Source organism: Nocardia sp. NPDC050630, assembly GCF_044457245.1.
Lineage (GTDB): Bacteria > Actinomycetota > Actinomycetes > Mycobacteriales > Mycobacteriaceae > Nocardia.
Genome location: NZ_JBITGN010000031.1, coordinates 1 through 51,840, shown reverse-complemented (window position 1 = coordinate 51,840; position 51,840 = coordinate 1). Strand labels below are relative to the sequence as shown.

The 51,840-nt window shown below is 65.5% G+C and carries 76 protein-coding genes and 1 tRNA gene (1 of these 77 only partly in view); 7 read left to right on the top strand and 70 right to left on the bottom strand.

The annotated features are described in order from the left end of the window. The 5 genes from ACIBG0_RS39115 to ACIBG0_RS39095 form a co-directional block, all read left to right on the top strand. Window positions 1–499, top strand: the 3' portion of a protein-coding gene (locus ACIBG0_RS39115; RefSeq protein ID WP_397040187.1) for an SAM-dependent methyltransferase. Its footprint begins 302 nt before the window's first position; 499 of the gene's 801 nt are visible here — the last part of the coding sequence; its start codon lies beyond the left edge, outside the window; its stop codon occupies window positions 497–499. Window positions 500–670: 171 nt separating this feature from the next. Then, the gene (locus ACIBG0_RS39110) at window positions 671–796 is read left to right on the top strand and encodes a hypothetical protein (protein ID WP_397040186.1); all 126 of its coding nucleotides are present in this window, start codon (window positions 671–673) and stop codon (window positions 794–796) included. Between the two features lie 99 nt (window positions 797–895). Next, complete coding sequence (locus tag ACIBG0_RS39105; protein WP_397040184.1) at window positions 896–1,219, top strand: hypothetical protein; 324 nt, start codon at window positions 896–898, stop codon at window positions 1,217–1,219. Next, window positions 1,216–1,527 carry a hypothetical protein gene (locus tag ACIBG0_RS39100; protein ID WP_397040182.1) on the top strand — a complete coding sequence of 104 codons (312 nt, stop codon included), beginning with the start codon at window positions 1,216–1,218 and terminating at the stop codon, window positions 1,525–1,527. Before ACIBG0_RS39105 ends, ACIBG0_RS39100 begins: the two co-directional genes overlap by 4 nt. Window positions 1,528–1,613: 86 nt before the next feature. Continuing rightward, on the top strand, window positions 1,614–2,021 hold the full coding sequence (locus ACIBG0_RS39095; RefSeq protein WP_397040181.1) for a hypothetical protein: 408 nt from the start codon (window positions 1,614–1,616) through the stop codon (window positions 2,019–2,021). A gap of 46 nt (window positions 2,022–2,067) precedes the next feature. Here the strand turns inward: ACIBG0_RS39095 and ACIBG0_RS39090 are convergent, their stop codons facing one another. The 11 genes from ACIBG0_RS39090 to ACIBG0_RS39040 all read right to left on the bottom strand — a co-directional run bounded on the left by ACIBG0_RS39090 (window position 2,068) and on the right by ACIBG0_RS39040 (window position 10,078). Next, window positions 2,068–3,297, bottom strand: a complete 1,230-nt coding sequence (locus tag ACIBG0_RS39090) for an SGNH/GDSL hydrolase family protein (protein ID WP_397040179.1) — start codon at window positions 3,295–3,297, stop codon at window positions 2,068–2,070. Window positions 3,298–3,368: 71 nt separating this feature from the next. Further along, a complete protein-coding gene (locus ACIBG0_RS39085; protein ID WP_397040177.1) occupies window positions 3,369–4,154 on the bottom strand; it encodes a hypothetical protein in 786 nt (261 codons plus the stop codon). A 10-nt stretch (window positions 4,155–4,164) separates the two neighbouring features. Then, a complete protein-coding gene (locus ACIBG0_RS39080; protein WP_397040175.1) occupies window positions 4,165–4,611 on the bottom strand; it encodes a hypothetical protein in 447 nt (148 codons plus the stop codon). 111 nt (window positions 4,612–4,722) lie between these two features. After that, window positions 4,723–5,136, bottom strand: a complete 414-nt coding sequence (locus tag ACIBG0_RS39075) for a hypothetical protein (protein ID WP_397040174.1) — start codon at window positions 5,134–5,136, stop codon at window positions 4,723–4,725. 11 nt (window positions 5,137–5,147) lie between these two features. Next, window positions 5,148–6,020, bottom strand: coding sequence for a hypothetical protein (locus ACIBG0_RS39070; RefSeq protein WP_397040172.1), 873 nt, complete (start codon window positions 6,018–6,020; stop codon window positions 5,148–5,150). A gap of 1 nt (window position 6,021) precedes the next feature. Beyond that, window positions 6,022–6,540 (bottom strand): hypothetical protein, encoded by a 519-nt coding sequence (locus ACIBG0_RS39065; RefSeq protein WP_397040170.1) that lies wholly within the window; start codon window positions 6,538–6,540, stop codon window positions 6,022–6,024. Window positions 6,541–6,598: 58 nt separating this feature from the next. After that, window positions 6,599–6,847, bottom strand: coding sequence for a hypothetical protein (locus ACIBG0_RS39060; protein ID WP_397040168.1), 249 nt, complete (start codon window positions 6,845–6,847; stop codon window positions 6,599–6,601). A gap of 89 nt (window positions 6,848–6,936) precedes the next feature. Next, window positions 6,937–7,188: a hypothetical protein gene (locus ACIBG0_RS39055; protein WP_397040167.1), complete on the bottom strand. Its 252-nt coding sequence runs from the start codon at window positions 7,186–7,188 to the stop codon at window positions 6,937–6,939. Between the two features lie 11 nt (window positions 7,189–7,199). Beyond that, the gene (locus ACIBG0_RS39050; RefSeq protein ID WP_397040165.1) at window positions 7,200–8,945 is read right to left on the bottom strand and encodes a glycoside hydrolase domain-containing protein; all 1,746 of its coding nucleotides are present in this window, start codon (window positions 8,943–8,945) and stop codon (window positions 7,200–7,202) included. Then, complete coding sequence (locus tag ACIBG0_RS39045; RefSeq protein WP_397040163.1) at window positions 8,942–9,535, bottom strand: DUF2744 domain-containing protein; 594 nt, start codon at window positions 9,533–9,535, stop codon at window positions 8,942–8,944. Before ACIBG0_RS39045 ends, ACIBG0_RS39050 begins: the two co-directional genes overlap by 4 nt. 9 nt (window positions 9,536–9,544) lie before the next feature. Then, window positions 9,545–10,078, bottom strand: coding sequence for a hypothetical protein (locus ACIBG0_RS39040; protein WP_397040161.1), 534 nt, complete (start codon window positions 10,076–10,078; stop codon window positions 9,545–9,547). A 772-nt stretch (window positions 10,079–10,850) separates the two neighbouring features. Here ACIBG0_RS39040 and ACIBG0_RS39035 point away from each other — a divergent pair. Continuing rightward, window positions 10,851–11,291, top strand: coding sequence for a hypothetical protein (locus ACIBG0_RS39035; RefSeq protein ID WP_397040159.1), 441 nt, complete (start codon window positions 10,851–10,853; stop codon window positions 11,289–11,291). Here the strand turns inward: ACIBG0_RS39035 and ACIBG0_RS39030 are convergent. The 58 genes from ACIBG0_RS39030 to ACIBG0_RS38745 all read right to left on the bottom strand — a co-directional run bounded on the left by ACIBG0_RS39030 (window position 11,243) and on the right by ACIBG0_RS38745 (window position 48,639). Then, window positions 11,243–12,187: a phage tail protein gene (locus ACIBG0_RS39030; RefSeq protein WP_397040157.1), complete on the bottom strand. Its 945-nt coding sequence runs from the start codon at window positions 12,185–12,187 to the stop codon at window positions 11,243–11,245. The genes ACIBG0_RS39035 and ACIBG0_RS39030 overlap by 49 nt on opposite strands. Further along, a complete protein-coding gene (locus ACIBG0_RS39025) occupies window positions 12,184–16,683 on the bottom strand; it encodes a phage tail tape measure protein (RefSeq protein ID WP_397040155.1) in 4,500 nt (1,499 codons plus the stop codon). Before ACIBG0_RS39025 ends, ACIBG0_RS39030 begins: the two co-directional genes overlap by 4 nt. 4 nt (window positions 16,684–16,687) lie before the next feature. Next, on the bottom strand, window positions 16,688–17,059 hold the full coding sequence (locus tag ACIBG0_RS39020; protein WP_397040153.1) for a hypothetical protein: 372 nt from the start codon (window positions 17,057–17,059) through the stop codon (window positions 16,688–16,690). A gap of 23 nt (window positions 17,060–17,082) precedes the next feature. After that, complete coding sequence (locus ACIBG0_RS39015) at window positions 17,083–17,529, bottom strand: hypothetical protein (RefSeq protein WP_397040151.1); 447 nt, start codon at window positions 17,527–17,529, stop codon at window positions 17,083–17,085. Continuing rightward, window positions 17,529–18,344 carry a hypothetical protein gene (locus ACIBG0_RS39010; protein ID WP_397040150.1) on the bottom strand — a complete coding sequence of 272 codons (816 nt, stop codon included), beginning with the start codon at window positions 18,342–18,344 and terminating at the stop codon, window positions 17,529–17,531. Before ACIBG0_RS39010 ends, ACIBG0_RS39015 begins: the two co-directional genes overlap by 1 nt. Window positions 18,345–18,386: 42 nt before the next feature. Then, window positions 18,387–18,833 (bottom strand): hypothetical protein, encoded by a 447-nt coding sequence (locus ACIBG0_RS39005; RefSeq protein ID WP_397040148.1) that lies wholly within the window; start codon window positions 18,831–18,833, stop codon window positions 18,387–18,389. Next, window positions 18,830–19,174 carry an HK97 gp10 family phage protein gene (locus ACIBG0_RS39000; protein ID WP_397040146.1) on the bottom strand — a complete coding sequence of 115 codons (345 nt, stop codon included), beginning with the start codon at window positions 19,172–19,174 and terminating at the stop codon, window positions 18,830–18,832. The genes ACIBG0_RS39005 and ACIBG0_RS39000 overlap by 4 nt, the downstream gene beginning before the upstream one ends. Further along, window positions 19,174–19,332 carry a DUF4124 domain-containing protein gene (locus tag ACIBG0_RS38995; RefSeq protein WP_397040144.1) on the bottom strand — a complete coding sequence of 53 codons (159 nt, stop codon included), beginning with the start codon at window positions 19,330–19,332 and terminating at the stop codon, window positions 19,174–19,176. Before ACIBG0_RS38995 ends, ACIBG0_RS39000 begins: the two co-directional genes overlap by 1 nt. Window positions 19,333–19,334: 2 nt before the next feature. Beyond that, complete coding sequence (locus tag ACIBG0_RS38990) at window positions 19,335–19,730, bottom strand: hypothetical protein (RefSeq protein ID WP_397040143.1); 396 nt, start codon at window positions 19,728–19,730, stop codon at window positions 19,335–19,337. Further along, complete coding sequence (locus ACIBG0_RS38985; RefSeq protein WP_397040141.1) at window positions 19,727–20,107, bottom strand: hypothetical protein; 381 nt, start codon at window positions 20,105–20,107, stop codon at window positions 19,727–19,729. The genes ACIBG0_RS38990 and ACIBG0_RS38985 overlap by 4 nt, the downstream gene beginning before the upstream one ends. Further along, the gene (locus ACIBG0_RS38980; protein WP_397040140.1) at window positions 20,100–20,360 is read right to left on the bottom strand and encodes a hypothetical protein; all 261 of its coding nucleotides are present in this window, start codon (window positions 20,358–20,360) and stop codon (window positions 20,100–20,102) included. Before ACIBG0_RS38980 ends, ACIBG0_RS38985 begins: the two co-directional genes overlap by 8 nt. Next, the gene (locus ACIBG0_RS38975) at window positions 20,360–21,385 is read right to left on the bottom strand and encodes a major capsid protein (RefSeq protein WP_397040138.1); all 1,026 of its coding nucleotides are present in this window, start codon (window positions 21,383–21,385) and stop codon (window positions 20,360–20,362) included. Before ACIBG0_RS38975 ends, ACIBG0_RS38980 begins: the two co-directional genes overlap by 1 nt. Before the next feature lie 15 nt (window positions 21,386–21,400). Beyond that, window positions 21,401–21,778: a potassium transporter gene (locus ACIBG0_RS38970; RefSeq protein ID WP_397040136.1), complete on the bottom strand. Its 378-nt coding sequence runs from the start codon at window positions 21,776–21,778 to the stop codon at window positions 21,401–21,403. Between the two features lie 22 nt (window positions 21,779–21,800). After that, entirely contained in the window at window positions 21,801–22,349 is a 549-nt protein-coding gene (locus ACIBG0_RS38965; RefSeq protein ID WP_397040134.1) for a hypothetical protein, read from the bottom strand. A 56-nt stretch (window positions 22,350–22,405) separates the two neighbouring features. Beyond that, the gene (locus ACIBG0_RS38960) at window positions 22,406–23,413 is read right to left on the bottom strand and encodes a hypothetical protein (RefSeq protein ID WP_397040132.1); all 1,008 of its coding nucleotides are present in this window, start codon (window positions 23,411–23,413) and stop codon (window positions 22,406–22,408) included. After that, window positions 23,385–24,806, bottom strand: a complete 1,422-nt coding sequence (locus ACIBG0_RS38955; RefSeq protein ID WP_397040131.1) for a phage portal protein — start codon at window positions 24,804–24,806, stop codon at window positions 23,385–23,387. The genes ACIBG0_RS38960 and ACIBG0_RS38955 overlap by 29 nt, the downstream gene beginning before the upstream one ends. Before the next feature lie 10 nt (window positions 24,807–24,816). Continuing rightward, entirely contained in the window at window positions 24,817–25,422 is a 606-nt protein-coding gene (locus ACIBG0_RS38950; protein ID WP_397040129.1) for a terminase, read from the bottom strand. Continuing rightward, a complete protein-coding gene (locus ACIBG0_RS38945; protein WP_397040128.1) occupies window positions 25,400–26,464 on the bottom strand; it encodes a terminase in 1,065 nt (354 codons plus the stop codon). The genes ACIBG0_RS38950 and ACIBG0_RS38945 overlap by 23 nt, the downstream gene beginning before the upstream one ends. Continuing rightward, window positions 26,451–26,867, bottom strand: coding sequence for a hypothetical protein (locus ACIBG0_RS38940; protein ID WP_397040127.1), 417 nt, complete (start codon window positions 26,865–26,867; stop codon window positions 26,451–26,453). Before ACIBG0_RS38940 ends, ACIBG0_RS38945 begins: the two co-directional genes overlap by 14 nt. 833 nt (window positions 26,868–27,700) lie before the next feature. Continuing rightward, on the bottom strand, window positions 27,701–27,958 hold the full coding sequence (locus ACIBG0_RS38935; RefSeq protein WP_397040125.1) for a hypothetical protein: 258 nt from the start codon (window positions 27,956–27,958) through the stop codon (window positions 27,701–27,703). Between the two features lie 179 nt (window positions 27,959–28,137). Beyond that, window positions 28,138–28,422, bottom strand: a complete 285-nt coding sequence (locus ACIBG0_RS38930; protein ID WP_397040124.1) for a hypothetical protein — start codon at window positions 28,420–28,422, stop codon at window positions 28,138–28,140. 325 nt (window positions 28,423–28,747) lie between these two features. Then, a tRNA-Met gene (locus ACIBG0_RS38925) sits at window positions 28,748–28,821 on the bottom strand. Window positions 28,822–28,948: 127 nt separating this feature from the next. Further along, window positions 28,949–29,389 (bottom strand): GNAT family N-acetyltransferase, encoded by a 441-nt coding sequence (locus tag ACIBG0_RS38920; RefSeq protein WP_397040122.1) that lies wholly within the window; start codon window positions 29,387–29,389, stop codon window positions 28,949–28,951. 76 nt (window positions 29,390–29,465) lie between these two features. Then, window positions 29,466–29,741, bottom strand: a complete 276-nt coding sequence (locus ACIBG0_RS38915) for a DUF1778 domain-containing protein (protein ID WP_397040120.1) — start codon at window positions 29,739–29,741, stop codon at window positions 29,466–29,468. 92 nt (window positions 29,742–29,833) lie between these two features. Then, window positions 29,834–30,076: a hypothetical protein gene (locus ACIBG0_RS38910; RefSeq protein ID WP_397040118.1), complete on the bottom strand. Its 243-nt coding sequence runs from the start codon at window positions 30,074–30,076 to the stop codon at window positions 29,834–29,836. Between the two features lie 310 nt (window positions 30,077–30,386). Continuing rightward, complete coding sequence (locus ACIBG0_RS38905) at window positions 30,387–30,623, bottom strand: hypothetical protein (RefSeq protein ID WP_397040117.1); 237 nt, start codon at window positions 30,621–30,623, stop codon at window positions 30,387–30,389. After that, a complete protein-coding gene (locus ACIBG0_RS38900) occupies window positions 30,620–30,766 on the bottom strand; it encodes a hypothetical protein (protein ID WP_397040116.1) in 147 nt (48 codons plus the stop codon). The genes ACIBG0_RS38905 and ACIBG0_RS38900 overlap by 4 nt, the downstream gene beginning before the upstream one ends. Next, window positions 30,763–31,740, bottom strand: coding sequence for a hypothetical protein (locus ACIBG0_RS38895; protein ID WP_397040114.1), 978 nt, complete (start codon window positions 31,738–31,740; stop codon window positions 30,763–30,765). The genes ACIBG0_RS38900 and ACIBG0_RS38895 overlap by 4 nt, the downstream gene beginning before the upstream one ends. Further along, on the bottom strand, window positions 31,737–32,411 hold the full coding sequence (locus ACIBG0_RS38890; RefSeq protein ID WP_397040113.1) for a hypothetical protein: 675 nt from the start codon (window positions 32,409–32,411) through the stop codon (window positions 31,737–31,739). Before ACIBG0_RS38890 ends, ACIBG0_RS38895 begins: the two co-directional genes overlap by 4 nt. After that, on the bottom strand, window positions 32,408–32,728 hold the full coding sequence (locus tag ACIBG0_RS38885) for a hypothetical protein (protein ID WP_397040112.1): 321 nt from the start codon (window positions 32,726–32,728) through the stop codon (window positions 32,408–32,410). Before ACIBG0_RS38885 ends, ACIBG0_RS38890 begins: the two co-directional genes overlap by 4 nt. Continuing rightward, window positions 32,725–33,534, bottom strand: coding sequence for a DNA polymerase beta superfamily protein (locus tag ACIBG0_RS38880; protein WP_397040110.1), 810 nt, complete (start codon window positions 33,532–33,534; stop codon window positions 32,725–32,727). The genes ACIBG0_RS38885 and ACIBG0_RS38880 overlap by 4 nt, the downstream gene beginning before the upstream one ends. Beyond that, window positions 33,531–34,013 (bottom strand): hypothetical protein, encoded by a 483-nt coding sequence (locus tag ACIBG0_RS38875; protein ID WP_397040109.1) that lies wholly within the window; start codon window positions 34,011–34,013, stop codon window positions 33,531–33,533. Before ACIBG0_RS38875 ends, ACIBG0_RS38880 begins: the two co-directional genes overlap by 4 nt. Continuing rightward, window positions 34,010–34,333, bottom strand: a complete 324-nt coding sequence (locus ACIBG0_RS38870; RefSeq protein ID WP_397040107.1) for a hypothetical protein — start codon at window positions 34,331–34,333, stop codon at window positions 34,010–34,012. The genes ACIBG0_RS38875 and ACIBG0_RS38870 overlap by 4 nt, the downstream gene beginning before the upstream one ends. A gap of 2 nt (window positions 34,334–34,335) precedes the next feature. Next, window positions 34,336–34,890: a hypothetical protein gene (locus ACIBG0_RS38865; protein ID WP_397040105.1), complete on the bottom strand. Its 555-nt coding sequence runs from the start codon at window positions 34,888–34,890 to the stop codon at window positions 34,336–34,338. Beyond that, window positions 34,883–35,095, bottom strand: a complete 213-nt coding sequence (locus ACIBG0_RS38860) for a hypothetical protein (RefSeq protein WP_397040103.1) — start codon at window positions 35,093–35,095, stop codon at window positions 34,883–34,885. Before ACIBG0_RS38860 ends, ACIBG0_RS38865 begins: the two co-directional genes overlap by 8 nt. Beyond that, complete coding sequence (locus tag ACIBG0_RS38855; RefSeq protein WP_397040102.1) at window positions 35,088–35,240, bottom strand: hypothetical protein; 153 nt, start codon at window positions 35,238–35,240, stop codon at window positions 35,088–35,090. The genes ACIBG0_RS38860 and ACIBG0_RS38855 overlap by 8 nt, the downstream gene beginning before the upstream one ends. After that, window positions 35,233–35,580, bottom strand: coding sequence for a hypothetical protein (locus tag ACIBG0_RS38850; RefSeq protein WP_397040100.1), 348 nt, complete (start codon window positions 35,578–35,580; stop codon window positions 35,233–35,235). The genes ACIBG0_RS38855 and ACIBG0_RS38850 overlap by 8 nt, the downstream gene beginning before the upstream one ends. Further along, the gene (locus ACIBG0_RS38845) at window positions 35,577–35,786 is read right to left on the bottom strand and encodes a hypothetical protein (protein WP_397040098.1); all 210 of its coding nucleotides are present in this window, start codon (window positions 35,784–35,786) and stop codon (window positions 35,577–35,579) included. The genes ACIBG0_RS38850 and ACIBG0_RS38845 overlap by 4 nt, the downstream gene beginning before the upstream one ends. Continuing rightward, window positions 35,779–36,045, bottom strand: coding sequence for a hypothetical protein (locus tag ACIBG0_RS38840; protein ID WP_397040096.1), 267 nt, complete (start codon window positions 36,043–36,045; stop codon window positions 35,779–35,781). Before ACIBG0_RS38840 ends, ACIBG0_RS38845 begins: the two co-directional genes overlap by 8 nt. After that, complete coding sequence (locus ACIBG0_RS38835) at window positions 36,038–36,439, bottom strand: glutaredoxin family protein (protein ID WP_397040094.1); 402 nt, start codon at window positions 36,437–36,439, stop codon at window positions 36,038–36,040. Before ACIBG0_RS38835 ends, ACIBG0_RS38840 begins: the two co-directional genes overlap by 8 nt. After that, complete coding sequence (locus ACIBG0_RS38830; protein WP_397040093.1) at window positions 36,432–37,166, bottom strand: hypothetical protein; 735 nt, start codon at window positions 37,164–37,166, stop codon at window positions 36,432–36,434. Before ACIBG0_RS38830 ends, ACIBG0_RS38835 begins: the two co-directional genes overlap by 8 nt. After that, window positions 37,156–38,064, bottom strand: coding sequence for a hypothetical protein (locus ACIBG0_RS38825; protein ID WP_397040091.1), 909 nt, complete (start codon window positions 38,062–38,064; stop codon window positions 37,156–37,158). Before ACIBG0_RS38825 ends, ACIBG0_RS38830 begins: the two co-directional genes overlap by 11 nt. 89 nt (window positions 38,065–38,153) lie before the next feature. Further along, the gene (locus ACIBG0_RS38820; protein WP_397040089.1) at window positions 38,154–38,597 is read right to left on the bottom strand and encodes a hypothetical protein; all 444 of its coding nucleotides are present in this window, start codon (window positions 38,595–38,597) and stop codon (window positions 38,154–38,156) included. After that, entirely contained in the window at window positions 38,598–38,825 is a 228-nt protein-coding gene (locus tag ACIBG0_RS38815) for a hypothetical protein (RefSeq protein ID WP_397040087.1), read from the bottom strand. Continuing rightward, complete coding sequence (locus ACIBG0_RS38810) at window positions 38,822–39,919, bottom strand: phage Gp37/Gp68 family protein (protein WP_397040085.1); 1,098 nt, start codon at window positions 39,917–39,919, stop codon at window positions 38,822–38,824. The genes ACIBG0_RS38815 and ACIBG0_RS38810 overlap by 4 nt, the downstream gene beginning before the upstream one ends. Continuing rightward, window positions 39,916–40,926 (bottom strand): DNA translocase FtsK, encoded by a 1,011-nt coding sequence (locus tag ACIBG0_RS38805; protein ID WP_397040083.1) that lies wholly within the window; start codon window positions 40,924–40,926, stop codon window positions 39,916–39,918. The genes ACIBG0_RS38810 and ACIBG0_RS38805 overlap by 4 nt, the downstream gene beginning before the upstream one ends. Beyond that, a complete protein-coding gene (locus ACIBG0_RS38800; protein WP_397040081.1) occupies window positions 40,926–41,234 on the bottom strand; it encodes a hypothetical protein in 309 nt (102 codons plus the stop codon). The genes ACIBG0_RS38805 and ACIBG0_RS38800 overlap by 1 nt, the downstream gene beginning before the upstream one ends. Next, window positions 41,231–41,890, bottom strand: a complete 660-nt coding sequence (locus tag ACIBG0_RS38795) for a hypothetical protein (protein ID WP_397040080.1) — start codon at window positions 41,888–41,890, stop codon at window positions 41,231–41,233. Before ACIBG0_RS38795 ends, ACIBG0_RS38800 begins: the two co-directional genes overlap by 4 nt. Further along, window positions 41,887–43,035, bottom strand: coding sequence for a recombinase RecT (locus tag ACIBG0_RS38790; RefSeq protein ID WP_397040079.1), 1,149 nt, complete (start codon window positions 43,033–43,035; stop codon window positions 41,887–41,889). The genes ACIBG0_RS38795 and ACIBG0_RS38790 overlap by 4 nt, the downstream gene beginning before the upstream one ends. After that, window positions 43,032–43,862: a PD-(D/E)XK nuclease-like domain-containing protein gene (locus ACIBG0_RS38785; protein ID WP_397040077.1), complete on the bottom strand. Its 831-nt coding sequence runs from the start codon at window positions 43,860–43,862 to the stop codon at window positions 43,032–43,034. Before ACIBG0_RS38785 ends, ACIBG0_RS38790 begins: the two co-directional genes overlap by 4 nt. Continuing rightward, the gene (locus ACIBG0_RS38780; protein ID WP_397040076.1) at window positions 43,859–45,430 is read right to left on the bottom strand and encodes a DNA cytosine methyltransferase; all 1,572 of its coding nucleotides are present in this window, start codon (window positions 45,428–45,430) and stop codon (window positions 43,859–43,861) included. Before ACIBG0_RS38780 ends, ACIBG0_RS38785 begins: the two co-directional genes overlap by 4 nt. Beyond that, entirely contained in the window at window positions 45,424–46,209 is a 786-nt protein-coding gene (locus tag ACIBG0_RS38775) for a WhiB family transcriptional regulator (RefSeq protein ID WP_397040075.1), read from the bottom strand. Before ACIBG0_RS38775 ends, ACIBG0_RS38780 begins: the two co-directional genes overlap by 7 nt. After that, complete coding sequence (locus ACIBG0_RS38770; protein ID WP_397040073.1) at window positions 46,209–46,589, bottom strand: hypothetical protein; 381 nt, start codon at window positions 46,587–46,589, stop codon at window positions 46,209–46,211. Before ACIBG0_RS38770 ends, ACIBG0_RS38775 begins: the two co-directional genes overlap by 1 nt. Beyond that, the gene (locus ACIBG0_RS38765; protein ID WP_397040071.1) at window positions 46,589–46,747 is read right to left on the bottom strand and encodes a hypothetical protein; all 159 of its coding nucleotides are present in this window, start codon (window positions 46,745–46,747) and stop codon (window positions 46,589–46,591) included. Before ACIBG0_RS38765 ends, ACIBG0_RS38770 begins: the two co-directional genes overlap by 1 nt. Further along, a complete protein-coding gene (locus ACIBG0_RS38760; protein WP_397040069.1) occupies window positions 46,747–47,301 on the bottom strand; it encodes a hypothetical protein in 555 nt (184 codons plus the stop codon). The genes ACIBG0_RS38765 and ACIBG0_RS38760 overlap by 1 nt, the downstream gene beginning before the upstream one ends. Beyond that, window positions 47,301–47,747, bottom strand: coding sequence for a hypothetical protein (locus ACIBG0_RS38755; RefSeq protein ID WP_397040068.1), 447 nt, complete (start codon window positions 47,745–47,747; stop codon window positions 47,301–47,303). The genes ACIBG0_RS38760 and ACIBG0_RS38755 overlap by 1 nt, the downstream gene beginning before the upstream one ends. Before the next feature lie 347 nt (window positions 47,748–48,094). Next, complete coding sequence (locus ACIBG0_RS38750; protein ID WP_397040066.1) at window positions 48,095–48,346, bottom strand: helix-turn-helix domain-containing protein; 252 nt, start codon at window positions 48,344–48,346, stop codon at window positions 48,095–48,097. Continuing rightward, window positions 48,343–48,639 (bottom strand): helix-turn-helix domain-containing protein, encoded by a 297-nt coding sequence (locus ACIBG0_RS38745; protein WP_397040064.1) that lies wholly within the window; start codon window positions 48,637–48,639, stop codon window positions 48,343–48,345. Before ACIBG0_RS38745 ends, ACIBG0_RS38750 begins: the two co-directional genes overlap by 4 nt. 74 nt (window positions 48,640–48,713) lie before the next feature. Between ACIBG0_RS38745 and ACIBG0_RS38740 the strand changes: the two genes are divergently transcribed. After that, window positions 48,714–49,445, top strand: a complete 732-nt coding sequence (locus ACIBG0_RS38740; protein ID WP_397040063.1) for a hypothetical protein — start codon at window positions 48,714–48,716, stop codon at window positions 49,443–49,445. Between the two features lie 1,035 nt (window positions 49,446–50,480). Here the strand turns inward: ACIBG0_RS38740 and ACIBG0_RS38735 are convergent. Further along, on the bottom strand, window positions 50,481–51,686 hold the full coding sequence (locus tag ACIBG0_RS38735; protein WP_397040061.1) for a tyrosine-type recombinase/integrase: 1,206 nt from the start codon (window positions 51,684–51,686) through the stop codon (window positions 50,481–50,483). Window positions 51,687–51,840: the final 154 nt, after the last annotated feature.

Below are 51,840 nucleotides of genomic sequence, written 5' to 3'. Positions count from 1 at the left end.
GCCCGAAGCATCTTTCACCGCGGTCGACCATGACCCGATGGTGTTCACGCACTGCAACGCCATGTACAACCACAGGCCGAACGTGCATGTGTTGAAGGCTGACCTGCGGGACGTCGACGCCATGATCGAGGGACTCCGCTCCCTGGTCGACTTCGATGAACCAGTAGCGGTGCTGATGGTCGGCGTCCTGGATTACGTGATGGACGACGAAGACCCCGTCGCGATCATGGCACAGCTACGTTCAGCGCTCGCTCCTGGCAGCTACCTCGCCCTCACCCACGCCTGCATCAGCACCGACTTCGACCTCAAGGTGCAGATCGGCGCGGACTTAATCGGCAGCACAGCCGAAACCGTTTGGCGGCACTGGAAAGCGATCGCGAAATTCCTCGACGGATTCGACGTCCTGCCACCCGGTCTCAGGCCTGTCCAGGAATGGCTCGACGGCGACCTGCCGCGGACACAGCTCGACACGCTCGCGGCGATCGCCCGGACAGATTGACCCCACCTGCTGCTTGTGGCACGTGCCCGTCACAAACAGAAGAGCGGCCTCGCCCGGTGCGTCGGGCGAGGCCAATCTTTCGGCCAGAAATACCTCGATCACCCGCTACAGGGTGACGACACAGACCCCCTCGGCACTCGGTCGGGGAACTTTGAGAAAGGGATAACCCTTATGCCGCAGTACAGCCCCGGTCCGCAGGGTGGCAACTCCGACAAGGAAGACGTGGATCCGCGTGGTGCGGATGCGCCGAAGCGCCGTCTTGCCGAGGACTTCCGGCAGCTCAACGCCCAGGACTGAGCGCATCAGCTAGACCATGAATTACCCCGGAGAGGCACCCTGACTGCGACCATCAGCCGGGGTGCCTTCTTCATCGGAACGCACAACATCGGAGACGGCATGAAATACACGATGACCGGCGCGTTGGGCACGGTCACCTGGATAGACGACGACAGAGCCTCCGCGAAACCCGCGGACTGGGGACACTCCATTCTCAACATTGACGACTGCAGTACCGACCCCGGTGTGCTCTCGGCCGCCGACGCTGTCTTCGCGATGAGCGCTCACCACGACTGCCCCCCGCAATGCCTACCCCGTAGCCGGGCGCTGGCCACAGTCGACAAGGAATTCGTTCAGGTCGCGGTCAAGGGGGTTCACGACCGGCTCGACGCACAGCTCGCAACCACACTCCGCGAACTCGCCGACAGGATCACACCCTCATGACCGCGTTCATCGACTGGACCCTGGATATCAGCTGGTGGCAATACCCCTATCTTGTGGGCATGGTCGTGTTCCTGATCCACGAAACCGACCGAGCCCGGGAGAACAAGGGCAACGACCCGCACCTCGAGTTGCTGCGGCACAGCTTCGCGCACCGCGTGCTGACAACCTTGATCCTGATCATGGCGTCGCCATTGTGGCCGCTGTTCCTGCTGGGCGCGTTGCTGCGACCACTGGCAAGGCGAGGGGCGACGATGTTCCGCATGTGGGCCGACCGGCTCAGGGAATACGCGGACGAAGACCCACGATAAACCCCCGACATGCGAAGAACGCCCCCAACCTCACAAGAGGTTGGGGGCGTTGCTGTGTAACGAACTCGCGGCAGCGATAGACGCTTATGCCGGGCGGCGAGTACCGTCACCGCCAAAATGCGCGAGGGGAAATTCTGATGAGGATCGTCGCCGCGGTGGTTGCTGCTGCCGCCATCTTGCTCGCCGGATGCGGCAGCTCCGAATCCAGCAGTGCCACAACGACGACTGCGGCGATGACCCAGCAGGCCGAGATGCTGACCATGGCCAAGGGCGTGATCATCGGGCAGGTTGGCAAGAACGGCAACGTCATCGACGAGTTCGGGACCGCCACCTATCCGAACGAACTTCAGGTGATCGTGCCGGCGGATGTGGTCATGACCAATGGCCAGACGAACCGGGTGTGGTTCCGGGTGAACTTCGCCAAGACCGGCGCGACCGTCACGCCGTTCGGGCCGGCCGAGGTCGCGCTCGGCGCGACCGGCCCGTGGCAGTGATCAGACCAGGGCGTGCGGGGCGCTTACGGAATCTAGCGCAATACAACTAAGACATTGCGGCCATGAGATTCGTGACGATTCGGCTGGTGCCCTCGTAGGAGGGATGTGTGCCGTCGCATGTGAGCTGGGTGTCATAGGCGGTGGCGGTCGTGGAGGTCGCCGTCGCCGATGTCACTCGGCTTCCGCTTTCGAGATCAATGACTCCCTTTATCCCGTACGGATGCTGGGAGAACCATTGATTCATAGCCTTCCTAATGCCCTCCATCGTGGAGGTGTAGGTGTTATATGGGGTGAAATTCACCGCATATACCGGCACCGTTGTTCCCACGATAGTTCGGATGTTGGTCAAGCAGCTGATCAAATCCGCCTGAATCTGGGCGGCGGTCCTGCCATTGGCGATATCGTTGCAGCCGAGCGCGAGAATTACGGCATCGAAAGCGCCGCCGCTGGTCGCGAGGCGAGTCCATCCACGATACGAGGACGAAGCCCAGGTCTGCGCGAATGCGCCGTACAGCGAGTGATTCTGCACCATATAATCGCCCCTGCGCAGGGCCCAGCGATCCCAGAAGCGATCAGCCCACGGCGTAGGCACAATGTCGGTGCGTGCGCTCGATACCGCCCACGAGGGTCCCTGCGCGCCCTCGGGGATGCTGTCGCCGATGACCAATAGGCTTTTTTTCCGGTTGGTCGTGGTGTATCTGATCACCACGTCGAGAGGGACCCAGCCGACCGTGCCGCCGCTACTGGCAGTAGCGGGATTCACTGCCGAGGTAGTGTCGGACCAGCGCCACGCCTTACCGAGGCCGGTCTGCAAGGTCTGGGAAGACCCGTGGCAGGCGATACCAAGCAGCCATTCAACACCATCCTGCGGGAGGTCCGTAGTGAACGGACCGAGCGTCAGCGCACCTCCGGTATTCGGAATGGTTCCGCTCGTCGCCAATGTCGTGGCCGCGCCGCCGTTGAAGTTTCCCGTAGGCCCGGTATCGCCGAGCGAGCGAGCAGTCGCTTGCCCGCACACAGCCTTGTCGAGGGTGAGCGACGCGCCGCCATTCCCCGATCCGCCCGTATTGTAATTCGAGATATCCACGTAGTACGAGTCCGCATTGGCGGGCAGCGTGAATGGGATGCGGAACGATAAATTGGTTACCGCCGAGAGCGTGGTCGCCGTACCGGCGACATAGAGTACGGTCTGCCCGCCTTGCCCGCCATTACTGCAGCACAGCGTTTTCGTAGTCAGCGGATATTGCGTGACGGCCTCGTAGATGCCGTCTTCCATGTGGTTCATGCGGGCCGCGTTGACAGGTGTCGTCAGAGTCGGCTTATTGACCCACGTCTGCTTGCTGTACGTCATGGCTCTCCTGGGAAGAGGTCATCGCCCGGGAACAGGTCGTCGGACGGGTACGGGACGGTGTCACCGACGTCCTGCGGTACGACCATCGCCGCGGTGGCGGTCATCGCCGGTGCGGTCACGGACGCGGATGCCAACACCACAGGGACGCGGGCGGTTGCCGTTGCAGTCGCGGCGGGCACGACCACATTCGCGCCCGCCGATACCGCAGGAACAGCAGCAGCCGCGGTAGCAGTCATGGCGCTTGGAGTGACGACCGCGCCCGCGCGCAAAGCGGGCAGGATCATGTCGGCGGATGCGGTCATCGGCGGCGCGTTCACCACGGCACCCGCGCTCACGGTCGGCACCGGCATATCGGCGGCGGCCAGCATGCGCGGTGCGCTGACCAGACCAGAGGCCAGGTCCACGGTCGGCGCAGGCATTCCCGCAGTCGCCACCATTGGCGGCACCTCGACATAGCCGGGGACGGTGACAGCTGGCGCGGGGCTGCTGGCCGCCGCGACCATCGGCGGCGCGACGATCCGGGCGCCACCGGTCACAGTCGGCATATCGAAGTCAGCGCTGGCCTGCATCCTTGGCACGGCGACGGTCACGCCCGCATGAACCACAGGGATGGGCAGACCGGCAGTCGCCATCATTCGCGGCGCGAACACCAGTGCCGGCCTGGTGCCGTCGAACAGCAGGACGTCGCCGAGGTACACGCGCACAACCTGTTTGACGACACCGTCCTGATCGGCCCACCACAGTTCCGCGGGCGCGGATTCCTGGCGGAATAGAGCGACCACAAGGATCCCGTCAGGACACGGTCATGGTTGCGATGCCGGACGCGTCCCAGGCGACGGTGAAAGTGCTAGAGGTGACGGGGATGTCGGCGTCGAACAGGATGTAACCGATCAGCGGGCGCGTCGAGTCCGATGCTGGGGTTGCGTCGTAGAGGACCGCGACGCGGGCGGTGAAGGTTGCGCCGGTCCATTGCACGTCCGCGGCGTCGAGTGACCACAGATTCGACGCGCCCGTGTAGGCGCTCACCACCGACGACAGCGTCGCACCACCCGCGGTGTAACCGGTGCCTGTGATCTCGTTGGTGACGTCGCTCTTGTATCGGTGTGTGTCCTGGTCCGGGACGTAACTCGACGAGCACAGCATCACCTTGAGAGTGTCGCTGTCCAGGTCGATCTCTTTGTTGGCAAGCGAAAGGAAGTACTTGCCGTAATACTTGGCCACGTGCGCGATGGGGACCACTTCCTTAGATAGTCGACCGCCGCGAACAGCCGGTCGGAATTGGCGATTGCACAGCGAACCCCCGAGCGGTGGCCGCTTCGGGGGTTCGGTTTGCGAGTTGGGTTGTGGCCGTTACGGATTCGGCACGACGACGTATAGCGTTTCGGGATCTACAGAGGTGAGCGCGGCGTACTCGGCTTCGGTGAGGACCGTGATGAGCGCGACCCCGCCGCCGTTCCGAACGGCCTCGGCTTCCTCTGCAGGAGGCACCGGGAGCCCCGCCAGGATCAGCGGCCACAACCGCACCGGCGTAACCGAGTCAGGGATCACGATGTAGTAGGAGTTCAACCCGATCCGAACCTTCGTCGGTCCGGGATCAAGGTCTGGCGTAGTCAGCACTCCAGCAACGGCGTTCACCAGAATCGGTGTGGTGGTTACCATTCCTGTGCCGTCGCCGGATTCACGCAGCACGGGTGACGAGAAGAAGAAGTCGGTGTCGTTGTCCGCCTCGGCGATATTCGATATCGGCTCACTGATTACCGTCATGTGCCCCTCCTTTAGCTGAGCGCGTAGTACGGGACGAACCCAGAATTGAAGGTCAGCGAGCTGTAGCCGATCGAGGACAGCGGTGTGCTCGATCCGCCCGCGTAGGCGTACAGCGCTGCGGGTTTGAATCCGGACGGCGCCGACAGCGGCCAGAACGTCAGCTGGCATATCGAGTTACATGTCTGCCCGGGTGAGGTGACCTGCAAGGTCGCGAGCCCGAATATGTCGGCCTTCTTCGCGGCGATCGAATTGTTCAGCCCGAACGTGTATTCGGTGTCCGTCGAACCGACAGAGCCTTTGATGTCGTTCGTTTTCGCGACCAGGCTCAGGTTCCCGGTTGACGGGTCCATCTTGTACACCGCGAGGTAGAACGCTCCGATACCGAGCAGCGTCCACGAGTCACCGGTGATGAACGAGAAGTTGTTGTATGTCCGGTCTTTCGAGCATTCGATGAACCCGATTTCGGTGAGGTTCGCTCCATGCCCGGCCGGTTGATAGTCCGGTACCGCGTACTGGATAGTCCCGGATGCCGACACCGTATGCGAATGCGACCCGGCCGAACTGGTGCTGCTTCCGGAGACGCTGTGGGTGTGCGAACCGGCGCTGATCGCGGACGCGTTGACTGTGACGCCGGAGGCCTTGCGGGCCAGCATGATCCGCGGGAACGTCGCGTCGGCCTCGCGGGTGAACGTCTGCCACAGCGGCGCACCGGTAGGCAGGACGTTGCCGACGGGGTTGTTGATGCTGTTTTGGACGTTGGTGAACGAAACCTTCGCGCCGCCAGTGGTGACCGCCTTGACGGTGTCCTCGTCCAGGTTTGAGCCGTAGTCCGTGCCTACGACGAACGCATCGGGTGGCGCGGACGGCAGATGCGGCGTTGTCAAGTCAGCACCGCGCTTTCAACGTCGGTTGCGCGCGCCGCTGCTGTTCGAGTTCCGCGCGTCTTGCGTTGAGTTGATCGCGCTTGACGTCGATGGCATGGGTAGTCGCCCGGTAGTGGTTCAGTGCGCCGACCGCATCGACCCGTTGCCCCGGTGCAGGCGGTGTCAGAAGAGTTTCGACGAGCGCCGTCATCGCGTCGTCACGCTCGTTGCGAAGCTCGTCGTCCTGCGCCTCGAGCGCCCTGTCCTCATTGCCGATACGCCGAAGCTCCACGCTGCTCGACTGAAAATCGGCGTTGCAATCACGCTGGTGGTAGGTGAACATCGTGTTCTGCACGAGACCGCCCGCGGCGGCCAGCGCCATCAGGATCACGATGATGTTGAAAGTGCGCGGCCGCATTTCCAAGGACGTGATGCGCTCGCGGAACTCCCGCCACCGCAGCCGAAACGGGCGGCGGTCGAGGGTGGGAACGAGCAGAGTGCGCCCATTGCGACGCACTCTGCGGAACCCGAGCAGATACATACCGGCCGCGGTAACCGCACTGCCGATCAGCAGCCCGATCAATACAGCGAGCCAGTAGTTAGTGACCATTTCCATCACCATCTGGGCCGTCCTTGTCCTTGTCGGCGGCACGCTTCGCCTTGACGTAGGCGCCGCCGAGTAGACCAGCGATCGCGGTGATGACCGCCGTCATGGCAATCGTTATCTCGGGCTGCGGCTTGTAGTCCTCCCGGAACACCGGTACGGCGACGAACGAGATGAACCATCCCAGCGTGATCGCGACCGCGATGAACGCGAGAACCTTTACCAGCAGGCCGTTCTCGTCCACGCCTCACCACCACCTCTGCACACCTGCACACCTCCGGGTGTCGATCGAGCGGGCGGCGCTCCCCGAATCGGACCACCCTGTTCCCCTGCTCAGCCCTCGCCGCGCTGATCAGCAGCGCGTGGAAGAACGCGGTCGAGCATCCCGAACCAGGGTTCGGCCTTCTTGAGGAAGACCAGGATCGGAGTCAGGAACACCGCCGCGGCGGTGGCCCAGGTGCCGATGGTGGCAAACGTGCCGTCGCCGAAAGTCGCGGCGGCCAGACCGAGCAGCGCAATCACGCTGGTGAGAGCGGCGATCAGCGCCTTGGCGATCTGTCCAGGGCTGTACTTGAACGGGTTCATGATGTTGCCTCTCAATCTCGGTCCGGGACCGGTGTGTCCGGACCTTCGGAATCCAGCAGCGCCGCGGTGTCGCGACGGCCGGGCCAAATGATCTGGCCGTTCTCGAAACGCTGCCGCGCCTCACCGCCGGCCAGCGCCTCCTCGTCGGCGACTGGGTAGCCGAACGGACCATCCTCGCTGCCCTCCCGGTGCCAGCGGGCGCGGATCGCGCCGCGCACCACCACCGGGACGCGGCCGTCCTGGAAATACAGCGCGCCGCCCTGGAATCCCTGCACCACACCGTGCTCCAGATCGGTGACGTCGGTGATCGGGTAGCCGAGCACCCCGGTCTCCCAGCCGGCGGCCGCGTACTTCCCGAACAGCGACATCGGGATCGCGTGAGCGCCGGTCGACGGATGCCAGTAGATGTGGCCGAATTCGAATGCGGCGAACCGGCCTTTACCGTCGGGAGTCGACTCCTCCCCCGCGGTGATCCGAGCGCCGAGCCACGACGTGACGGCGGCGACGTCGTTGATCGCGTTCGGCGGCGGTGAAGCTGGTGCACCGGTGGCGAATTCGGCGACGTCTGCGGCCAGCACATCCCAAGGGAAGGCAGGTCCGAGGTCGGTGTGGGTGCCGATGCCCAAACATTGGGTGACGTAGTAGTGGTCGGACAGGCCGTCGCGCTGCTCGTACGGGGGACCAATGACCGCGGTGTCGTAGCCGATCTCTTTGGCGTCCTGGACCATCAGCCACGCCATGATGCGGATGTCGTCTCGACGTTCAAGCCACTGGTCCCGACTCCAGCTAGCGCGTGATCCGGCGAGACAATAGTTCACGGTGTAGGGGTTCGCATCCAGAACCGACCAGCTCGAGCGGTCCTTCCGTGCGATATGGAAGACCTGCCCGTTGCCTATGATGTCGTGGTAGCTGACCTCGTTGGCGGTGTTGCTCAGGTAGTCCGCGAGTCCCTGCGCGCCGCTGCCGTCGGCGGGCCCGCCTTCCTGGGTATGCCCGAGCCCGTTGGTGACGCGGGCGCCCTTGCGGCTGGAGTTGGAGTCGGCGTAGTAGTCGATCTCTTCGAACTCAGGTTTGACCATCGGCAGATCCTCGGGTTGCTCGTAGTGGGACCACTGCCCGTAGACGGCGGATAGGACGTCGTTGACGTCGACAGCACTGCCGTCGATCAGCGGCCCGGGACTTGTCGGGGTATCGATCACCCGCTGGTAGAGCACGGCTTCGGGAGCGATCTCGCCGCCGGACCACGCACGCGTCTGCCATGCCCAGAACTTCCCGCCGCCGGCCGAGCCGATGACGGCGTCCTGCGCGGCCCACGCGCACGCACGCGAATGCCCATAGATGCCAGTGCGTTCGGTGCCGATCGCGTTATTGACGCCGCGAAAGAACTCGACGGCCTGGGTGTTCCAGTCGTCGAGCGAGATGTCCTCGTCGACGGCGAAGAAGATTGGCGCCTGGTCGGGCCCGCCCGCGGCGCGGTGCCGCTCGGCTGCCTCGATTCCCATCCGCTGTCCACCGTCGTAGCCGGTGGTCCAGTCGGACGGAGCCGATGAATTGCCTGGTTTCCCGTATTGCCACACGGAAGCGATGTCGAGTCCGGCCGCGCGCAGCTGGTCGGTGTACGGCTTCGCGATCGGCTTCGCGCCGAAGTTGCTGCCAGGTCGGCTGGGTGCGACATAGACGATGACGGCGCTGTGGCCTGCATCCCGGATCGCGACCGGATCGATGAGGCGAGCAGCGAAATCTACGGCTGTGGTCATCGGCTGTCCCCCTGGTGTCTCTTCAGGATTCCGTTGCGCGCCTGCCCTTTACGCTCCGTATACAGGACGCGACGCTTCTCCACCTCGTCGTCGAGGTCGCGCAAGTAGGCGTTCACCTCGGTGACGGTGTGGGTGTTCGGGTCGAACATCGGTGGTTCGTCGATGGCGTCGACGACCTTCGCGGTCGGCTTCTCCGGTTCGGGTTCGTTGATGCGGTAGCCCTGATAGCGCAGCCGCTCGACGACCGCCTCCCGCTCGCGCACCGTCATCGCAGCCGGGTCCTGGATCACCACCGGATCCGGTGCGGGCTCAGACCCCTTGGGAACCCAGCCGCCCATCGCGTTGAATCGCGACTGCTCCCCGCGATACGGGGGACGGAACTCGATCGTCGCCGCTTCCGGATCGATCGGCGGGCAACCGGCTTCGGTGAGGTGCTTGGATACCGCGCGAGCGATCTGTTCCGGCCATATGATCCGGTTCCGCCCGCCCGCGTCCGTCCCGAATCCGATCGGGATGCATTGCAGCACAGGGAGGAATCGTTCCTCCGGGTCGTTTGGGTCGATGTCCTCGAGCCGCCAGATCTTGCCCAACAAATCCTCCTAGAGGACACCGAGGTCGCGGGCGATGGACATGACGTCTTGCAGCATCTCCAGCGCCTTCTGGACGGGGTCCTCGGGTTCGCGGTGGCCGACGGTGATGTCCCACCGCGGTGTGGTTTTCCGATCCCACGAGAGGGTGAGTTCGGTGATGCGGTCGACGTAGACCTTCCCGGGCTGGCCCCAGTCCTGGACGGTCGTGCCGATGCGAGTGCCGAGGTAGGCGTTTCCCTTGCCGCGCTGCCCGATTCGCAGGTTCTCCACGCCGTCGGCGACGGTGACCGTATGGGTGGTCTGCTCCCTCGTCCTCCACATGCCCGTGCGCAGGGCGATGAGAGCGGACAAGGTATAGGCGCGGTCTGCGCCCTCGCACCAGGTCTCTTGGTAGTGCGACCACCCGAGTCTCTGAGCTCGCCCGATGTCCTGCCACTTCATGAACGCCAGGAAGACGTCCGTGTACAGGGGTTTCAGGATCGCGTCGACCGCGCCGCCGATGGGCGGGATGAACACCGCCGCGGCGATGAGGTCGCCGATCATGTTGATCGTCGCGGAGATTAATTCGTTGACCTGATTTCAGGTTGTGGATGCCCCTCCGGTTGCCCGGAGGGGCATCCACAACCCCCGGCATCGAATGTCCTCCCGTGACGAACTCGGTGTCGGTCGCCGGCTTCCAGTGGAAGCTGTTGGACTGGACGCCGGTTCGGTCACCGTCGCGCAGGATGATGCCCGGTGCCCGCGGGTTCGTGCCCTTGTATCCAGGTACCGAGTACTCGGCCGGGAACGTGGGGTCGTCGATGACGTCGATGCCCTGCGTCATTCCGTCCGAACCGATGGACGTGAACGCGCGGATGAGGCCGGTGAAGATGTTGCCGCCGAACGACGTTTCGGTGTCCCAGCCGGAGTTGTCGACCAGGTCCCACACGAGCGTGCCGGGGCGGAGTGCGGTGAATCCCTCTGGTAGCGGGTCGCCTTCGAGGTAGCGCCGTGGCTCCCATGTCAGCTGTCCATCGGCGACGATCCGCTTGGACACGTCGTGGATGTATTTGAATCGGCTGTGGACGATTGCGAACTGGGAGTTGTCGTCGCCGATCGCGGTGGGCGCCACAACCTGTGACCAGGTGGACTGGTCCAGGTTGAACCACTGGCTGGCGTCCATCGGGTCGTCCGGCAGCGTCCAGAGGTTGGCCTCGAGCCGCAGGATGTTCAGGAACAACGTGAGCTTGAGGCACCACTTCGCGGGCCCGAACAGGATCCACAACCGTGGGAACTGAATCTCGGGCGGCAGGAACGGATTCGAGTACGCGAGGATGTGCTTGAGGTGCTCGTAGTCCGATTTGAAGGTCGCTCGGACGACGCGGCGGCCGTCGGTGTCCTTGAACCCCTCGAGGTCATCGAGCATCCCGCCCCAACGGCTACCGTCCTTGTCGACGGTGATGAAGACGTTGGCTGTGGAGCGGGCGTCGTGGTTGGTCAGCCACTTCGACAGGTAGTAATGGCTCGGCAATTCGATTGTGCCGACGCCGGTTTCGTTCTCCGGAAGCGTGAACTTCGCCGAGATCTCGTTGTGGACCTCGCCGACGAGGACCCAGTCGCCGTCCCAGATCCGCACCAGCGGCGGCTGGATCCGGCGGTCGTGGTCGCGCTTGAGGCGTTCGGCGATCTCGCCGAAGACCTGATCAAAGTCGATCGTTTCGACGGTCGTCATTCGAGACCCCAGGGCCTCGGCCACGGCCGCGGGCACAGCACTTGAATGCCGGTTCCGGCGGGCGCGCCGGTGACCGTGACCGGCACCAGAGTCTCAGGCGTGCCGCCGGGGATGCAGTAGGCGAACCGCCGGCCGCCCATGCGCTGATAAAACTCGGTATCCAGCGACGAGTTGAACTGGCCGTTGATCGCCATCTTGTCGGTGTCGATGGACAGGTGCTCGCCGAGCAGCAGCGGCGCGAGTTCCACCTTGCGCAGGGCGTCTTCCTCCGCGCGGTCGAATTCGTCGTTGCCCCACGAGAAGTCGGGCAGGGTGACGACCATCCCGTCGGCGGAGGCTTGGATCCGCCATTGCGGCCAGATCTCGTAGTCCTCCGGAAGCGGGTTCGAGACCGTGACGTATCCGGTCTCGGTGCCGCCGCCGGTGGTGTCGGTTTGGCAGACGAACGTCGACGGCTGAGGCTTCTCGATCCACCGGGGGTATGCACCGACGAGCGGGATCAGTAGCAGCCCATACTGTTCGCCGTCAGGGTCATAGACGGCCTTGATCTTCACCTTCCCGCCGAGCCGGACCGGCAGGTGTCGGCGCGAATCCCCCGTCGTAACCCACAGTTTCGAATCCCGTTTGAACGAGAAGGATTTCCGGAAGTCCGAATCGACGTAGCGCCACGGCCTTTGGCGTGTGCCCATCACATGGATAGCGAGGATGAAGTCGTACTTCTCCTCCCGGATCCCGCCGAACTCGGCACCGACCTGGAAGGCGGTGGAGTTGTAGAGGGCGGTGACGGGCGGGTCGTACATGCCGTCGAAGTCGGTTCCCTCTTCCTCGTCGGCGAGGCAGACACCGCGCTCCCACTGGCCTTGACCGGCGAGGGTCCACCAGTCGCCCGGGCCGTTGCAGCCCTCCAGCTCGATGAGGACTCCGCGGGGCGGATCGATCATGTGCGCGGCGTCCAAGCCTTGGCGCGTTGGCGCTGATCCAGCTGCACCATCCGCCACTCGCGATGGAACTCACCCGCAGACATACCGGTGTGCAGGTTCTCGATCACCGTGCGGTTGTCGATGTTCTGCACCCGAGACGACCGCGTCAGGGCGGCGTCGCGGAGTTGGCTGCCGTTGAGGACCCATTCGGTTTCGCCGGAAGTGTTGATCGCGGCCATGTTGTTGGGCAGAGGGCCTCCTTCATCTCGGATCACAGCCGGGATGCGCAGGGTCTTCATCATTTCCTCGAGCCAGTTCGGGGAACCCGGTACGACGGGACCCTGCTTGGCGAGATCGTCGGAGCTGATGACCGGCGCGGTCTGCGTCTTCTTCTGCTTGTTCGCCTCGTCGGCAGCGAGCCCGATGACCGCGCCGGTGACGCCCTGGATGTCCCCGCCCAGGCCGATGACGTTGAGGGCGTCCGACAGCTGGCCGGTGACGAACGCCTTTGCCGCGTCGCCGAACAGGTCGACAACACCGCTGGTCCCGCTCGAGCTGCTGCTCGACGAGGTACCTTCACGTTGCTTCTTCTGCTCCGCGGCGAGCGCGTTGATCGCCTTCTGCAGATCCAGGTCGGCGGAGCGGCGGTCGTCGTCGGTGGCTTCGGGATCGGCATAGGTGTCGTCTCGGTCGGCCCTGGCGTTGTTCAGCGCGATCTGCAGCTCTTCCAACCGGATCTGGTCATCGGTCAGATTCCCGGTCAGAGGCGGGGCTTCGGGGACGGGGCCGCCGGATGTGTTGGCCTGCTCCTTCTTCTGCTCCAACTCCTGCACCCGCAGCTCGGCGCGCTGCACGTCGATCTGCGATTGCCGCTTATCGTCGGCGGACTTCTTCGGATCCTTGATGTCCTCGTCGCGCTGCGACTTCGCCTTGTTCAGGCTGATCCGTGCCGATTCCAGCTCGAGATCGTTGGACGCATCCCAGGTCGTTGTCTTGGATCGCGACGACCGCGACCGCGTACCCGACCCGGATCCAGCTGGATTGAACTCGGATTCGGCCAGATAGAACTTCAACGGCAGGTTTCCGCTGCTCGCGGACTGCGCCCCCGGACCCACGCGCACACCGTTGGAACCGGACTCCAGCGGGTTGCCAGCGAGGGAGCCGGCCATGTGCGAGTACTGGCCACCACCACCGCGGTAGATGCCGATAGACAGGCCTCGCCCGGTTGGGTCCAGGCCGGACCGGAATCCCAGCCCGGCGAAGTCGGATTCCGTCGTGAACCAGCGCGTGAATGGACTGAGTCCCTTCAGCAGCGCGTAGGCAGCGGAGATGAACCCCGAGCAGTCCCAGCTCGGGTTGCCGACACCGCCGTACTGGTAGGGCTTGCCGGACTCACCGCGCAGGAAGCCGAGCGCGCGGGTAACCGCGACACCGCCGTCGGCCATCTTCGTCAGACCGAACCCGAACATGCCCGCGACTTGGCCGAGGATGTTCACCGAGCGGCCACGCTTGGACGGCGCGAGCGGAATGAACGCCTCGCCCATCGTCTCGGGTTCGGCCCACTGGTACAGCCGCGTCTGCGGCGCCTGGATCGTGGCCTGACTCGGGAGAGGTCCGTCGACACCGCCTTCGGCGCGGGGCGCGATGGGGATGTCGTCGATATTCTCGTGCAGCCGTTGCCGGGTGGAGTCGGGCAGGTTGTAGCCGGACTGGTCGTATTCGACCTTGACCTTCTGGGTCTTGTCCGGCAGGTTCTTCGCGATGATCGCGTCGAGTTGCGCGAGCACGGCCTGGATGTCGGGGGCGGTGACTTTGACGATGCCCGGTTTGCCGTTGACTTCCTCGATCTTCACGCCGGTCTGCGTCAGGGCGTCCTGGGCTTCCTTGGTCAACGCTTCGACCGGGATCGTGACGCCCTGAGCGTTGGTCTTGAGCAGCCCCTCCATGACGACGAGCTGCTGCTCGACCGAGTCGGCGCCCTTGAGGTTCGCCAGGATCTCGATGTCCTTGGGCAGGTAGCCGAGCTGTGTGGCCATCTGCAGCACCTGATCGACCGTCAACCCAGCCGACTGGGCCAGTTGCACGAACTGCCCGGCGTTCTTCTCCAGGATCGGGCCCATATCGACGCCCGCCTCGGCGGCGGTGATCGTGGCGTTGCGGATGTTGTTGAGCTCGTCGTAGAGCTTCTTGCCGTTCTCGGTGGCGGTGTCGACCTGTCCGCCTTGCCCGATCAGCTGCGCACCGAAGCCCATGGACTTGTCCCACGCCTCAGCAGTGGCCTTCGCCGTCTCGCGGACTTGCTGGTTGTATTTCGCGAGAGCTTCCTGCGCTGAGATCGGTTTGCCGGACAACACATCCAGCGCGGCCTTCATCGCGTCGATACGGTCGGCCGCCGAAGCCGATTCGTCCGAGAGGGTCTTGACCGCTTGGGTGAGGGTCGCGAATCCAGGGGTCGTGTTCTTCGCGGTCTCCTGGATCTTCACGATGCCGTCACGCAGCGCCTGCAGCTCCGACAGCGCGAACCGGCCGTCGACGCCCATGCCCCGTAGCTTCACCGCGAGGTCGTTGAACTTGGATGAGTCGGAGAGAGTGGCGGCGAGCTGCTGGTCGGACAGGTTCAGGTCGTCGATGACCTTCTTCGCGCCTTCCCAGCGTTCGGCGTACCACTGCTTGTCGCGGGCGGTATTCATCCACGGCGGCGTGAAGTTGCGTTCCAGGAAGCCGGGTTTGAAGTTCGCGGCCTTGTCCAGGCTGTCCTTCATGATCCCGACCTGGCGGGTCACGTTCTGGATCGCCTGGTCGTTGAACGCACCGTTGTTGATGGAGAAGATCTCAGCGAGATCGCTTCGGGTGGCGCCGATTTCACGCAGGCTGGCTTGCATGGCCTTGGCGTGCTCTTCGCCCTTCTTCAGCTCGCTCCACAGCTGGAATACCGCCGCGCCAGCGGCAACGACAGCGACGACCCATGGGCCGCCGAGCAGGCTCACCAATCCACCGGCGGCCGAGCGAACACCGGTGGCGGCCGCGGCGATGGTTCCCTGGGTGCGCGCGAACACCGAAGCGCCAGCGGCGGCGTTGAGGAATGAGGTCTGCATGCGCGCGACCACCGGCGCCGATGTGCCGAGCTGGTTGACCGCGGACCCGAAACGGCCCAGCGTGGTCGCGCCGATGCCGGCGACCTGAGCGACGCGTCCGTTGGCTGTCGCTACCGCAAGGCTCGCCGCGGCGAACCGTTGCATCGCCGCGGCGCCGGTGACCAGCCAGGTACCCAGGGCTGTGGTGCGGAACGCGATCAGCGCCACAGTCGCGGCCTGGACCGGGGCTGGCAGGTCGGCGAAGAATTTGATTGCCGGGACGAGCGCGTGCCCTACCGACACCGCTGCATTGCCTGCGTCGTGCAGGCCGTCGACGATCTTCGGTGTCGTCTCAGTGATCTTCTGTGCTGCGTTTTTCGCGAACGACTCCAGCGGGCCCTTGACGAGGTCGTATACCTCGAGCGCCAGACCTTCGGCAGCGTTCTGCACCTGCTGCATCGCGCCGGGCAGGCCCTCCATCTTGGCCGCGGCGACCTCGGCGGCGGTGCCCTGCTTGGACATCGCGTCGTGCATCTTGTCGAATCCGACGACGCCCTTCTCGGCAGCGATGGAAGCCAAACGCATTGCGTCAGAACCGAACAGGGTGGCCGTGGCCGCCTGATACATCTCCGGCGTCATCCGGCCGGAAGCGACCTGCAGCTGGTCGAACAGGTTCCGCAGACCCTTGAACTGGCCTTGCGAGTCGTAGATGGTCAGGCCGAGGCTTTTGATCGCCGCCTGAGCAGGCTTGCCCTGATCGGTCAACGCCAGCAGCGCGGACTTGAGCAGGGTGCCGGCGTCGCTACCTTTGATGCCGGAGTTGGCGAACAGACCCAGCGCGGTCGCGGTGTCCTCCACCGTCAGACCGAACTGGTGAGCCACTGCCGCACCGGCCTGCAGGCCGTGGGCGACGTCGGTGATCTCCGCCGAGGATGCGTTCGCGGTGTTGGCCAGGACGTCGGCTACGCGGGTGGCGTCGGAGGCGTTGAGCCCGAACGCCTGCAGCGCTTGGGATTGGATCGTCGCCGCCTGGGCGGCGTCGATCTGCGCTGCGGCGGCCAACTGCAGGGAGCCCTTGGCCGCATCCATCGACTGCTGGACGCTGAAACCGCCCTTGGCCAACTCCGACATCGCGGATGCCGCGTCGTTGGCGGATGTACCGGGCAGGGTGATGTCGGCGCCGAGCTGCTTGGCTTTCTCCGACACCTTCGTCATCTGATCGGCGGTCGCTCCAGATACCGCCTTCAACGTGTTCAGCGAGGTGGTGAACTCGTTGCCGACGTCGATGACCGCCTTGAACGCCGCCGCACCACCGAGGGCCAGACCCATGGACGCGCCGACTCCCGCCGCGATTCCCACGGCGGGAGAGAGTCCACTGCGCAGGTTGGAGATGAAATTCCGCAGATCGGGGGCGACGAGGATATCTATGCGTCCACCGGGCACGAACTCACCTCCCCGCTTCCGCGCGCGACCTGTTCAGCAGGTCGAACTTGTTCTTCGGTTTCTCGGGCTCCGGGACCTGATACGGCTTCTGCGCCGCCCGATAGCGTTCGACGAGTTCGGCGGTGATCTCCGGTGCGCGTTGGGCGACCGGCGCCAGGATCGGCAACTGCGGCGGCTTGATGCCGTGCTTCTTCCGCATGGCCCGCTCCCGCACGACTTCGGGGTCGTCGGGGTCGGTGACGCCGGAGACGTAGTCGAAGTTCAGTTCGAAGTCCTCGCGGTCGACCAACATCGCGAGGTTCTCCGAGTCCCGGGCGCGTTGGGCGTCCCGGTCGTCGGCGTCCTGAATGAGTGCTGCCACATCGGGGTAGGGCATGGTCGCGAGCGCGACCCGCAGATTTACTCCGTGGTAGTGGTGGACTCTGGCGAAGGCCGCGCCCCAGCGGGAAGGTTCCCGAATCCCGGCAAGGGCGCGATGAGTTCCCCCTCGTAGATCTCGCTGAGGTTGAAGATCCGGTTCAGCGCCTTCGACGCGTACTCCGGAGTGAGGTTGCCGATGAACTCCCACATCGCCGAGCCATCGGTGGTGACGATGGACAGCGCGTCCTCGAATCGTGTCTCACCTACGGCGCGGTGGAACTCGACTACCTGATCGCCGGAAAACCCGCGCAGCACATCGGCCTCGACCTTGCCGAGCTTCACCGGGACAGGCGGCTTCTCCTCCGTGCCGAAGTCCGCGAGCAGATCGATCGGCTCCGGAGCCTTGACGGCCGCGAGCTTCGGCCGGCGGGCAGCCGCGGGCGTGGAACGCCGCGCGGCTGCCTTCCTGGGTGCAGATGCTGCCATCAGGCGGCTTGCACAGTGACGGAACCGGTCGGGGTCAGCGATCCGCCAGTGGTCGACAGAGTGCCAGGCACCGCGATTGTCACGGTGTAGTTGCCTGCCGTGCCGGTCACGGTGACATTGCCGGTGCCGATGGTGGACAGCGCCTCGAGCGCGGACTGGACCGCGCTGGTGGCTGCGTTGTAGGCGATGCCAGCAGCGGTCTGACCGTTGAAGGTCAGCGGGAACGTGCCAGCTGTAGTGCCCCCAGGCACTGTCACCGTATACGCGACCTGCAGCGGGTTCCACGAGGTGAGCGGAACGAACGGCGACAAGGCCAACAGTTCGAGCTCGAACCCGTCGAGGTCTTCCTTGCCGAACGTCCGCGGCGGCGGCGTGGTGAGAGTGACCTCGGGGCTGTAGAACGCCTGGCTGGTGTCCTCGTCCCGCAGCACCAACAGGACCGCGAAGTCCTCGTCGTCGCCGGGGTTCCACCGGTACACACCGGAGCTGACCACGGAGATGGAGCCACCCTGCAGCGCAGTGAGGACGGTGGCGATCGAGTAGTCGACCGGGCGCATCTTGACGCGCTCCTCGGTGGGGGACTTGATCACCTTGTACGGGGCGAGGCGACGGTTCCACACCTTCTTCGGCGAGACGTCGCGGGTGGGGGTGAGTTCGAATCCGGCCTCGATGCCGCCGAACGCATCCCACACCAGACCGCTGGTGGTGGGGTTGTCGGCAAACGGGTCGGTCGGCAGTAGGGTGCCCTTGGGCGCACGGTATCCGTCGCCGTCCAGCCACACATACGCCTTTTCGGGATCGGCGTGAGTGCTCACGATGCCTCCATTACTGTGATGTGCCCACGGGGGCAGGGGTGTCTATGTACGGGCGGCGCGCATCTTCAGCTCGACGCGCACCGTCGCGCGGTACAGCGGTTGGTCTGCGCCGCGGGTCTTGTCCACTGAGGTGATGGGGCCGTCGGTCCAGCGGGCCGTCCACGCCGATCCTCGGAATTCCTGGGGTCGGGTCCTGCCGAGCAACTGCCCCGCCATCGCGGCGATATCCCAGGCGACCTCTTCGGGATCTTTTGAGCCGCCGAGGATCTCGTGCTTCGGCACGAAGGCGTCGATCTGGATCAGCGGCTTGCGCAGCATCGGATCCTCGCCGACATTCCCAGGTGCCCGGATCGTCACGAACGGTCCGATGATCGGGTCCGGCGCATCGCGCGTCGTCACAGAATCGGCAGGGACCAGCGCCGTGAACGCAGGTTGGGCGATGAGGAAGACTCGGGCCGCGCCGGGCGCGAACGGAATCGGTGCGGTCATAGCCCGAGGTTCGCCTGGAACGCGCCGCGGTCGTTGTACTTACCGAGCGTGCGGGCAGCGTCGGTGAGGATCGCGTGCGCGGGAGTGTCGACCGTGCCGAACTCCTTGATGAACGCCAGCGGGTCATCGTCGACTAGGAACACCTGATCGCCATCGACCTCGACGCCCACACCATCGCGGTAGGCGCCGGACACGACGGGCGCGAGTTGGCGGGCCTTCGCGGCCGCCTTCTCCGCCAGTTCTTTGCGCCCGGGTGTCGACCCTTGCGCGGCCTCTCGGTAGGTCTGGGCCTCGAATATCTCGAGGCGTGCCCGCCCGCCGGAGACGATATTGTCGGCCATCAGGCCTTCTCGTCGGCCTTCGCGGCGCGGCGGGTCTTGACGTCGTCCACCTCGACTTCGACCGTCTTGGTGTCGGCTTCGGTGCGGTTGCGGTAGGCCTTGGAATGCTCGTCGGCGTAGTGGGTGACGCCGTTGGCGTCGGTCCAGGACTTGATCACGGTTACTCCTGTATGTCGCTGGAGTGCCGCACGATGGCGGCGATGTAGGCCGGTTTGCGGGATCCGGTCGCGGGACGCCGAGTCCGGGGCGTGCCCTGGACGGTGACGGTGTCGCCGATCTGCACGAGGTCGGTGACGTCGGCGGGGCCGTCGAAGCGCCACACGTCGCGGCGGTTCACCCCTCCGGGAAGACCGGGCATGAGCAGGAGAGTCAGTCGCTGAGTCTCGTGCCCGTCCTCGAACTCTTCGACCAGAACGGTGGTGAGGTCCCGCTTCTGCAGCAGACCCCACCACGGGATCTCTGTCGGAGTGGTGGGGACCCGGTTGCCGGTTAGCGGATCGAACGTCGGCGTTCCGGCCCGCAGCAGCGTCCACCGCTCGGGTAGGCGCTTGGTCACGGCCCGATCCGGATCGTGAACGCATCACCGGATTCGGGGGTGTCGATGAGGTCGGCGATGTCGTCGTCGGTGATGTACACCAGACCGCCGTCGCTGGATTCGTACTCGGTGGAGATCTCGGGGTACTCGGTGCGTCGCACACCGAGCCCCCGACGAATCTTCTCCAGCGCACGAATGACGATTTCCGCGCCGACACCCTTGACCAGGTCCGCGTCCAGGGTGGCGGCGGCGATGCGGTCGTCGATCCCGCTGACTCTGCTGCGCAGCTTCGCTTGGGTGATCGCGATGAACCTGTTCACCTGGGTGAGTTCGGGTTCCTCGTAGGTTTCGCCCGAGAGCGCCTGCACGTCGCCGATGGCGAACAGCGGATCAGTCATCGCCCGCGATCGCCGCGAGGATGTCGGCCTTCTTCGTCGCGTCGCCGAGGTCGATCTCGTGCAGCTCGGCGTACGCCTTGAGGTCGGCCACCGTCCAACTCTCGGACGGCTCACCGTTGTCCGACTCGGGCTCCCACGCATCCGGGTTGGTGATGCGCTTGGCGACATCGGCCGGGACGTCGTCTCCCGGGCCGAACACGTGGGAGTTGCCTTCGTCGTCGTAGACGTGCACATGCGCAATGAGCTTGCGCATCACAGCACATCCGCGAGGAAGGTGGCGTTGGCGTTGAGCAGCATCGGCAGACCGATGCCCGACGCCTTGGTCCACCGTGCGACCGGGTCGTTGTCGATGTAGGAACCGACCACGATGCCGGGGGCGTCGGTGGAGTCGATGCCGTAGTCAGGCTCGAGCGCCTCCGCGGTGGTGCCCCATAGCGTCTCGCCGATCTTCGAAGACCCGATGTAGAGGATCTTGTCGTCCGGGATGAGACGAGTGGCAGCGCCGGTCGAGTCCTCCACCTGCGCGTCGAAAATCTCGAACGCGGGGTGCCCGAAGCTGGTGAACAAGGCGTTCACCTGCTCGCGGGTGACGATGCCCTGGGTCGAGCCCGGAGGCAGCGCGTAGGCGCGGATCTTGTCGTTGCGCATCAGCGACGACATCACCCGCTGGGAGGTGATCGCCCGCACCGGGTTGCCGGACTGGGTGGCCCGGAACGTGGAGAACCAGGACTCCTGGTCGGCGATCGGATCCGCAGCACCACCACCGGTGACGCTCCACAGCACCGACGCAGTGACGGTGTGGCCCGAGAGCCGCTGGAAATCGGCGACCAGATCCAGGCCGTTCTCGGCCAAGGTCACCTTGCCGTTCACCAGAGCATCGGCCTTGGCCATGATGATCCTGGTGCGCAGCGCCTGCGCCAGCTCGACCGCGTCGTTGAAGATGATGTCGCGGATCGCATTGTCGGCCTTACGCAAGCGAAGCCGATCGTATTCGCCGAGTCGCCGCTTCTCCGAGATCGGAGGCAGCTCACCGGAGATCCGCACCACGCCCTTACGGCTGGTGATCGGAGCCTCGGTGTCCCACGACCGGAACCGCGCCGCACGCCGCAGACCCTGCTGGGTGATGTTGGCCCGGAACTCGACGTCGTCGATCATCGTGTCCGGCAGCAGGCTATCGATCAACGTCAGGTCGTTGATCGGCTGATCTGCCAACGCCTCACGCACGTAGCCCGTCAGCTCGGCGGGGGTGACGTAATCCGAATTGATCACGAGTGCCATTGGTTACGCCTCCTCTCAGAAGTAGCTGATCTGCTTGGCCGTGGCCTGGCCTGCAGCGTTGGTGGTGTGGGGCAGCTTGGCCGCGATGACGGCACCGTGCCAGAGCAGTGCTCCAGCGACCTTCGTCGCGCCGGTCGGGACACGAACCGGGGTGAGCAGATGCCCCGCGATCACAGCCGCGGACTCGTCACCGGTGCTGAAAAGCCCGTACTTGCCGCTGCCGAGCTTCTTCAGCGCGTACCCGGACTTGATCCAGCCGTCCGGATAATGGGTGCCCGCGGTGAACGTGGACAGATCCAAGGTGATCGTGCGCGCACGATCGGTACCCTCAGCTGTCGCCAGCCACGACTGATCGTCCTGGCCGAACGTGTCGGTCTTGATATTCAGGTCCATTGCTCCCCTCCTTTACTGGGGGTCATTTGCGTTGTTTGCGCGCCTCGTACGCGGCTCGGCCGGCGGCCATCGTTCCGCCCGTATCCGCCGGACCTCCGCCTTGGCGACGGTCCGGTGCCGGAGTTGGCGGCGGGGTGGGTCCGGCCGGGGCTGTGGAACCGAGCTGCTGTTTGAGCTGTTCGGCGTCGGCAACGAGTTCCTCGAGGGTGTTGCCGACCAGACGCGGAGCCAGAGACAGTGACAGCCCGGCGGCGTTGGCAGCCTCGTAGCGCTTCGCCTTCGCGGCGTCGGCCTCGAGCTGCTTGATCCGTTCGGCAGTCCGTTCGGACTCGGTTTTCTGGGCGTCCTCGAATTCCTTGACGCGGGCTTCGAGTGCCTTCTTCTCCTTCTCGGCGACCTGGCGGGCTTCGCGTTCTTTCTTGATCGCGGCCTTTCCGGCTTCACCGAGGTCACCATCAGCGGGGCCCGTCGCGGGTGCTGCTGCCGGTGGTTCCGGCGCCTGCGGCGCCACAGGGGGCTCTGTCGAACCGGGGGCCGCGGGCGCGGTTGGACCGGTAGCAGGTGCCGTCATTTACTTGTCCTCCATCGCGGGGGAATGCTGTCCGGCCTCGCGCCGGGCAGCGAAGTTCAGGTGGTGATGTAGCCGTTGAGCCGCAGGAGCCTGAGTGCGTCCTCGCGGTTCTCGGCGATCTGGTAGATCGCTTCCGGCATCAACCGGGGTGTTGTGCGGGCATTTCGTCCGCGGGCGCGGATCGCGCGACCGGCGACACCGCGGCGAGTGACACCCTCGGTAGTGGTGAGCAGCTGACGTCCGTGCACATCGGTCGTCTGCGCTCGGGCTCCCAGGCGCACACCGTCGCGGACGATGCCGCCGCTGATGGTCAGGCCACGCCGGGCGTTGACCACCTGGCTCATGTCGCCGCCGTCGCGGATCGCCCGCGCACCAGCCGCAGTGAACACCCTTGCCTGCTCGACCGGGGTCAAGCTGTTGAAGTACGCCTTCGGGTCGGTCCGAATATCGTCGGATCGGTTCTCGCGGCACGGGATGTGCTTGCAGTTGCAGCCCGGATGCCGCAGGAACCCTGAGCTCCAGTGGTAGTAGCGGCCCGCCAGGATCACGCACCGCGAGCAGCTGGGCGGTACCAGCATCCGTATGTACCCGACGCCGAGGCGGGAGATGATTCCCAACCCCGTGGCTGCGCGTCCGGCATCGGCGAGTTCGGTCTGAATCATCAATCGCGCCGTCCGGCCCGCGTTCTGCCACGCGAGGTACGGCGCTTCGCCCTCGTTGACGCGTTGCCCGGCGCCGATCACCGCTTGCAGCAGCAGGCCGTCGATGGTGCGACCGTCCGAGGTGACACCCACCAGCCGAGCCGGGTTGGGTGTGGCTTGCTGGCGGGCACTGATGTGCTGTTCTTCCAGCGCATCCCCGACGTACCGGTCGGCTCCGGCCACCGCGGCGCGTTGTCCGGCGGTGACGGTGCGTGTCAATCGGTCGATGTTGCGGTTGAACCAGGCATCGAAGTCCGCCGGCGGGAGGTTGCCCCATTGCTTGGCGACTTCGTCGATGGTGTCGCTGATGATCTTCCGCTGCGCGGTGTCGTGCTCAATTGCCGCTTGCGGGGGCGTTCCCATTCACCACCAGCGGATTCTGCGGATTCTGGTTAGCCAGGTCCTGCGCGAACTGCTCCAGGGCGGGATCTCGCGCCTCGGCCTCGAAGTAGGCGCGCTCTCGTGCCTTGCGAGGTTCGTCCCATCCCATCTCATCCCAGGACCCCTCGCGCGATAGCACGGGAGTGCCGCCGTTGAGCTTCTGGATCGCGTCCGCTTCTTCGGCGCGCGTAGGTGTAGCGGGGTCGCGCCACTCCACGGCGATCGGCTCGCCGGGGGTCGGCCATTTACCGGTGCGGAACCGTTCGTACAGGGCGAGCGTCCAGCCGAGTCCCACGCCGAGGTGTGCGTTCTTCTCCTCGGCGTTGGACACCACCCGGGACTCGTCCGCCCGGATGGCACCTTCGGCGGCCGGGTTGGCGGTGTTCGCGCCGAAGTAGCGGAAGGGTAGACCGGTCACGCTCGAGGCGAGTTCGGCGTACAGCTTCACTGTGCCGTGGAAGTTCGACAGATCCGCCGCGGCCAACTGCCCGACGGTGACGTCCTTCGCGGACTTCTGCGTCGCCCACATGGCATCGAAGTAGGACTTCCATGCCGGTAGCGGATTGCCGTCCTTGTCGACAAAATCACCCTTGGACATACCGATCACAAACCGCTTCGGAACAGCGACCGTCTCCACGCCCAGCTGTAGGTCGGTAAGCGCTCGAGCGCACGCATCGGTGAGGGGGATGACGTCGGCCATCTCGGTGGTGCCGTGCCACTTCCCCAGCCTGCGCCGATTCAGGAACAGCACCACGGGAACCTTGCCGAGTCCGTGCGGATCGACATCTTCGTCGCCGCCGACGACGTCGATATCCCAGCCGTTGGTGGTCATCGTCAGCTGAATTGTCTTGTCCGGCAGGAACAGGGTGGCTACCTGGGTGCCATCCTCTTCCCGATACTTGCGCATCGCCGCATCCATCCGGCGGCGTCGTTGGTTCACCAGCGCCGACATCTGCCGCGGCGATTCCACCGTGATCAGCGGGTGGCCCTTGTCGTCCTCGTTGGTGCCGACCGTCATGAAGCAGCGGCCGAAGATCATGTTCTCCTTGGCCAGGACCGGCACCTCGGCCTCCAGGTTGTTGGCGTTGAACGCCTCCTGCAGATCCGGATCCGCCTTACCGGCGCCCGGCCGGTAGATGCTCTTGACCTTTTGGCGGCGCGCCACCTCATCGACATACATGCGCGGCCAGTTCGCCACCAGCTCGAAGATGCGAAGCTCCTCCGGCACAGCGAGACCGATCTGCTTGAGCTTCTGCGCGCCCTCGTAATACGAGTCATTGAGCTTGTCGTCCCTGGACAGGTTCGCCAGCCTGCCGGACAGCTTGTTGACCATGTCCCGCTCGTCATCGGTGAGCTTCGTGCGCAGAACGACCAACGCTCACCTCCTAGTTGAAACAGAACATGCGGCCATCGACGTCTTCCCAACCCGCTTCGCGGGTATCAGAGGCTGCTTCGTGGGCGAGGATCGAGGCGATCGACGCGTCGATTTTCTGATGGTCTGCCGGTTTACCGAGCACGTATTTGTCGCCGGGCTTCGGGACTTTCCGGCAGTTCGCCATGTGTGTGCTCGTGATCGGACATCCGTCCTGGGTGGTTCGGTGGGTCTTCAGGTCGGTCTCGAAACGCCTGATCGCCGCGTACATCTGGGTGATCCGATTGGTTGCCCACTCCATGACGTGGTTCTCGCCGTATTTCAGCGCCCAATCGCCGATCTCGGAGTACCAGTCCTGCGGGTCGGCGTACAGCCGTTCGACAGCCCAGGTGTTGAACACCTCGTCGACGGCTGCATGCACCTCGCCACGCGGGATCCGGCCGCCCCATTCAGCCGGGTTCCATATCGTTGGCCGCCTATCCGGCCCGTAGCGGGGCGTGAACAGCAGCCCTTCGCGCGTCTCGCAGCGCAGCGCGGTCCAGTCGTTGTTCTCCGACCCGTCGAAACCGGCGCATATCGCAGTGCCGGACGGCGGATTAGGAAGCCAGATCTTGCGCATAGCAGCTGTCCCACAAGCCATCCGGTAGCCATGTGCCCGCGCGGGCGACAAGGCGGTTACCGAAGAACCTTTCGGCCTGCGCCGGATCGGTCTCGTTCAACTCCATCGCCTCGGCCTCGATGCTGTCGAGGCTGACCCACGGCGACCCCTCGTAGACGTACTTCAGGATCCGTCGTCGGTCCCGCTTGTTGCGCCAGGACAGCCCGGCGGGCGGGATCCGATAGAACTTGAAGATGTCCTTTGCCTGCGACTCATAGGTGCGCTGCGCGGTGGAATTCTCCGCAGGGTCCCACGGGTTGGTGGTCTCCATCGAGCGCCCGTTCATGCCCGCCGCGCCGCGCCGCTGAGTCTCCGCGATGGCCACCATCTTGTTCCGCTTGGTGTACAGGCCGGTCTCGTCCTGCATGGCGAAGCTGATCGGGTTGCCGACGCGGCCGGTAGCGCTCGAGGTGACCGCGTCGATGCGGTCGAAGTCTTCCCCGCCATCCGACCCGAGGATGCGGATGAAGTTCTCCCGCACAGCCAGCAGATCACTGAGGCGACCGAGCTTGATCATCGCCGACAACGGTCTGTACACGTTGCCGACCTGGTCCTCATTCGTTGCGGTCAGCTGGATGACCGGCGACGGATGCCGGGTGCCCATCGGCTCACCCGGGAGGTATGGGTACTCCCAACCGCAGTTGCACCCGTGCTCTTCGCAGACCCAGGCGTCGCCCTCCTGCGCCCATCCGGCGAATTCGGATGGCCCTGCGGCCTCCAGGCAGACTATCGACGCCGACCACGGGCCCTTCCCCGTCTTCTGGGGGGCCACGATCTGTGAGCGGCGATATACGAACGCCTGGTTGAACAGCGGTTCGTCGTGCCAGGCCAGTCCCGGGCGGATCCGATAGTGGTTCGAAGCGCACCAGAACTGCCAGTCGCTCCAGACGAACGGCTCGCCGCGGTGCTGCTTGTCCGGAATGACACAGTGCCGCTTGACCCATGCCTCGCCGATGTCGGCGAGAGTCGGGAAGTCGACAACGAATCCGTCAGTTGCCCCCACCGGCCGCAGGCCTCAATCGGCGCACCGGCGCCGCTGGCTTCTCCTCCGCAGCCTGGGCGGCCTTGGTCGCACGGGCCGGAGTGACCTCGTCGGCGGCAATCGCCCAGCCGTTCTCCTTCAGCCCAGCTGGGGTCAGACCGATCTGATCAGCGAACCGATGCAGCGAGCCGCGGTCGGCGGCGGTGGCTTCGTCGGATTCGCAGATGACCGATGTGCGCACCCAGTGCGCGATCGCCTGCCAGCGCCAGGGCTCGGTGATCCACGCCACGGCTTGCGGCGTGCGCCACGCCCACTTCCACAGCTCGGCCTCGCGGTCACGGATCAGCTCCGTCGACTCCTCATCGAAGACCTGGTGTCGCGCGCCCTTCTCGCCGTACTCCCAGCGATACACCCGCCGATCCATGAGCGGGAACTTCGGCGGCCGACCCGATCGGCCATTGGCCGGCAAGTGGGTGAACGCCAGGTTCCGCCGGTCGCTGCGGCCCGAGCTCGGATCCACCGAGGGGCCGCTACGGTTTCGCGCACCTCCACGCACAGCTCTACCTCCTCCACGGCATCGCGCCGATCCACGCTCCGACATCGCGTCAGAGGCCAGGCAACATCTAGTTACCCTCCGGCGTCGCGCCGAGGGGTGAGCTGAAAAGTGGTCTCGTCAATCTTCAGCTGTTTTCAGCAGGTCAGCTGTCTGGTACGGATGTCTGAACCCTCCACGCGGGGCAGCGCCCTCCCCGAAGGTGGCTGGCCGGCGCCTGTCAAGGGGTACCCCCCTGGGTATTCAGTTATTTTTTGGTTACCGGAAATTTTCCGAACTAGGCCGAAGTCAGACTTCGAAGGTTTTCGGTTAATCTCTAGTTACCGCTTGACATTCACCGCATCACGTGCGTTTCGCCGCGAGTTAGCTGAGGCTTTCGTCAGGTCGTCGCTACCATCCGGTTACCGCGAACCATGCCGAAGTCGAACTTCGATGGTTTTCAGCGAGCACCCTTCGATGCATTGCATGGCCGGCACAGCACTTGCAACGGGCCGTTCACGTGGCCACCGTCCGCTACTGCGTGCGTGTGGTCGGCGGTGAGGTCCGAGGATGGGTGAGGTGGCCGGCGCCATCCTGGGCACCAGTCGCCGCGCTCGGCTCGATGCCGGGCTACCGCTTCGGCACGGCGCTGGCGTTCGGCCCAGTCGCGCGTCGCCTTCGTCGGTGTGGTCGTGCGTGCGTGCCGTTCACGCTCGGCCTGATGCTCAGCGCACCGGGGTTGCTGTTGGATCTTGGGGCAGCCAGGGACCGAGCACGGACGGAGCCTCGCTCGGGCCATGGGTCACAGGACCTCCGGCTGCGGGGTGTGGATGTTTGAAGCGATTCAGCCGTACGTCTTCGGGCTGGTAGTGGATCGAGTCGGAGGCGACGACGTGGATGATCGTCTCGCCGGTGACGGTGACCTCGCGCCCGATCTCGCTGTAGCGCTGGTCTCCGAGGATCCAATCAGCCAGAGGTTGCATCGGTCAGCCGAGGGCGCCGACGATCTCGATGACGGCCTTGATGACGATCAGGCCGATCTTGCCGACGAGGACGATGGTGTCGATATCGACGCTACCCATCAGTTAACTCCTATCTTCAGTGCCAGCCGAAGCGGCTGGCAAGGTACTGCACGAGACGGACAGCGAGGCGATCGAGCAGCTCACCCATGGCCCTCGTCCCGAATCTTCCGGAACATGGCGCTGATCTCCTCATAGGCACGCGCCATCGGGTCCGGGTCCTCATAGCCGCGGGACTCGCGGCGCTCAGCCTCGGCCCAGGCGTTGCGCCACTTGGCTTCCCACTCGAGTTGCCATACCGGCGTCTCCGTCACCTGTGGCGGGTAGATGCGGCAGGCCAGCTTGTAGATGGCCCTGTTGAGCCCGAGCAGCTTGCCCGCCAACGCTTTCCGCGCGGCCTTCACGGGTTGCCCCGGATCACAAGCCATGCACCCACGATCACACCCAGGCCGACGAGCACGCCCACTCCTAGACCGACGAGCACGCTCACAGCGGCCACGAGGTCACATCAGGCACGGACGGCAGCCCGATAGTCCCGTTCGTGGCATGCACGATCGACAGCAGATCCATCAGGACTCCTCTATCCCCAAAATTGGGTCAAGTTTGGTTTTGGTTTGGGGTTCGCAGCGCGCAGCCGCATCTACTCCGCGTCGTCCTGGATCAGACAGGTCGGACGGGCGCGGGATCATGGATCGCTTGCCGGGCTATCACCGGTTTGACGCACTGCGAGCCCCTGAAGGGGGCCGCTGTTCGTTGCGAGGGCCGGACTTGAACCGACGACCTTCGGCTTATGAGGCCGACGAGCTACCGCGCTGCTCTACCTCGCTGCATGCTCCAGGCACGAAAAAGCCGCTGCAACCGGATTTGGGGTCGGGTTGTCAGCGGCGGATTCGAGTCTCACTGTACATGAACTGGGCGTATCCGATGATCATGGCACGCTGTTACCTTCGGCGATTACCAGTCTCTGAGGGTCGCCTCGATGTCCTTGCTCAATAGGTACAGGTCCAGGTTCGTCTCGTTTTCCTCGTCGAGCGGGACGAATCCGAATCGCTGCCACCACGCATAGGCGTTTACATTCAGAGCGTTGACGACCACCGCACGCAACGCGGCCTCACGATTCAACCGGACAGCGGTGCTGAGGATGTGCTGCACCATCTGTGTGCCGAGCCCTAGACCTGCGACGGACTCGTCGGTCGCCAATCGGCCCACGAGTAGTGCTGGCACCTTTTTCGGCGCGCCCTTGACCAGTGGGGTCGGGCAATCGCTGCAGTCCAAAGACGTCATCGACAGTGTCGCGTAGGCGGCGACCCGATGATCGGAATCTGTGATCACCCAGGTGGCGGCAGTGTTGCCGCGGCGGTTTTGCCCGGCGTACTTGCGTAGCCATTCGTCCATCGACGGATCGCCACACTGGAACTGGCTACGGTCGTGTTTATCGGGGTCGAGCGGGCATGGGCGGTAGAATTCCACTTCAGTCCAGCCACCGGAACTTCGTCGGGCGTCCCAGCGCGACGGCCAGCCGCTCGTTCACTTGCGCAGGCCTGGACAGCGCATCTTGGACAGCGGCGGCAGCAGCAGGGGAAAGCTTGATCGAATCGCGATCAGCGAGAATGCTGTCTGCCACGCGCTGAGCAGCCTGCAGGATGAATGCGGACAGGCTTAGATGAACGGTCTCGGCAGCTTCCTCTAGGCGGCGTTTGGCTATCGCCCCCACACGTACTTGAAGTCGGTCATCTCGCACAGCCATGTACTCACAATGTCAGTACGTCGGCGCTGGGTCAAGGCATCAACCATGCCGATTAGGTCACGCTCGACTCCAGTATTCGGGTCTAGATGTGCTCATGCCTTGCCTATTACTTCGGTCAGCCCTCGGCGCAGGTATCCGTCCCGGTCGATCCATTCCTGGCCAGTGTGGCGCGGGTCGGTGCGCAGGTGCTTTTCGTACTCCGATTGAGCCTTCAATTCGTCCCCGGCGTGGATTGCCCAATGACAGCCCTCGGTGCCGCAACGCTGGCTGTGGCGGGCTCCGGTTGCGTCGGCGAACGCTTGGGCTATCCCCGCGATGAAAGCTTGGTCACTCATGATGGATTGATCCTCCGCGTTGGTGGCCAGCCAATCTCAGCTCGCCGCTTCATGTTTCGCGTCTATCTCGGGGGATCGCTCGATATAGGCGTTTCAGTCCTGCTTCAACATCGGACACCGGCGCGGCTGTTAGTGGCGGTTTCGGGAATTCCATGATCCCCCACGGCAATTCACTCGCCCTTCGCAGGACGCGTTCACAGAGCTGTATAAACGACCGGACCGGGTCGTTCGCTTCGTTCCCCATGGGGCCGATCGTGCCACGATGCATGACGCGTCAATCGATTTTCGGCGCCCGCGACCATCTCGGCGTTCACGCCAGGGTCCCCATCCCATCAAGACCGGGCACGGCATGCCGCCCAGCGACCTGGTAGGTGCGTTCCCATTCGGCAGCAGCCGCCCGTGCAGCTTCCTCGGTGAGCCCGGTCTCGCCCCAGCGACATACGGAGCTCGCGAGCTGGCCGTCCGCGCGGTATGAGGAGACGGATCCGATCCACAGCCATGTACCGGATTTGTCTTGCTCGACGCTGGTCCTCTTTTCGACCCTCACGACATCACCTCCTGGATCTCGCCGCACGGCCAGTACGTTTCCTTGACCGTGCAGCGGCAGTTCTCGATATGCTGCTCGGTACTGTCGCCGATCTGCAGCGTTTCCATCTGGTACTCGCGCCCGAACGTCACACGGAAGCTCATGCTGCCGCTCCCTTCTTCGTCCTGGCCGGTTCTCGTTGTGCGAGGTCGAGCACGTCACCGAGCCGGTATACCTGCACGTCGTCGTCTGCGATGCGATGGTCGGTGATGCGCCATCCATCATCGTCGCCGTGCCGCCAGCCACGCGGCTCGATGCGGCGCTCCTTGTTCGCCCACCGATAGAGCGTGGGCTTCGCGATCGGCTGACCGAGCGCGGGCAGCAGACGCAGCAGCTCGGCGAGGCTGTAGCACTGTTCGCGCGCTACCACGGTGGCGTCGGCCTCGATCCGGTGCACGTCGTACCGCGCCCGGCAGCGGCCGCAATACACGTACGCCGCTGTGCGTCCGAGGTCGTCGAGTTCGGCGCGCAGACCGAAGCCACACTGCGCACCGTCGTCGAAGGTCGCCGAGCACGCGCCGAGGTATCGGCGTTCGACGGGGCGGTCGACGAAGCGCGTCAGCTGCTCGACCGCTGTGGTGATGTCGTCGAGCAACTCGTCGGCTGCTTCGTGCGCGCGCAGCTGGTGGCGGTGATGCGCCAGCCACACCGCAGCCTGCGCCGTGGCATCCGGCGGTGCAGCGGGTAGGGCGGCGGCGGTCCGGTCGGCGGTGAGCATGCCGCGCCGGGCCTCGGCCAGCTCGAGCAGGTAGGGCCCACCGATGTAGGGCTCGACGCCGAGATCCTCGGCGAGCGCTCGCGCCCACGTGGTGACCGAGTTGACGAGATGGTTGTACGCCCGGTCGCCCTCGAGCACCACGCCGCGCCCGGTGGTGACGCGCACGGGCAGCGCGATATCGGCGGTGCGGCCGCCGACGCGGGCGGTCATGCGAGCGAGACCGGCGCGCGTGACCGCGAACTCGTCCAGCAGGCCGGGCACCTTGTGCAGGGCTTCGATGGTGCGCTGGCCGCATTTCGTGCACAGCGGTGCGGCGTCGGCCACCGGGCGTTCGCATGCGACGCAAGAGGTTTCGCTCACTGGTCCGCCTCGCTGTCGTCCGTGAGAGATTCGGCGATGTCTAACAGCCCCGACAGGATCGAGCCCACGGCCGCGACGGGGTCGCTGTCCCGGTCGGCTCCGATGGTGACCTCCCACTGGCCGGATCCGCGCGGGTTCTCGACGTGTGACTCCACCACGCCGACATGCACCCTGCCGCCTGCGTCCTGCCACCCGATGCGTGCGCCGCGCTCCAAGGGGAACTGGAACTCGGGCGGTAGGAACGGATTCGAGTAGACCTCGGTCGCCCGCAAGAACTGCATATCGTCAACCAGGCGCCCGCCGTACACCCGCCAACTCTGGCGGTACCCGTACGGCCGGTCCACGGTGACGTAGTGGCCCTCGGTCCATGTCGTGGGCCGTTCGTCGCTCTCGCTGACGAGGTTGAAGTCCTCATCCCAGGTTCGCCATAAGCTGCCGGGCGAATCGGTCGGCTCTGGCGATACGCTCTCGCTTCGCAGCGACCACGGGTCCGCCGACCGGATTACCTCCTCCAGATAAGCCAAGCGGTCGTGGCATTGCCGGTACTGGGGGTACCGCAGGTGATCACCCCGCCGCATCCCCTCCTCCAGTTGCCAGCGGACAATATCGCCGATCTCGTCACGCTCAAGGCCGTTGATAGCGTCGATGACGGCCTGCTCTGGGTTGGTCATGAGATGCCTCCGATCCGGAGTAGAGGGCGGGGATCGACCACGATGGGAATGTAGTACCGCTGACCGAACGCGGCGCTGTCCCAGATGCAGCGGAACTCCGCGTCCCACAGTCGGGTGCGGGGCTTCTGCGTGGCTGCCCGGACGGCGTGGTCGAGCACCGCGCCGTCAGCCTCGTCGAGGATCGGCGCGAGCGAAGGGTGCGCTACCTCGGGGCAGCGGTCCGGGGGATCGTCCACGGTCCAGGGGTCGAGTTCGTTGAGCCGAGCGGTCAGGATCTCCCTGAGCGCCCACTGGGCCGGGCCGAGGGGTTGGGTCACAGCACACCGCTCAGGAGTCCGCGCTGCTCCCACCATGCGAGGTAGGTGCGAGTCAGCCACCGGTCGATCTCGCCTTGATCGGGTCGCTGCGGTAGATCGGCGGACCGCTCGAGATGGTTCAGCTGATCGAGGAGATCGGTCGCGCGGTCAAGGGCCTCGGCTTGGGTGTGCTCACCGCGTCGCAGCTCGGTCAGCCAGGTGCGGTCGGGCTCCGGGATGGGCAGGGTGATGCGGCCGGTAGTGAGCAGCTCCACGCCTTGGAGTCCGAGGCGCACCATGTGATAGGCGAACTTGGTGTCGAACCCGTAGACGTCGACGAGCTCCGGACGGTTGGTGTGCTTCTTCGACTTCTCCCCCGTCAGCTGCGCGCGCTGCGACACCAGGTAGCCGCCGAACCGGGCGGCGGCTTGCCGCGACAGCCAGCGCTCCGGACGGGCTTGCAGCTCACGACCGACGTCGGTGTTGAGGACGAGTTCGTGTTCGGGGATGAACGCGAGCAGCAGCACTGTTGGGTTGCCGGCGGCCGCAAGGCGCGCCCACTTCCGCAAGCTGTAGACGACGAGGTCGAGGTCTCCGGCGCCGGAGCGGTGGCCCTCGGGTTGGGTGCGGTACAGATACTGCTCGAATCGGGATATGCCGGTGACGTATTCGGGCGGCTCGATGCACACGCCCATCTCGTCGCGGTCGTCCGCGCCGGTGGTGACACCGTGCAGACCGGATCCGACTTGCCCGCGCAGCACGGTGTGCTCGTCGGCGATGGTTTGGAATGCGGAGGTGCTGTGCGGGTTGCTGGACACGGCAGTCATGCTGGTGTGCCTCCGTCGATGCCGGGGTGGGCGAGGATGGTGTCGATGGTTGCGGCCATGTGCCGGAACGCGTCGTCGTCGTGGTGTGCTCGCTCAAGCTCGGTCGGCCACCAGTCGCGCACAGGAGCAGGTGGGGATGGCTCGACCACCCGGAACGACTGGTAGCCACCACCTGCGACGACGACGTCGGCGCGAGCGGACTGGTCGACGACCAAGTACCCGCATCCGAGCAGGACGGCCGTCTCGTATCCCTGCACCCTGACGTAGGTGCCATTGATCACCGCCCACTCGGTACGTCGGTGGAAGAGCCTCGCGATGGGATCGAGCTGGCGGTAGTCGTCCACGCGGATCCGCCCAGCGAGGTAAGGGCGAGTGCCTGCAAAGTGGGTGCCGACCATGATGCGGGATGTGGTGATCGTGGTCAGGTACTCGACTGCCCCGAGGGTCGATGCCTCGATCACCACGTCGATGTCGGTCATCGCTGCCCCCGATCGCCGAGGAACGCGTCGCGGATGCCTTCGGCGAGACCACGTAGGGCCGTGGCGATCTCGGCGATCAGCGGGCGGGTCGGTGGCGCCGATGCGGCCAGATCGAATGGGTCGGGCGGCGTCTCCCATTGCGTAGCCTGCCTGGCAGCCGCGCGTTCGAGGGCGGCCTTGAATTCGGGCGATATCGGCCGCGGCTCTTGGCGTGCGGCGGCGAGCCGCTGGGCGGCGGCCAGGAACACCGGGTTTGGCGGGCCACTGGCCCGCTTCCCTTGCTGCTGTACGGCGTGTTCGTAGGCGTCGAACCAGGCCATTGCTATGCCTCCTTCGGGAGCGAAAGTGTGGCGAGCGCCGACAGATTCAGCGCGGGCATCGGGTCGTCGATTGGCTGTCCGAGCAGTCGGCGGCCGATGGCGGCGAGCACAACCGCGTCGGCGGTGTCGTTGCCGGTGATGTCGATGTCGGGATACCGGCGCACCGCGGCGGCGAGTACGGCATCCTTCGATGCGCCCGGCTTGCCGGTCGCGTACTTCGCGCGCAGGTTCGGCGCGACGGGCAGCACGGTCCGCGTGGTGCCGACGAGCAGGTCGTACAACATCCACCACAGCCCGGCGCGGTCGAACGCTTTGCCGGTGTTCCGGGAATAGGCGGGCGCCTCGAGGACGACCAGCGCGCAGTCGGGGATCGCCGGGAGGATGCGGCGGGTGAGGTCGATCAGGCGGCGGTAGCGGACCGGCCACGGGTCGGCGTCCGTGCCCTTCGTGCCGATGGTGCCGCACCACGGCGGGAGGTCGGGGCCGATGACGGCGAGCCCGGTGGAGGTCAGCGAGAGGTCCAGGCCGACGACGGTGTCGAAGTTGGTCTCAGGCATCGTGTCGCCTCCTGCAGATGTAGCCGTCTTCGGTCCGGGCGATGTCGTCACCGCGGTCGATTGGCTGGCCGCACTCGGCGCAGACGCCGACGTACTGTGCCGGGAACCAATCCAGCGGTTCGGGTTTCGGCTCCTCCAAGCCACGGCAGTGCGAGCACCACGCCTTCGGCATGTCGTTCACGAGGCACATCTCGGTGTCACTCATCGCCGTCTCCGTCCTCGGCGTAGCGGCAGTGCGAGCAGATCCCGTCATCGTCGAGTAGGCCCGTCGTGGTGAATCCGCAACGGGTGCAAGGCTCGTTGTCCGGGTCTCCGTCGGGCTCCCGTTCGGGCCAGGCGGTTTCATTCATCGAGGTACTTCCATTCGATGCGGGTGATCTCAGAGGTGGGTGCGCACCCCTTGTGGCTGCCGCAGAAGAACGCGACGAACTCGGCTGGGGTCGTGGTCGGAAAGCCTTCGGCGGTGACCTCGTCGCGCGTGATGGCGTCGAGGCGTTCACGACGGACGGCGGTCACCTCGACGTCGACGATCTTCACGAGCGGCTCACCGCGCTTGCGGCCCATGACTTTCCGGCACAGGGTGAGCCGGGTGCCTGGCGTCAGGTTCAGCCAGCCCATGCGGCGGGTGACGGTCTTGGTGCGGGCACGTACGGCGTCCTCGGTGAGGGACACCGACATCAGGCGGGTCACTGGCGGTCCTCTCGTTCTGCGCGGTCGATAGCCCTCGCGGCCTTGTCGCTGTAGTGGGTGGGGATGATTCCGCTGCGCTCCGGCGGCGGCCGGTGGATCGGGCAGGCGCGCATCACGTCGGCGTCGGCGGGGGTGAGCCAGCCGTTGCGGCAGCGGTACGGGCAGACATCCGGCTCGTAGGGTTCGCCGGTCGACCGGTCATGCATCACCGCTCACCTCCGCCAGGTACTGCTTTGCCTCGGCATGTGGGCACAGCTCGCCGGGCTTCAGGCTCAGGTAGCCGTGAGCCTGGCATCCACCGTGGTGGTCGAAGTGGCAGTCGTCGGGGTCGACGAAATCGGCGACGAGCTGGCGCAGCTTCAGCAGCTGGGCAGCCATGAGCCGCATAGGGCGGTCCTCGGGCCAGAAATCTGGCTCGGTGTCGTCCGCCCACTCGCGGAGCTGCTCGTCGGTGATCTCAGGCATGGCCGCCTCCGGTCGGTGCGGTGCCGTGCTCGGGGCAGCCGGGAGTGGCGCAGATGGCTCGCGGTTTCCACTCGACGCGGTCGTCGGCCAGGTACTGCTCGGCGGCGGTGTCGAGTCCCTCGATATTCGGTGTGCTCGCGTGCATTTGGGCGAGGCGTTCGAGTTTGGTGGCGCGGAACCCGGACCAGTGGATGTCACCGGCGGCAACGACGGGCAGGGCCTGATAGCCGAGCGCGGACACGGCCTCGCGGGCCGCGTCGTCTTCGGTGATGTCGCGGTAGGTGTAGCGCACACCGGCGTTCATGAGCCAGCGCAGCGTCATCCGACAGGGCTGGCAGTCGGGCTTGCCGTACACGGTGACGGGCACGAGCTCGGGCGGGGTCCGATCAGGCATGGCCAGCCTCCGTTGAAACCTCGAGCCGGCGGGCGCGGTCGCGGATTGTGGCGTCGACTCGGCGCAGGTAGTCCCGCATTCCGTCCGCGTAGGTTTGCGGCGACTGGTGATTCAGCGTCGGGTTCAGGTTGCAACGCAGACCCTCGCTGGCCAGGTCCGAGACGAATGCCTCCAGTTCGGCGACGCGGTCGAGCAGCCAGACCACCGCGGGCGCCACGCTCTCCTGGATGTCCACCTCGGTGGGGATGCGGAGGGGGTGGCCGTTCGGGGAGAGCAGGCCCCGTGCCTCGGCGAGGTCCTCCTCGGCGGCGACCATGCGGATGCGGCGCTTCTCGCTGCGCTCCGCCAGTTCGGCGTTGCGCTTTCGCAGTTTGTCGGCTTCGACGGTGGCGTCCTTCCACTGGCGGCCGTACGCGGTGTTCGAGCGCATGAAGTTTCCGAGGATCGTGGGCAGCTCGGCGCGGCGGAAGTACGAGCCCTCGACCAACACCTCGGCGTCCTGCTTGGTCACGGCCTGGTCGATAAGCAGGCGCGCGATGCCGTTGGGCTGCATCGGGCAGGGACAGGGCACGCCGTGCTCGTCGCCGACACCGCACCGGCCGCCGGGGTCTACGCCGTGCGGGTCGATGCCGTGCCCGCAGTCGGGGCAGCGGACGATCGGGTGTCCGAAGCAGCGGAACGGGTCTGGCTCGGTGGTGGGCTGCGGTGTGGTCTGGTCAGGCGACATGGTGATCCTCGGTTCCGTTGTGCTGGTGCGGTTCTGCGGCGCGGGCGGCCTTGGCCGCGGCGAGGGCTTCGCGGACGGCGGCGGATCCACGCCGCGCACGCTCGGCGGCGTCGGGATCGTGGTCGCAGACTTGCCCGTTCGGGCGGTAGCCGTCGCGTTCGGCGCAGCCGAGGGGGCAGTCGTCGATGGCGCGAGCTCGGTCCTCGGCGGCCTGGTGCTTGGCGAGACGCTCGAGCTCGGCGCGCTCGGCGGCTTCGGCTGCGGCGCGCTGGTCGCGTGCGAGGTTGGCCGCGACCCATGCCTTGCGCCTCTCGGCGCATTGGCCGCACGGCTCGGAGGTGCCGCCGGGATGCCTTGGGCAGTAGGGGTCGGGGGGTTCGTTTTCGCGCGCGTTCGCTACTAGAGATTCCCCCCCTACGTAACCACTACTAAGGGAAGGGAAGGGATAGGAAGGGATAGGGGAGCCGGACACCTGCTGTGACTCCGTTTGGGACTCCACCCTGGAATCCCGGTGGGAGTCCCCAGGGGACTCCGGTTGGACGTCCTCTGGTTGTCCCTGTGGCTGTCCCGGTGGGACTTTCTTTGATTTCCGCTGGTCAGCCTTGCGCTTACGCTCTGATTCGCGACGCAATTCGACGTCAGACTTTGTCTGCTGCTTTTGATCCCACTGGTGGAATTGGTAACCACCGTCCACCTCCACCCACAGGCCAGCAGTTACGAGCGCTTTACACTGTCCGATGGAGCCCAAACTGCGCGCGATTTGACGCGGAACGAAGCCATCCGACAGCGTCTGCGCCGACCATGAACCGGCCCGAACCCACAGTCCGAGCGCGGCATTGCCCGCCTTGATCGCCTTCGGATGGAAGGCAAGCGTGTCGTCGACGTTGAACCACACCACCTAGATCGCCTCCTCGAAACTCAATGTCGGATGGCCGATCTCGCGGTTCGCCCAGACGACCTCCATGCGGGCGCCGTGGAGTATCTCGGTCATGCCGCCTCCGGAAGCTTCCGGCAGATCCGCTGGCCCGCACACTGCTTCGATCGCCCCGACAGGCAACTTTCCTCGACGGCGCGCATCTGCTCGATCGTCTTCTCGTCCCACTCGTTGCGGTAGTGGTCCCAGGCATCGGCGGCCGCCATATAGGCCGACCGGAACCCGTCGCCGAACCAGGTACGGCCGGAGAAGAAACGGTTCCTCCACCGCAGCCACATGTCCCTGTGGAACACGCACATGCCGGCGGGTAGGCGCACCGAGAACCGCTGATCCGGCAGATACAAATCGCCGCGGTTGTAATGACGCCAGCGGCGCCACTCGACGCCATCCCACGTAGACCAGACGGCCTTGACGTCCTCGGGCACAACGACGCCGAGATAGGTATCGGGCGGCTCACTGAGCTTGAAGCGGGTGGTGAGCCCGCAGTGGGCGGTCATCTATGGCACCTCCTTCGGGAACAGGTGCCCGCGCCCGCACTTCTCGGCGCAGGCGCGGCACTCGGCCATCCGCACGGGATGCCCTGCGGCGTCGGCGTATCCGGCTTCACCACCGGGGAATTCCTTGTGCTCCAGGTACAGGTCACCCGGCTTGATGTCCGGGCAGTAGCCACCGCATGCGACGTGCCGCTTACGTGCGCGTCGCATACGGGTGGTCACGGTCGTCACGAAGGCATCACCCCCGGGAACTCGTCCCATGTGCGGCCATCGAGCTGGCGGCCCGCGCGCTTCTTGCCGAGCCGAGCCATCAGCCATGTGCCCTCGGCGGCCTGGCGTTCCTCTGGTAGGACGATCACGCCATTGGGTTCCATCTGGGCGATCTCGCGGCGTTCGTCCACCTCGAGGATTACGGCGGCCATGTGGGCGTCGTCGACTTCGTCGGCGTCGCTGCCGTCGACAGCGCCGTACAGCGGTCCGATCGGAGCCCAATCCCCGTGCTGCTTGAAGAAATACGGGACGCCTGCGACCGTGCATTGGTCGCGCAGGGATCGCGCCCAGTCCGGGTGCATCGGCCGGGCACCCGGCCCGGTCTCGCCGCCGACCACGACCCAGTCCAGGCGAGGGCCTACCTCCAGCGGAGACATCAGCAGGCCATTCGGCGGGGTTGGCGTTGGCTCGCCCCAGTGTGGGCGGCCGGTGAGCCAGTACGTCAACTTCGGCCGATGGTGTCCGGTGTCGTCGAGCTGGCCGTCGAGGTCGATCGGGCCGAGCAGCGGCTCGGCCGAGATCCACCGCACTGCGGCAGGGGTGTCGAGCAGCTGCGGGATGCGGATGTCCGCCCAACGCTGGCTCTCGGTGCTGACTCCGAGCCAAACGTTGGGCAGCGGCCAGGCCGCGTCGTAGATGGCGGCGGCTGTCTCCTCGTCTGTTGTGTGTTCGAGCAGGTTCTGTCCGGCGTCGCCGAGCAGTGCGCGCATCCGGGCGGGCCGCTTCGTGAGGATCAGAAAGGTGTGCTGTGGTGCGGCGGCCATGGTGGCGAACACGCGCGCGATGAACTCACCCGGCACGTCGTCGTGGAACAGGTCGCTCATCGAGTTGACGAATATGCGCTCCGGTTTGCGCCAGCGCAGCGGATTGCCGAGACGCTCCGGATGCAGCTGCACGGGCAGCGTCGCCCCGATGGCGGGTCCGTCGAACTTGCGGTGCGCGATCCGCATCGGCGTCTGGCGTTCGATGTAGCAGTGCTCGCAGCCCGCCGACACGCGGGTGCACCCGGTGGTCGGGTTCCAGACGCGGTCGGCCCATTCGATTTTCGTGCTCACTGCTCGCCGCCTCGCTTGCGCAGCTCCTCGAGCAGCTCGGCCGCGCGGTCGGCAGGCACCAGCACATCGCGCGCCTTCGACCCGTCGGCCGGACCGACGATCCCGGCCTGCTCCATCAGCTCGAGCAGGCGCCCCGCCTTGGCGAAGCCGATCCGCAGCTTGCGTTGCAGCATCGAGGGCGAGCCGAACTGGGCGCTCACCACGAGATCGACAGCGTGCAGGAACATTTCGCGGTCGCCGCCGATCTCTTCGGCGTCAAGGTCGACGATCTCCACGCGAGCGTGCTCGGCGATCCGCTCCCCGTCGGCAGCGGCCACGATGGCGGGTAGGCGTCGATCCCAAGCCGCCGACCATTCGCGGCGCTCGATGCGGTCCTCGTCGGACAGGCGCCGCGGCATGACCGCACCGAGGAAGCTGTCACCACAGGAGACCGACAGCGCGCGGTTCGCCGACCGGGATTCGATCTCGAGTGTTTCCCCGTAAGCGGTGGACGCGGCGGCGAAGCGGGACAAGAACTCTCCAGCGACCGACATGTCGGTCAGCGCGGTCAGTTCACTGGCGCGCATCCGGGCCAGCATTCCCGGGATGGTGCACAGCGCGCCGCCGTCGGTGGGCAGACGCGGAACCTGGAAGCTGTGCCCGTCGACCATGCCGCTGGAGTCGGTGACCGTCAGGTGTTCCGGGGTGACGGTGAGCCGCAGCTCGTATTCGGGTGAGTCGTCTTTCTCCTTGCCCGCCTTGAAGATTCTCAGGATGTTTGCGATATCGCCGGGTGCCACGTCGACCGTGCACGGGTAGTGGCCGGGCCCGTCGTCGTGCTCGAGGACGCTGGCGATGGCGACCCCGGCGGTGTACATGTCGGTCGCTGATACGACGACGTTCTCGGTGTCGAGCACGACGCGGATGCGGTGGAGGGACAGGGATTCCGGGTCCGCGCCGGCGTGGACCTTGGTTGCGGTGAGAGCGTGGCGGAAGTCGGATGTGCCGACGGTGACGGTGGTGCTCATCAGATATCCCCGTTCGGTTCCGGGTTGACGATGTCGCGCATGTGGGCCTGGATGTAGGTCTCGGCGGGGGCCTGGTCGAGGATGTCGATCAGGGGTTCCTCATCCGGCCCGCCGAACGCGGCGATCACGTTGCCGACGCGCAGCTGCTCGACGAGCTGGCCGAGGCGGGCCTCGACAGCAAGCAATGCGTGCGCGACGGCGGCTTGCGTGACGACGGCCATGTCCAGCGGGTTGGCGCGGGCACGTTCGGCCTCCTCGGCGGTGATGGCGATCAGCCCCTCGGCGAGGGCGCGGTGATTGGCGCTCACAGAGCACCTCCGAAGATTCGGTCGTAGATGCGCAGCGCCCAGTCGGCATCACCCATAGCGGTGTGCCGGAGCTCCGCGGGTGGCGGCTCGACGCCGATGGCCCGGGAGATTGCCTCGGAACTCCACGGCAGCGTCAGCAGCTGTTCTTGTTCGTCTTCGGCGACTGCGCAGTCGATCGGCGAATCAGAGCAGGCCACGCTTGAATGACCATGCGCCGCAATGCCGTTCAGCCAGCTGACAGCCAGCGTCTCAACGTCGATCAGGTGGTAGTGCCAGGCGGGTGTGAGCCCGCTCGCGCGAAGCAGATTGGCGAGCACCTCGGCGTCGAAGTTCGGGACGATGCCCGCAAGGTGCGCGCCATGCGTGAAGCGAGCCACCTCCCGCGCAGCTTGGAAATCGGTCCGGAACTCGGATTCCTGCATTCCCTCGAACGGGGTACGGGCAATGCCAGAGAGGTAACGGCCGAGGGGATGACGACCATAGAAGCCGCCGACCTTCAGCCCGAACGGGTCGGCGGTGGACAGGTCGATCTCGACGAAGAACTCCATCCGGTTGTCGACGCCGTCGAATCGCCGGATCATCGCCACTTCCCACACCTTGCGGCCGGGATGTACGCCGTCGGTTTCGGTGTCTAGGAAGACGATTGGTGCGCTCACTGGGCCGCGCCTTCGCTCGCGTCGGCGTCGGCCTGGCGCTCGTCGGCGTCGGGCGGCAGCTCGAGGTAGGCGATCATCTCGACCGCCTCGGCGTGGGTCAGTTCCTTCGAGCTGCTGAACGTGCGCTTGAACTTCTCGCCGAGGACGAGCAGCTTGTCGGCGGGTTCGGCGACGCCGTGCTCGTCGAGCAGGTTGGAGATCTTCGTCTGCTGCGTCCGGGTGCTCATCTTCTCGACCGGTGGCGCGGGCTCCTCGGCCGGTTCGGGCGAGGCCTGCGCCGTCTCCTCAGCCTGCGGATTGTCCGGTTTTACGCCTTCCTCTGAGGGAGACTCGTCGGCCTTCTCCTCGGCGGCCGGCTGCCATTGCTGCACCTGCGGCGGTGCCGATGCCGCGGTGAGAGCTGCCGCCGACATCCGCTCAGCCTGCGCGCGAACCGTGCTCGGCTGCCCGTCGGGTTCGATGACCTGCGCGGCGTCCTCGAGCACCAAGCCCGAGAAATCCTCCGGGTACGCCTTGCGCCACGCCTGCGCCTCGGCGCACTTCGCGAGCTGATTCGCGGGCATCTTCGTCCACATAGAGTTCGGCGTGGCCTTGTCGCCGTAGCCCGTGGTCTGCACGAACTCGTCGTAGTGGGCGATACCGACATGAGGCTCGCCGTCGACCCAGATGATGTACTTCGCCACCGCCGGTGGGATCTTGCGGCCGTTCTCGTCCTTGCCGAACAGGGCGACCTCGGACCACCCGCCGCCGTTCTCGCCCTGCCAGAATGGGCCTTCGGTGCGGACCTTGTTACCGGCCTTGGCGGCTGCCCTGTGGCCGTTGAGCCTGTAGCCGTCGATGCCGGTCTGGGTCGTCCACTTCGTCTCCCACCGTTCGGGCCCCTTCCCGTACCCGCCGACCTTGGTGTTGCGGCCGATCAGGTAGATCTGTTTGTTGAACGGGTCGAGACCGGTCGTGCGGCACCGATGGAAGAACAGGTCGAGCACCGCAGTGGGGGCATCGTCGATGCCGAGCTCCTTCAGTGCGGCGACCTGCTGCGGGGTGAACCCGCGCTGGTCGGCGGACAACTCGATCGCCGACCGCGCGGCGACGCGGGCGGCTTCGGCTCCGCTACTGCTGTTGATAGCGATATCGGTTGTCGTCATCGGGCGTATTCCTCCATGCGGTAGAACTTTTCGGGCAGGTCGATGTGATGGGTGCCGACGCGGTGTGACGGCCAGGTGTCGGTGAACAGGCACTCGGCGTAGCCATCGATGGCGCGCCGGTTGTCGCGATCACCGAGTTCGACAGCGCGCAGCGGGAGGTCGACGACGTACACCTCGTAGGGCGGGTCGGTGCAGATGACGACGAAGTAGAAGTCAGTGACCTCGACGCCGAGGAGCAGCAGCACCCAGCGGATCCACGCTTCCTGTCGGTGGTATCCGTATTTCGCGCAGCTCCAACGGAACTCATCCGGACCGGACTCCGACGATGTCTTCAAGTCGTCGGCGATCATGGTTGTCGGCGAGGTCCAGCGGACCCAGTCGGGTCGCGAGCGCAGCATTACCCCCGTCATCGGATCCGGTGCCCACGCCGACAACTCGGGAACGCCGTCGGCGTGCAGCGCCTGGACATCCGGGTGCGCTTTCACGTTGGCGGCGGCGGTGTGCGCGGCGTCGAAATCCTTCGGACGCAACGGGATCGCGCCTGCCGCACGCGCTTTCGCGACCTCGGCCTTGGCGTCGTTGGACTGCCATTTGTCGTAGCCGGTGTCCCACAGCGGCGCGCCGACGCCGAGGACGAGCGTGTGTACCGCGGTGCCGAGGTCGAACGCATCCGATGGCGGCTTGGGGTTATCGCGCTCCCATCGCCAGCGGTGCGGGGTCACATCGAGGAAGCGGCGGGCCTGCGTCGAGGAGATCGAGCCGCGATCGCCGTGGTAGATCTCCTCGGGCACACCCGCATACAGGCCGGGCTTGGTCGGGGCAGTCATGCGACGACCCCCAGCGCTTCGGCGACCACACCCACGAGGTCCCGGGCGGCTGGCGGGGTCACCGCGTTGCCAGCCATCCGCACCTGTTCGCGACGGTTCCCGAGGACGACGTAGCCGCCGGGGAAGTCCATCGCGGCGACGATCTCCCGCGGCTCCAGCATCCGGAACCGGACATCGTTGATGTCGATTGTCGGCCCCATCGCGATGCCGTCGGTCTCGCGGGTGGTGCGCGTAGGAATCGGTTCGGCAGTGCTGGTCGCTTTCTCCCGCCAGGTGCCGCCAGATGGGGTGATCAGACCGTGCCGTTCAACCGTCGTGCACGTCGGCAAAGGCGCCGACACAGGGACCGTGCCGCCGCGCCCGTAGTAGGCGGTGACGAGCCCGTGGTGATTCCCGGACGCTGTGACGGTGGCCAACGGATCGGTGACGGGGCGGTGTTTGCTGCCACCGCCACGAAGTTCGGCCATGAACGCGGCAGGCGGGGAACATAGTCCGTGGTTTGCGCCGTCCGCGACCACCGTCGTGAGTGGATCGGTCGCGGGGTCCAGGTCACGCACCCGGTCCCGGAACTGGGTCAGGAATGCCCACCCGGTTTCGTTGCGGGTAGACATGGTGCGCAGCGGGTCACCGACCGGACGCGCGTGCTTGCCCTCCCTGCCCTCGACCGGCACCGCAAGCGCGTCGAGGGACCAGTATTTTTCGATGCCCGCTTGAATCCGCGCCATGGTTTTCGCGGCCAGCGGTTTCGCCCGGTCCCCGATTCGCTGCCCCAGCATCGACCAGTCGATGATCTCAGCAGCCGGGCGCACCGCTGGTTCAATAATCCTGTTGCGGCACTTGACGTTCGGGCACCGGTACACATACTGCGACCGATACCGGGCCACCGCCGCGGCGCCCGGCTTGAATGCCTGCATCGCCATTACCGGCCCGCACTCCGGGCAAAGCGCTGGCGGACGCAGGACGCGCTCGATGTCCGGGGCCGGGTTGCCGCGCCGCCAGAACACCACGTACAGCCGGTCGCGGGATTGCGGTGCGCCCGGCCCGAACAGCTGGGCGTGCATGCTGTTCAGGAACACGACCCGATGGTCGTAGCCCATCCCGTCCATCGTGGCCAGCCACGACCGGAACAGGGTTCCCCGCTCGGGTGACCATTCCGGTGCCCAGTCCACGGCATCGGCGACGTTCTCGACGATGATCGCCCGATACCCGTGCGCCTCGGCGAACCGCGGGACGTCCCACATGGTGGCGCGGGAACGTTCGGCAGCCTCATCTGGGAGCGGCGGTTCATCAGTGAACAGGTCTGCCTGCTGAACCTTCTTGCGGCCCTTCGCCTGCGAGTGATTCGTGCACTCGGGACTCGCCCACAGGATGTCGGTGCGCGGGAATGTTCGCGGGTCGGTGCGCGAGATATTCGCGCACCGGTGTGCAGCGTTCGGGTGGTTCTCCTCGTGCGTGTCCACGGCGAGCTGCCAGTGGTTCGAGGCGATCCGCACCTCGACGCCGGGGATCTGGATTGCGCCGCTGGAGGATCCGCCAGCGCCGCAGAACAAATCGGTCAGGGTCAGCATGCGGGCACCGCCGATCCGATGCCGGTCACCGCGAGGATGCGCTCGTTAGTGCTCCGTCGTATGCGTGGAACCGACCCGTTGGCGATCTCCCTGATCGTCTGCTCGGCGAGATCGGCAGCGACTGCGATGTCACGCACTGTGGCACCGCAGGCGCGCAGCTGCGCGATGTGCTCACGCGCGGCTGTGTCGGATGGCATGCCTAGTTCGCAAGGGCGGCAACGTGTGCGCCCCTGCTTCGTGGTGAAGGTGACTGCGCATTCGGTGCAGACGAGTTCCAGTTCGGCGGGGGTCGCCGTCGCCGTCTCCGTGCCGTAGACGGCGAGCAGAGCCCTCCGCCCGCCGCGATCGTCGAGGCGGTACCCGGCCCATATCCCGTACTCAATGCCGTTGTCGGCGGCGAACTTTCCGCAATCGTTGAGCACCGGGCACAGGGTGCATGTGATTCGCGCGTCCTCGGCCGGATCGTTCTCCGCCACCGGATGCCACAGCTCCGGGTCGTCCCCTTTGCACGCGGCTCGGTCCATCCACGCCGGGCTCTGCAGCGCCTGAGATGCGTCGTCCGCTGGCGTGGCAGGTCGGGGCCGGAGATCGCTCGGCCACTGGCGATTGTTGCGCCGCACCTTCCGTGGCTGCGCGCCATCGAGGCCGAGCATCGCGAGCAGCTTCGCAGCTTCCTTGGCGTTGCGAGCACGGCGCGCCACCTCGATCCGCGCCTTTTCCTTGTCGGCCTCGCTGACGGCGTCCGCTCGGATCTCGTCGAGCGGCGGGAGCTCGGCCATCAGATCACCCCGCTCGCCGTGTCGATGACGCGATCGCGGGCGTCATCCGGATCCGGGTCAGAGCCCGGCCGGACCGGGGCATCGCCGTCGTACTCGTCGACGGTCTCGTCCTCATCGGCGTCGACCGGCGCGGGCCCGACGTAGCGGACGTACACCTTGCCGTCGCGCTCCACGGCCTCGAACCAGCCCTTCGGAAACGTCTTGTACAGGCCGCGGTTGACGCGTCCTGGGACGACGTTCGCCGACGCGGGCAGCAACGGGCGCGGCCACAGAGCCCACTTCGGGCGCTCCTCATACAGGGCGTTGGCGAATTCCTCGAGCAGCGGGCGCGGGCGCGACTGCTTCGGCAGCCGTTCGAAGAAATGGAACTGGCGAGCCATCACCGCACCTCGCGATCATCAATCTCGCCGGACCAGTCGCAGCGCGCGCAGCCGCCGACCGCGCCCTTACAGAACGGGCAGTCACGGACGAGCTTGCTCGGCCCGAACAGTGCGGCATACAAGCCGATGCACCCGCAGATCAGCAGCACGACGTTCATCACTGCTCACCCGCCGGGGTGCTCGCGTTAGCGTCGCCGACTACGCGGATGCGCCATTCGCCGTAGGCGCCTCGCCATTCGCGGCGGCCGTCGCGGCGCTCTTTCTCGGCCAAGCCCAGACCGAGGGCGCAGCTTTCGGTCTCGTCGGATTCGGCATTCCAGCGGCTCATGCCGAGGAAACCATTCCGAACCCGACCCCAGTGCAGCTGGGGATTCGTTGCGATGAGACGCGCGAACGCCGCGTCACCCTCGCGACCGTGCGGGCGGATCTCCTCGATGAAGCGCTGCAGGTATTCGTGCAGCGCTTGCCTGACGGCGTTCTGCTGGGCCCGTTCGCCATCGATCGTGGGGTTCTGTTCGGCGAGTCGGGCACGCACGTCTGCACCGATCCCCGTGGCGGTGTCGAGGATGTCCTGTATCCGTGCCGCGATGTAGTCGGGATCGCGTGCTGTCGACTCGTCGACGGACGGCAGGTAGTTGTCCTCGCGGTACACACGCAACCAGTCGGGGATGTCGTCGGCGTGGTTCGGGGTGATGGCGTCGTTCGTGTTCATCACTCACCCACCACGGACAGCAGCCGGTCTCCGGTGGCGCGCGCCTCGATCTGCACGCCGGGAGCGTGCGCGGCGAGCACCGCCGCCTCGGCGAGCAGCTCGTCGAGGGCGATCGTCTCGAAGCCGAGCTTGGCGATGACGGCGCGGACCCGGTCCGCGTAGTCGGTACGGCGTTCGCCGTCCAGATCCTTCGCCAGCTGGTGCAGGATTGCGACCGCGGTTACCTGAGCAGGAACCTCCGGCTTGGATGCGAGCCGCAGCCGCTGGGGTTCGGGCTCGTTGACCGGCTCGAGGTCGGCCGGTGCGCAGATGCGCCAGTCCGACTCGGGATCGTCGTCCTCGCACACCAGCGACGGGCGATTCGAGGAGCCCGCGAACTTGGCCACGGTCAACTCTTCGCCAGTGCTGCGCAGGCGCACGCGCTGGCCGATGTGGAATAGGGTCATGGTCTACACTTCCGTTCTTGTGTGGAAAGCGGACCGCCGAGTTAGGCGCTCGGCGGTACGTTTTTAGGGGTTTGGCGCGACACCCGGCGCGAGGTCGGAGGCACCCACGCCGGGCGTCGTGATCCCCAGGGCGGAGCCGGGGGACGATTCGAGACCGGGGCAGCGATCCTCGGAGTGCCCCTGGCGGAACGCCTTTCCGCGCGTCAACGGATGGTGCTCACAGTCCGGATGCGCGCGACCGGGATCGACCAAGCCGCATGGTTCCTTCGGACATGGGCAGGCATCCTCAATCGCAGTGCCGGTCCAGGACCGGCCGCAGTGCTGGCCGAATCGACCGGGCTCGGTGCTCATGCCGCACCGCCGGTACGCAGTCGACGACGGCTGCGCGAGCTGAGCCCGGACGGGTCCGGCTTCGCCGCGATCACGGGCACCGCCATGGAATCGATCGCGGCCTGGATGTCCTTATCTGAGACCCGCCAGAACTTGCCAGCCTTGCGGCCAGGGAGCTTCCGGGCGCGCAGCTGCTTGACGTACCAGTCCTTGGTGACGCACAGCAGCTCCGCCGCCTGCTCTGGGGTGTACAGCCGTGGCGCGGTCATCTCGTCGCCCCCTGTTGGTGACGCGGCGCATAGCTGGTGTCGATCAGCAGCGGGTCGATGTCGTACACCTGCGCGAGCGCGTCGAGCATCTCGCGGCTAGCCCCGCGATGTCCGAGCTCGATTGCCGACAGGGTGCCTTTCTCGGGCCGGACGCCGGTCTGCTCGCCGATGCGGTCGCAGACGGTTTCCAGCGTGAGGTTCATCTTCCGTCGCAAGGCGGATAGGGGAATGTGCGGAGCCACGACCCGTGGTCTGGGCTGGCTGCCATCTTCTTCGGCAATCTTCCGAGCCATGCCCCAACCCTAGGGCAAACTTCCCCCAATTACAAGACAACCTTTCGGCAAACGGTAACCAGGCGGATGCGGCCTTGCATTTGATCTCGCGGCAGGTCACAGGACACTTCCCTGTCCTGAATCGAGGACTTTTGTTTGCCGAAAAATTGGGTTCTACTTGTGACATGACGACACAGGGCACGCACGGAGATCCGGACCTTGTCCGGTTCGGCCATTTGGTCAAGGTGCGCCGCGCTGCTCTGGGCCTGACACAAGAGGAAGTCGGCGCACTGGGTGGCCCGAGCGATACCACCTTCACGAAAATCGAGAATCTCGACTGGAAGCCCGGCCGCGCAGGAACATTGAAGAAGCTGGACGCCGGCCTTCGCTGGCAAGAGGGTAGTTCGGCGCGCATCCTCTATGAGGGCGGCGATCCGATTCCACTCAACGCCACAGCCGCGGAGTCGAGCGCTTTGCGTAGCGCCGCCGAACTCGCCATCGAGCTCACCATCCTGATCGAGGCAGGACTCCAGAGCGCATGGTCAGTACTGGATGCCCAGGACCCTCGGGCACGGCGGACGATTGCCGAGCTGGACGGGGCGGCACAGGTCGCCGAAACGCTGGCGCTTCAATTAGCCGACAGCGGCGAGGATTTCGCGCGCCAGCGTCGGCAGATGCGTGAACGCATTAGGGGTAGAGCGGGAGGGATCTACTCAGACGCCGACCCGATTCCCGCAGAACCGTCCCGCGACTGGCAGTTCCGATCACCGAGCGCGGAAAGCGTAGCCATCGCCCGTGCGGCAGCCGAGTCCGACGAGACGGGATAGCTGACCTCGGCGACGAACCCAACACCGCCGAAATGATCCCAATGTGGACCGACAGGCCCATGTAGCCACGCATATGCGGCGGCGTCTTCCAGGTGCCGCATATGCTCTGCGCTCACGCCGATGCGCGGTACAACCAAAACCCGTTGCAACCCAATAAGAATGACCCCTATCACCAGCTGCCCGTCATGCGGTAGCAGATGCCCGGATGGGGCCGAAAACGCTACACCCAGCACCAACAACGTCGGGTCAAGGCCGGTTGGTGTGGCACTCTCGTCCATGGCAAAACCAGTCTCCCTCATCGCCGCGCCGTTGCGGTGAGCCCCGACTTGTCCCGCTTCATGCTCGGTTTGACTCTTTTGATGTTTCACCGTCGTGCTGCCCTCACGCGGATCGCCCAGTCGCCGTGTGCAGCAATCTCTCCGCACGGGCTCCAGCTCGCCAACGCCACGGTCTCCGCGAATTCACCTCGCGTAGAACTTGGCTCAGGTATCTATCTGGTCACGGGTCCATTTCTGGTGACGGCCTATCTCCATCCGTGTGCACGTAGCCCACCTCTCCAGCTATCAGCCCCGACCGCCGCGTAATTTACATCTCAATATTGCGAGTCAGATAATAGTTTCACGTGGCTGACTTGGGTAGATGTGGTTTGACGGCTAGCCGTCCGAACTCTCCGGTCCGGCAACGGATTTGATCTACTGCTATTGCTTGGCTACTACATACGTCATGGTCGGTTAGGTGATCCTGAGCGGGATGCGCTTGCAGATCGGAAGCTGCGGTGATGCGTCAAGTACACCAATAATCAGCGGTCTATTTTCACTTCAGATTGCCTGACCATCCGGATGATGACGACATCCAGCAACCTTAATGTCAAGATTCGGCAAAGATTCTTGTCGCCCTTGGTAATTCATGCCTACTGGTCGGTTATCCCTGCGGGTTCCGGAACCTGGCACGGCAGTACAGGATTCAACGCCAACGCGGCGAGGGGTGCGTGAACGGGATTTTCCGCGCCCACACAAACCTCGCCGCGAATACCCATCACGGATGATCAGATTCGGCATCCTGACTGGACGCGCCATGTACGGCTGTCCTGATCAGCGCGCGGGAGATCGCGGTGGACGCCCGGTGTCCCGATCGCCTATCCAAATGCCCGTACACATCGACCGTGGTCTTGATGCTCTCATGACCGAGATGCGCACTGACATCAGTGATTTCCGCGCCATTGTTGAGCATCCACGACGCGCAGGTATGGCGCAGATCGTGGGGCCGCGGTTTCTTGCCCAGCCTCTCGGCTACCGCCGCCATCGCTGGTTTCCATGCCAGGTTGTGGAACTGCTGCGGGATGATGCGCTTGTCGTTGCGAGTGCGGAACAGCAGCTGGTCCTTGCCGCGCCCGGCGAGCCTCAACTCCTCGATCGTTTCCGCCGGCACATTGATCGTGCGCCAGCCGCGCTGCGTCTTCGGGCCGCCGAGCTTGAGTTCCGCCGTCCCTGTGTACTTCCACGCCTTCGAGATCCGTGCGGTGTAGAACACGACGCCGTCCTCATGCGTCTGCCGACTGATGTCGCCCACCCGGATCGCGGTCGCCTCCGAGTAGCGCATGCCGGTCGTTACAAGGAACAGCACGAGCGGGCGCCACCGCTTCGGCACAGCCTCGTACACGATGTCGAACTCTTCCGGTTCGAGGAACACGCACTCGCGTCTACCCTTCGGCAGCTTGGTGTCCTCACACGGATTGAAGGGCATCAATTGACGTTTCACCGCGGAGCGCAGGCAGCCGGAGAGGAACCCGTGCTTGTTGGCGATGGTCTTCGGCGCGTAGCCGTCGGCCTCCTGCTCGTTGACCCACTCCTGCACGATGCTGTTGTGCTCGGCGGTGGCGGTGCACAGCGCCGCCAATGGCAGGTCCCCCATGGCCGGCCCGATGTCGTTGACCATGAAGCGGCGATAGCGGTCCCTGGTGGCCTTCTCCACACCTGTTATGCCCTTGATGTAGGTCTCGGCCCAGTTGTCGTTGAGGGTGACGACTTTCTCGTGCTGCGCGGCCTCTCCGGTCGCGAGGATGGCACGGGCCTGCTCCGGCCCGACCTTGTCGAGGATCTTCTGCCATGCCAGTGCTGCGGCGTGATCGTCGAATGTCACTGACGCCTGGACCCGCTTGCCCTTGGCCGGGTCGAATTCGCGGAACAGGATCTGGGTGCCGGTCGTGCCGTCGGCGCGGGTGTTGATGCGGACGCTGGACATGCTGTGCGCTCCATTCAGGAGTCGTTCAGCACCTCTCGATTCCCCCGAAGAACCGTACAGGTGTTGATGGGCACTGTTGATGGACCATTCAATGGTGCCAGAACAGAGCCCTGACCTGCAGGAAAATTGTGGAGCTAAGGGGAATCGAACCCCT

Excerpts from the sequence above, each read along its gene's own strand:
- ACIBG0_RS39110 (WP_397040186.1), top strand. The coding sequence starts at position 671 with ATGCCGCAGTACAGCCCCGGTCCGCAGGGTGGCAACTCCGACAAGGAA.
- ACIBG0_RS39105 (WP_397040184.1), top strand. The coding sequence starts at position 896 with ATGAAATACACGATGACCGGCGCGTTGGGCACGGTCACCTGGATAGAC.
- ACIBG0_RS39100 (WP_397040182.1), top strand. The coding sequence starts at position 1,216 with ATGACCGCGTTCATCGACTGGACCCTGGATATCAGCTGGTGGCAATAC.
- ACIBG0_RS39095 (WP_397040181.1), top strand. The coding sequence starts at position 1,614 with ATGCCGGGCGGCGAGTACCGTCACCGCCAAAATGCGCGAGGGGAAATT.
- ACIBG0_RS39090 (WP_397040179.1), bottom strand. The coding sequence starts at position 3,297 with ATGGAAGACGGCATCTACGAGGCCGTCACGCAATATCCGCTGACTACG.
- ACIBG0_RS39075 (WP_397040174.1), bottom strand. The coding sequence starts at position 5,136 with ATGACGGTAATCAGTGAGCCGATATCGAATATCGCCGAGGCGGACAAC.
- ACIBG0_RS39065 (WP_397040170.1), bottom strand. The coding sequence starts at position 6,540 with ATGTATCTGCTCGGGTTCCGCAGAGTGCGTCGCAATGGGCGCACTCTG.
- ACIBG0_RS39055 (WP_397040167.1), bottom strand. The coding sequence starts at position 7,188 with ATGAACCCGTTCAAGTACAGCCCTGGACAGATCGCCAAGGCGCTGATC.
- ACIBG0_RS39050 (WP_397040165.1), bottom strand. The coding sequence starts at position 8,945 with ATGACCACAGCCGTAGATTTCGCTGCTCGCCTCATCGATCCGGTCGCG.
- ACIBG0_RS39040 (WP_397040161.1), bottom strand. The coding sequence starts at position 10,078 with ATGATCGGCGACCTCATCGCCGCGGCGGTGTTCATCCCGCCCATCGGC.
- ACIBG0_RS39030 (WP_397040157.1), bottom strand. The coding sequence starts at position 12,187 with ATGATCGATCCGCCCCGCGGAGTCCTCATCGAGCTGGAGGGCTGCAAC.
- ACIBG0_RS39020 (WP_397040153.1), bottom strand. The coding sequence starts at position 17,059 with ATGCCCTACCCCGATGTGGCAGCACTCATTCAGGACGCCGACGACCGG.
- ACIBG0_RS39015 (WP_397040151.1), bottom strand. The coding sequence starts at position 17,529 with ATGGCAGCATCTGCACCCAGGAAGGCAGCCGCGCGGCGTTCCACGCCC.
- ACIBG0_RS39005 (WP_397040148.1), bottom strand. The coding sequence starts at position 18,833 with ATGACCGCACCGATTCCGTTCGCGCCCGGCGCGGCCCGAGTCTTCCTC.
- ACIBG0_RS39000 (WP_397040146.1), bottom strand. The coding sequence starts at position 19,174 with ATGGCCGACAATATCGTCTCCGGCGGGCGGGCACGCCTCGAGATATTC.
- ACIBG0_RS38985 (WP_397040141.1), bottom strand. The coding sequence starts at position 20,107 with ATGACTGATCCGCTGTTCGCCATCGGCGACGTGCAGGCGCTCTCGGGC.
- ACIBG0_RS38980 (WP_397040140.1), bottom strand. The coding sequence starts at position 20,360 with ATGCGCAAGCTCATTGCGCATGTGCACGTCTACGACGACGAAGGCAAC.
- ACIBG0_RS38975 (WP_397040138.1), bottom strand. The coding sequence starts at position 21,385 with ATGGCACTCGTGATCAATTCGGATTACGTCACCCCCGCCGAGCTGACG.
- ACIBG0_RS38970 (WP_397040136.1), bottom strand. The coding sequence starts at position 21,778 with ATGGACCTGAATATCAAGACCGACACGTTCGGCCAGGACGATCAGTCG.
- ACIBG0_RS38965 (WP_397040134.1), bottom strand. The coding sequence starts at position 22,349 with ATGACGGCACCTGCTACCGGTCCAACCGCGCCCGCGGCCCCCGGTTCG.
- ACIBG0_RS38960 (WP_397040132.1), bottom strand. The coding sequence starts at position 23,413 with ATGGGAACGCCCCCGCAAGCGGCAATTGAGCACGACACCGCGCAGCGG.
- ACIBG0_RS38950 (WP_397040129.1), bottom strand. The coding sequence starts at position 25,422 with ATGCGCAAGATCTGGCTTCCTAATCCGCCGTCCGGCACTGCGATATGC.
- ACIBG0_RS38940 (WP_397040127.1), bottom strand. The coding sequence starts at position 26,867 with ATGGATCGGCGGGTGTATCGCTGGGAGTACGGCGAGAAGGGCGCGCGA.
- ACIBG0_RS38935 (WP_397040125.1), bottom strand. The coding sequence starts at position 27,958 with ATGCAACCTCTGGCTGATTGGATCCTCGGAGACCAGCGCTACAGCGAG.
- ACIBG0_RS38930 (WP_397040124.1), bottom strand. The coding sequence starts at position 28,422 with ATGGCTTGTGATCCGGGGCAACCCGTGAAGGCCGCGCGGAAAGCGTTG.
- ACIBG0_RS38920 (WP_397040122.1), bottom strand. The coding sequence starts at position 29,389 with ATGGACGAATGGCTACGCAAGTACGCCGGGCAAAACCGCCGCGGCAAC.
- ACIBG0_RS38915 (WP_397040120.1), bottom strand. The coding sequence starts at position 29,741 with ATGGCTGTGCGAGATGACCGACTTCAAGTACGTGTGGGGGCGATAGCC.
- ACIBG0_RS38910 (WP_397040118.1), bottom strand. The coding sequence starts at position 30,076 with ATGAGTGACCAAGCTTTCATCGCGGGGATAGCCCAAGCGTTCGCCGAC.
- ACIBG0_RS38900 (WP_397040116.1), bottom strand. The coding sequence starts at position 30,766 with ATGAGCTTCCGTGTGACGTTCGGGCGCGAGTACCAGATGGAAACGCTG.
- ACIBG0_RS38890 (WP_397040113.1), bottom strand. The coding sequence starts at position 32,411 with ATGACCAACCCAGAGCAGGCCGTCATCGACGCTATCAACGGCCTTGAG.
- ACIBG0_RS38880 (WP_397040110.1), bottom strand. The coding sequence starts at position 33,534 with ATGACTGCCGTGTCCAGCAACCCGCACAGCACCTCCGCATTCCAAACC.
- ACIBG0_RS38875 (WP_397040109.1), bottom strand. The coding sequence starts at position 34,013 with ATGACCGACATCGACGTGGTGATCGAGGCATCGACCCTCGGGGCAGTC.
- ACIBG0_RS38870 (WP_397040107.1), bottom strand. The coding sequence starts at position 34,333 with ATGGCCTGGTTCGACGCCTACGAACACGCCGTACAGCAGCAAGGGAAG.
- ACIBG0_RS38865 (WP_397040105.1), bottom strand. The coding sequence starts at position 34,890 with ATGCCTGAGACCAACTTCGACACCGTCGTCGGCCTGGACCTCTCGCTG.
- ACIBG0_RS38860 (WP_397040103.1), bottom strand. The coding sequence starts at position 35,095 with ATGAGTGACACCGAGATGTGCCTCGTGAACGACATGCCGAAGGCGTGG.
- ACIBG0_RS38855 (WP_397040102.1), bottom strand. The coding sequence starts at position 35,240 with ATGAATGAAACCGCCTGGCCCGAACGGGAGCCCGACGGAGACCCGGAC.
- ACIBG0_RS38845 (WP_397040098.1), bottom strand. The coding sequence starts at position 35,786 with ATGCATGACCGGTCGACCGGCGAACCCTACGAGCCGGATGTCTGCCCG.
- ACIBG0_RS38840 (WP_397040096.1), bottom strand. The coding sequence starts at position 36,045 with ATGCCTGAGATCACCGACGAGCAGCTCCGCGAGTGGGCGGACGACACC.
- ACIBG0_RS38835 (WP_397040094.1), bottom strand. The coding sequence starts at position 36,439 with ATGCCTGATCGGACCCCGCCCGAGCTCGTGCCCGTCACCGTGTACGGC.
- ACIBG0_RS38830 (WP_397040093.1), bottom strand. The coding sequence starts at position 37,166 with ATGTCGCCTGACCAGACCACACCGCAGCCCACCACCGAGCCAGACCCG.
- ACIBG0_RS38820 (WP_397040089.1), bottom strand. The coding sequence starts at position 38,597 with ATGACCGCCCACTGCGGGCTCACCACCCGCTTCAAGCTCAGTGAGCCG.
- ACIBG0_RS38805 (WP_397040083.1), bottom strand. The coding sequence starts at position 40,926 with ATGAGCACCACCGTCACCGTCGGCACATCCGACTTCCGCCACGCTCTC.
- ACIBG0_RS38790 (WP_397040079.1), bottom strand. The coding sequence starts at position 43,035 with ATGACGACAACCGATATCGCTATCAACAGCAGTAGCGGAGCCGAAGCC.
- ACIBG0_RS38785 (WP_397040077.1), bottom strand. The coding sequence starts at position 43,862 with ATGACTGCCCCGACCAAGCCCGGCCTGTATGCGGGTGTGCCCGAGGAG.
- ACIBG0_RS38780 (WP_397040076.1), bottom strand. The coding sequence starts at position 45,430 with ATGCTGACCCTGACCGATTTGTTCTGCGGCGCTGGCGGATCCTCCAGC.
- ACIBG0_RS38775 (WP_397040075.1), bottom strand. The coding sequence starts at position 46,209 with ATGGCCGAGCTCCCGCCGCTCGACGAGATCCGAGCGGACGCCGTCAGC.
- ACIBG0_RS38770 (WP_397040073.1), bottom strand. The coding sequence starts at position 46,589 with ATGGCTCGCCAGTTCCATTTCTTCGAACGGCTGCCGAAGCAGTCGCGC.
- ACIBG0_RS38765 (WP_397040071.1), bottom strand. The coding sequence starts at position 46,747 with ATGAACGTCGTGCTGCTGATCTGCGGGTGCATCGGCTTGTATGCCGCA.
- ACIBG0_RS38760 (WP_397040069.1), bottom strand. The coding sequence starts at position 47,301 with ATGAACACGAACGACGCCATCACCCCGAACCACGCCGACGACATCCCC.
- ACIBG0_RS38755 (WP_397040068.1), bottom strand. The coding sequence starts at position 47,747 with ATGACCCTATTCCACATCGGCCAGCGCGTGCGCCTGCGCAGCACTGGC.
- ACIBG0_RS38750 (WP_397040066.1), bottom strand. The coding sequence starts at position 48,346 with ATGACCGCGCCACGGCTGTACACCCCAGAGCAGGCGGCGGAGCTGCTG.
- ACIBG0_RS38745 (WP_397040064.1), bottom strand. The coding sequence starts at position 48,639 with ATGGCTCGGAAGATTGCCGAAGAAGATGGCAGCCAGCCCAGACCACGG.
- ACIBG0_RS38735 (WP_397040061.1), bottom strand. The coding sequence starts at position 51,686 with ATGTCCAGCGTCCGCATCAACACCCGCGCCGACGGCACGACCGGCACC.